This window comes from Gluconobacter aidae (genome assembly GCF_009547075.1).
Taxonomy (GTDB): domain Bacteria; phylum Pseudomonadota; class Alphaproteobacteria; order Acetobacterales; family Acetobacteraceae; genus Gluconobacter; species Gluconobacter aidae.
This window is the reverse complement of record NZ_WIPH01000001.1, coordinates 1-56629: the sequence shown is the minus strand read 5'-3', so window position 1 is coordinate 56629 and position 56629 is coordinate 1. Positions and strand designations below refer to the sequence as shown.

Annotated in this window: 54 protein-coding genes and 4 tRNA genes (1 of these 58 cut by a window edge); 24 read left to right on the top strand and 34 right to left on the bottom strand. The window is 60.8% G+C overall.

Translation table 11 applies throughout. From position 1 onward, the window contains the following. The 11 genes from GFJ39_RS00285 to GFJ39_RS00235 all read left to right on the top strand — a co-directional run. Positions 1-908: the 3' portion of a D-alanine--D-alanine ligase gene (locus tag GFJ39_RS00285; protein WP_153429057.1), read on the top strand. 4 nt of this gene lie to the left of the window's left edge; the window shows 908 of its 912 coding nt (coding positions 5-912); its start codon lies beyond the left edge, outside the window; its stop codon occupies positions 906-908. Beyond that, a complete protein-coding gene (locus GFJ39_RS00280; protein ID WP_153429056.1) occupies positions 908-1843 on the top strand; it encodes a cell division protein FtsQ/DivIB in 936 nt (311 codons plus the stop codon). The genes GFJ39_RS00285 and GFJ39_RS00280 overlap by 1 nt, the downstream gene beginning before the upstream one ends. Then, positions 1840-3237, top strand: coding sequence for a cell division protein FtsA (gene ftsA, locus GFJ39_RS00275; RefSeq protein WP_153429055.1), 1398 nt, complete (start codon positions 1840-1842; stop codon positions 3235-3237). Before GFJ39_RS00280 ends, ftsA begins: the two co-directional genes overlap by 4 nt. Before the next feature lie 57 nt (positions 3238-3294). After that, entirely contained in the window at positions 3295-4827 is a 1533-nt protein-coding gene (gene ftsZ / locus GFJ39_RS00270; protein WP_153429054.1) for a cell division protein FtsZ, read from the top strand. A 116-nt stretch (positions 4828-4943) separates the two neighbouring features. Next, positions 4944-5978 (top strand): UDP-3-O-acyl-N-acetylglucosamine deacetylase, encoded by a 1035-nt coding sequence (gene lpxC / locus GFJ39_RS00265; protein WP_153429053.1) that lies wholly within the window; start codon positions 4944-4946, stop codon positions 5976-5978. A gap of 107 nt (positions 5979-6085) precedes the next feature. Continuing rightward, entirely contained in the window at positions 6086-6946 is an 861-nt protein-coding gene (locus GFJ39_RS00260) for an outer membrane protein assembly factor BamD (protein WP_407645846.1), read from the top strand. A 45-nt stretch (positions 6947-6991) separates the two neighbouring features. Continuing rightward, positions 6992-8713: a DNA repair protein RecN gene (gene recN / locus GFJ39_RS00255; protein ID WP_153429051.1), complete on the top strand. Its 1722-nt coding sequence runs from the start codon at positions 6992-6994 to the stop codon at positions 8711-8713. Then, positions 8710-10761 carry an NAD-dependent DNA ligase LigA gene (gene ligA, locus GFJ39_RS00250; protein WP_153429050.1) on the top strand — a complete coding sequence of 684 codons (2052 nt, stop codon included), beginning with the start codon at positions 8710-8712 and terminating at the stop codon, positions 10759-10761. The genes recN and ligA overlap by 4 nt, the downstream gene beginning before the upstream one ends. Positions 10762-10831: 70 nt before the next feature. After that, positions 10832-12181 (top strand): hemolysin family protein, encoded by a 1350-nt coding sequence (locus GFJ39_RS00245; RefSeq protein WP_153429049.1) that lies wholly within the window; start codon positions 10832-10834, stop codon positions 12179-12181. A gap of 36 nt (positions 12182-12217) precedes the next feature. Then, positions 12218-12790 (top strand): nicotinamidase, encoded by a 573-nt coding sequence (locus GFJ39_RS00240; RefSeq protein ID WP_153429048.1) that lies wholly within the window; start codon positions 12218-12220, stop codon positions 12788-12790. A gap of 11 nt (positions 12791-12801) precedes the next feature. After that, positions 12802-13212: an Ivy family c-type lysozyme inhibitor gene (locus GFJ39_RS00235; protein ID WP_153429047.1), complete on the top strand. Its 411-nt coding sequence runs from the start codon at positions 12802-12804 to the stop codon at positions 13210-13212. Between the two features lie 41 nt (positions 13213-13253). Here the strand turns inward: GFJ39_RS00235 and GFJ39_RS00230 are convergent. The 3 genes from GFJ39_RS00230 to gpt form a co-directional block, all read right to left on the bottom strand. Continuing rightward, a tRNA-Arg gene (locus GFJ39_RS00230) sits at positions 13254-13330 on the bottom strand. 18 nt (positions 13331-13348) lie between these two features. Continuing rightward, positions 13349-13425 (bottom strand) — tRNA-Pro (locus GFJ39_RS00225). A 48-nt stretch (positions 13426-13473) separates the two neighbouring features. Next, complete coding sequence (gpt, locus tag GFJ39_RS00220) at positions 13474-13980, bottom strand: xanthine phosphoribosyltransferase (protein WP_153429046.1); 507 nt, start codon at positions 13978-13980, stop codon at positions 13474-13476. Between the two features lie 70 nt (positions 13981-14050). On the opposite strand from gpt, the gene GFJ39_RS00215 reads away from it, so the two are divergent. After that, entirely contained in the window at positions 14051-15277 is a 1227-nt protein-coding gene (locus tag GFJ39_RS00215; RefSeq protein ID WP_153429045.1) for an MFS transporter, read from the top strand. 70 nt (positions 15278-15347) lie between these two features. Here GFJ39_RS00215 and GFJ39_RS00210 read toward each other — a convergent pair. The 4 genes from GFJ39_RS00210 to ispH all read right to left on the bottom strand — a co-directional run bounded on the left by GFJ39_RS00210 (position 15348) and on the right by ispH (position 17946). Further along, positions 15348-15423: transfer RNA gene (locus tag GFJ39_RS00210), tRNA-Asn, on the bottom strand. A 110-nt stretch (positions 15424-15533) separates the two neighbouring features. Next, a complete protein-coding gene (gene rnhA, locus GFJ39_RS00205; RefSeq protein ID WP_011251770.1) occupies positions 15534-15986 on the bottom strand; it encodes a ribonuclease HI in 453 nt (150 codons plus the stop codon). After that, positions 15979-16929 carry a homoserine kinase gene (locus GFJ39_RS00200; protein WP_153429044.1) on the bottom strand — a complete coding sequence of 317 codons (951 nt, stop codon included), beginning with the start codon at positions 16927-16929 and terminating at the stop codon, positions 15979-15981. Before GFJ39_RS00200 ends, rnhA begins: the two co-directional genes overlap by 8 nt. Before the next feature lie 6 nt (positions 16930-16935). After that, on the bottom strand, positions 16936-17946 hold the full coding sequence (gene ispH, locus GFJ39_RS00195; protein WP_153429043.1) for a 4-hydroxy-3-methylbut-2-enyl diphosphate reductase: 1011 nt from the start codon (positions 17944-17946) through the stop codon (positions 16936-16938). A 102-nt stretch (positions 17947-18048) separates the two neighbouring features. Here ispH and GFJ39_RS00190 point away from each other — a divergent pair, with 102 nt between their 5' ends. Together GFJ39_RS00190 and GFJ39_RS00185 are read left to right on the top strand one after the other, a co-directional pair. Next, the gene (locus tag GFJ39_RS00190) at positions 18049-18642 is read left to right on the top strand and encodes a hypothetical protein (RefSeq protein ID WP_153429042.1); all 594 of its coding nucleotides are present in this window, start codon (positions 18049-18051) and stop codon (positions 18640-18642) included. A gap of 132 nt (positions 18643-18774) precedes the next feature. Next, the gene (locus tag GFJ39_RS00185) at positions 18775-20679 is read left to right on the top strand and encodes an OPT family oligopeptide transporter (protein WP_407645845.1); all 1905 of its coding nucleotides are present in this window, start codon (positions 18775-18777) and stop codon (positions 20677-20679) included. Between the two features lie 2 nt (positions 20680-20681). Here GFJ39_RS00185 and GFJ39_RS00180 read toward each other — a convergent pair whose 3' ends face one another. From GFJ39_RS00180 to GFJ39_RS00170, 3 genes are all read right to left on the bottom strand, one after another. Continuing rightward, on the bottom strand, positions 20682-21239 hold the full coding sequence (locus tag GFJ39_RS00180; RefSeq protein WP_153429040.1) for a hypothetical protein: 558 nt from the start codon (positions 21237-21239) through the stop codon (positions 20682-20684). Between the two features lie 216 nt (positions 21240-21455). Continuing rightward, complete coding sequence (locus GFJ39_RS00175) at positions 21456-22028, bottom strand: cob(I)yrinic acid a,c-diamide adenosyltransferase (RefSeq protein WP_153429039.1); 573 nt, start codon at positions 22026-22028, stop codon at positions 21456-21458. 1 nt (position 22029) lies between these two features. Continuing rightward, on the bottom strand, positions 22030-22620 hold the full coding sequence (locus GFJ39_RS00170; RefSeq protein WP_153429038.1) for a DUF4142 domain-containing protein: 591 nt from the start codon (positions 22618-22620) through the stop codon (positions 22030-22032). A 116-nt stretch (positions 22621-22736) separates the two neighbouring features. Between GFJ39_RS00170 and GFJ39_RS00165 the strand changes: the two genes are divergently transcribed. Further along, positions 22737-23168, top strand: coding sequence for a DUF423 domain-containing protein (locus tag GFJ39_RS00165; protein ID WP_153429037.1), 432 nt, complete (start codon positions 22737-22739; stop codon positions 23166-23168). 6 nt (positions 23169-23174) lie between these two features. On the opposite strand, the gene GFJ39_RS00160 is transcribed toward GFJ39_RS00165, so the two are convergent. After that, the gene (locus GFJ39_RS00160; protein WP_153429036.1) at positions 23175-23507 is read right to left on the bottom strand and encodes a hypothetical protein; all 333 of its coding nucleotides are present in this window, start codon (positions 23505-23507) and stop codon (positions 23175-23177) included. Positions 23508-23581: 74 nt separating this feature from the next. On the opposite strand from GFJ39_RS00160, the gene GFJ39_RS00155 reads away from it, so the two are divergent. Further along, positions 23582-24121: a TlpA family protein disulfide reductase gene (locus tag GFJ39_RS00155; protein ID WP_153429035.1), complete on the top strand. Its 540-nt coding sequence runs from the start codon at positions 23582-23584 to the stop codon at positions 24119-24121. 41 nt (positions 24122-24162) lie between these two features. Here the strand turns inward: GFJ39_RS00155 and GFJ39_RS00150 are convergent, their stop codons facing one another. The 12 genes from GFJ39_RS00150 to GFJ39_RS00095 all read right to left on the bottom strand — a co-directional run bounded on the left by GFJ39_RS00150 (position 24163) and on the right by GFJ39_RS00095 (position 35790). Continuing rightward, the gene (locus tag GFJ39_RS00150) at positions 24163-25851 is read right to left on the bottom strand and encodes a M3 family oligoendopeptidase (protein ID WP_153429034.1); all 1689 of its coding nucleotides are present in this window, start codon (positions 25849-25851) and stop codon (positions 24163-24165) included. A 41-nt stretch (positions 25852-25892) separates the two neighbouring features. Next, the gene (locus GFJ39_RS00145) at positions 25893-27104 is read right to left on the bottom strand and encodes a pyridoxal phosphate-dependent aminotransferase (protein WP_153429033.1); all 1212 of its coding nucleotides are present in this window, start codon (positions 27102-27104) and stop codon (positions 25893-25895) included. Continuing rightward, the gene (locus tag GFJ39_RS00140; RefSeq protein ID WP_153429032.1) at positions 27101-28303 is read right to left on the bottom strand and encodes a pyridoxal phosphate-dependent aminotransferase; all 1203 of its coding nucleotides are present in this window, start codon (positions 28301-28303) and stop codon (positions 27101-27103) included. The genes GFJ39_RS00145 and GFJ39_RS00140 overlap by 4 nt, the downstream gene beginning before the upstream one ends. 142 nt (positions 28304-28445) lie before the next feature. Further along, a complete protein-coding gene (leuB, locus tag GFJ39_RS00135) occupies positions 28446-29555 on the bottom strand; it encodes a 3-isopropylmalate dehydrogenase (RefSeq protein ID WP_153429031.1) in 1110 nt (369 codons plus the stop codon). Further along, the gene (leuD, locus tag GFJ39_RS00130; protein ID WP_153429030.1) at positions 29552-30178 is read right to left on the bottom strand and encodes a 3-isopropylmalate dehydratase small subunit; all 627 of its coding nucleotides are present in this window, start codon (positions 30176-30178) and stop codon (positions 29552-29554) included. The genes leuB and leuD overlap by 4 nt, the downstream gene beginning before the upstream one ends. Beyond that, positions 30178-31605, bottom strand: coding sequence for a 3-isopropylmalate dehydratase large subunit (gene leuC / locus GFJ39_RS00125; protein WP_153429029.1), 1428 nt, complete (start codon positions 31603-31605; stop codon positions 30178-30180). The genes leuD and leuC overlap by 1 nt, the downstream gene beginning before the upstream one ends. Before the next feature lie 21 nt (positions 31606-31626). Further along, positions 31627-32019, bottom strand: a complete 393-nt coding sequence (rplS, locus tag GFJ39_RS00120; protein WP_153429028.1) for a 50S ribosomal protein L19 — start codon at positions 32017-32019, stop codon at positions 31627-31629. 24 nt (positions 32020-32043) lie between these two features. Continuing rightward, positions 32044-32748, bottom strand: coding sequence for a tRNA (guanosine(37)-N1)-methyltransferase TrmD (gene trmD / locus GFJ39_RS00115; protein ID WP_153429027.1), 705 nt, complete (start codon positions 32746-32748; stop codon positions 32044-32046). Continuing rightward, positions 32745-33287: a ribosome maturation factor RimM gene (gene rimM, locus GFJ39_RS00110; RefSeq protein ID WP_325062751.1), complete on the bottom strand. Its 543-nt coding sequence runs from the start codon at positions 33285-33287 to the stop codon at positions 32745-32747. The genes trmD and rimM overlap by 4 nt, the downstream gene beginning before the upstream one ends. Before the next feature lie 28 nt (positions 33288-33315). Then, positions 33316-33663, bottom strand: a complete 348-nt coding sequence (rpsP, locus tag GFJ39_RS00105) for a 30S ribosomal protein S16 (RefSeq protein ID WP_153429026.1) — start codon at positions 33661-33663, stop codon at positions 33316-33318. A 40-nt stretch (positions 33664-33703) separates the two neighbouring features. Then, on the bottom strand, positions 33704-35131 hold the full coding sequence (gene ffh, locus GFJ39_RS00100) for a signal recognition particle protein (protein WP_153429025.1): 1428 nt from the start codon (positions 35129-35131) through the stop codon (positions 33704-33706). 128 nt (positions 35132-35259) lie between these two features. Continuing rightward, positions 35260-35790, bottom strand: coding sequence for a Spy/CpxP family protein refolding chaperone (locus GFJ39_RS00095; RefSeq protein WP_228391717.1), 531 nt, complete (start codon positions 35788-35790; stop codon positions 35260-35262). A 217-nt stretch (positions 35791-36007) separates the two neighbouring features. Here GFJ39_RS00095 and GFJ39_RS00090 point away from each other — a divergent pair. Beyond that, positions 36008-36097 (top strand) — tRNA-Ser (locus GFJ39_RS00090). Between the two features lie 135 nt (positions 36098-36232). On the opposite strand, the gene GFJ39_RS00085 is transcribed toward GFJ39_RS00090, so the two are convergent. The 4 genes from GFJ39_RS00085 to metX all read right to left on the bottom strand — a co-directional run bounded on the left by GFJ39_RS00085 (position 36233) and on the right by metX (position 40360). Next, positions 36233-37528 carry a DEAD/DEAH box helicase gene (locus GFJ39_RS00085; protein ID WP_153429023.1) on the bottom strand — a complete coding sequence of 432 codons (1296 nt, stop codon included), beginning with the start codon at positions 37526-37528 and terminating at the stop codon, positions 36233-36235. A 298-nt stretch (positions 37529-37826) separates the two neighbouring features. Beyond that, the gene (locus tag GFJ39_RS00080) at positions 37827-38435 is read right to left on the bottom strand and encodes a nitroreductase family protein (protein ID WP_153429022.1); all 609 of its coding nucleotides are present in this window, start codon (positions 38433-38435) and stop codon (positions 37827-37829) included. Positions 38436-38564: 129 nt separating this feature from the next. Then, entirely contained in the window at positions 38565-39170 is a 606-nt protein-coding gene (metW, locus tag GFJ39_RS00075; RefSeq protein WP_153429021.1) for a methionine biosynthesis protein MetW, read from the bottom strand. After that, a complete protein-coding gene (gene metX / locus GFJ39_RS00070; protein WP_153429020.1) occupies positions 39170-40360 on the bottom strand; it encodes a homoserine O-acetyltransferase MetX in 1191 nt (396 codons plus the stop codon). Before metX ends, metW begins: the two co-directional genes overlap by 1 nt. 148 nt (positions 40361-40508) lie before the next feature. Between metX and GFJ39_RS00065 the strand changes: the two genes are divergently transcribed. Then, entirely contained in the window at positions 40509-44267 is a 3759-nt protein-coding gene (locus tag GFJ39_RS00065; protein ID WP_153429019.1) for a glycoside hydrolase family 99-like domain-containing protein, read from the top strand. 29 nt (positions 44268-44296) lie between these two features. Here GFJ39_RS00065 and GFJ39_RS14420 read toward each other — a convergent pair whose 3' ends face one another. From GFJ39_RS14420 to GFJ39_RS00045, 5 genes are read right to left on the bottom strand one after another with little or no spacing between them, the layout of a single operon-like run. Further along, entirely contained in the window at positions 44297-44428 is a 132-nt protein-coding gene (locus GFJ39_RS14420; protein WP_267902320.1) for a hypothetical protein, read from the bottom strand. Positions 44429-44457: 29 nt separating this feature from the next. Beyond that, the gene (locus GFJ39_RS00060; protein ID WP_153429018.1) at positions 44458-45555 is read right to left on the bottom strand and encodes an anhydro-N-acetylmuramic acid kinase; all 1098 of its coding nucleotides are present in this window, start codon (positions 45553-45555) and stop codon (positions 44458-44460) included. Then, positions 45555-46319 (bottom strand): GntR family transcriptional regulator, encoded by a 765-nt coding sequence (locus tag GFJ39_RS00055; RefSeq protein WP_153429017.1) that lies wholly within the window; start codon positions 46317-46319, stop codon positions 45555-45557. The genes GFJ39_RS00060 and GFJ39_RS00055 overlap by 1 nt, the downstream gene beginning before the upstream one ends. A 7-nt stretch (positions 46320-46326) precedes the next feature. After that, complete coding sequence (locus tag GFJ39_RS00050; RefSeq protein ID WP_153429016.1) at positions 46327-47259, bottom strand: N-acetylmuramic acid 6-phosphate etherase; 933 nt, start codon at positions 47257-47259, stop codon at positions 46327-46329. Positions 47260-47263: 4 nt separating this feature from the next. Next, positions 47264-48787: a sodium:solute symporter gene (locus GFJ39_RS00045; RefSeq protein WP_153429015.1), complete on the bottom strand. Its 1524-nt coding sequence runs from the start codon at positions 48785-48787 to the stop codon at positions 47264-47266. A 311-nt stretch (positions 48788-49098) separates the two neighbouring features. On the opposite strand from GFJ39_RS00045, the gene GFJ39_RS00040 reads away from it, so the two are divergent. From GFJ39_RS00040 to GFJ39_RS00020, 5 genes are all read left to right on the top strand, one after another. Beyond that, the gene (locus tag GFJ39_RS00040) at positions 49099-51483 is read left to right on the top strand and encodes a TonB-dependent receptor (protein WP_153429014.1); all 2385 of its coding nucleotides are present in this window, start codon (positions 49099-49101) and stop codon (positions 51481-51483) included. Positions 51484-51534: 51 nt separating this feature from the next. Further along, positions 51535-52641 carry an N-acetylglucosamine-6-phosphate deacetylase gene (gene nagA, locus GFJ39_RS00035; protein ID WP_194285248.1) on the top strand — a complete coding sequence of 369 codons (1107 nt, stop codon included), beginning with the start codon at positions 51535-51537 and terminating at the stop codon, positions 52639-52641. Then, on the top strand, positions 52638-53405 hold the full coding sequence (nagB, locus tag GFJ39_RS00030) for a glucosamine-6-phosphate deaminase (protein ID WP_153429012.1): 768 nt from the start codon (positions 52638-52640) through the stop codon (positions 53403-53405). The genes nagA and nagB overlap by 4 nt, the downstream gene beginning before the upstream one ends. A gap of 34 nt (positions 53406-53439) precedes the next feature. Further along, a complete protein-coding gene (locus GFJ39_RS00025) occupies positions 53440-54108 on the top strand; it encodes a LexA family transcriptional regulator (RefSeq protein ID WP_153429011.1) in 669 nt (222 codons plus the stop codon). 107 nt (positions 54109-54215) lie between these two features. After that, positions 54216-54422 (top strand): hypothetical protein, encoded by a 207-nt coding sequence (locus GFJ39_RS00020; protein ID WP_153429010.1) that lies wholly within the window; start codon positions 54216-54218, stop codon positions 54420-54422. A 41-nt stretch (positions 54423-54463) separates the two neighbouring features. On the opposite strand, the gene GFJ39_RS00015 is transcribed toward GFJ39_RS00020, so the two are convergent. Both GFJ39_RS00015 and GFJ39_RS00010 read right to left on the bottom strand, forming a co-directional pair. Beyond that, positions 54464-54664, bottom strand: coding sequence for a MerR family transcriptional regulator (locus GFJ39_RS00015; protein ID WP_228391716.1), 201 nt, complete (start codon positions 54662-54664; stop codon positions 54464-54466). 230 nt (positions 54665-54894) lie between these two features. Continuing rightward, positions 54895-55809, bottom strand: coding sequence for a LysR family transcriptional regulator (locus tag GFJ39_RS00010; RefSeq protein WP_153429009.1), 915 nt, complete (start codon positions 55807-55809; stop codon positions 54895-54897). Positions 55810-55899: 90 nt separating this feature from the next. On the opposite strand from GFJ39_RS00010, the gene GFJ39_RS00005 reads away from it, so the two are divergent. After that, positions 55900-56629: NAD(P)H-binding protein (locus tag GFJ39_RS00005; protein ID WP_153429008.1), on the top strand; the 730-nt coding region annotated here is incomplete at its 3' end.

The window sequence follows — 56629 nt, the reverse complement described above, 5'->3', positions numbered from 1 at the left end:
AGGTCGCAGTCCTGTTGGGAGGAACATCCAGTGAGCGGCCTGTCAGTCTCGTCAGCGGCGAGGCTGCAATCGAGGCCCTGCGCGAAATGGGACACGACGTCACCCCGATCGATGTCGGACCGGATATCGCAACGACCATCGCCAGCCTGAAAGCCGCCGCACCGGACGTCGTTTTCAATGCCCTTCACGGCCCGCGTGGCGAGGATGGTGCCATTCAGGGCGTTCTGGAATGGCTTGGCCTGCCCTACACCCATTCCGGCATCCGTGCCTCGGCCGTGGCAATGGACAAGGGCGCAACCCGTATCCTGCTTGCCGCCGCCGGTCTGCCCGTTGCGCAGGGACGTGTCGTGACGGTTGAAGAGCTGGCCGAAGCCGATCCGCTCCCCACGCCTTACGTCATCAAGCCGGTCGCCGAAGGCTCCTCCGTCGGTGTGGAGATCGTGCGGACGGGAGACAACCGTCGTGCCGAAATCGCGCGGAACTGGCGTTTCGGGAAGGAGGCGCTGGTCGAGAGCTTCATCCCCGGCCGCGAACTAACCGCTGGCGTCATGGGAGACCGGGCTCTGGCCGTCACGGACATCCTGCCCAGCGAAACGGCCGCGTTTTATGATTTCGAGGCCAAATACAAGGCTGGCGGCTCGCGTCACGTAGTCCCTGCGGAGCTTCCACAGGCGGTGACGGACCGTGCGCTCGATTACGCTCTGCGCGCCCATCAGACACTGGGCTGTCAGGGGGCCAGTCGCACGGATTTCCGCTACGACGAGGGCACCGACACGCTGGTCATCCTCGAGGTCAATACACAGCCCGGCATGACGCCGACATCCCTGCTGCCGGAACAGGCCGCCTATTGCGGGATTTCCTATCCGGAACTGTGTGACTGGATGGTCCGGGAGGCACTGGCGCGCTGATGCGGGAGGATCCGTCCTTTCAGAGAGACGATTTTGTCCGGGAGCGTTTTTCCGGGGCCCTGCCGCCTCAGGAAGACCGTCCGTCCCGGGCCAAGCTGTTCTGGCGCCGACAGCGGCGGCTGGTCCGGCCTGCGATCGTGTTTCTGGTTGTGATGGGAATTGCCGGTGCGGGCATTCGCCTTCTGTATGACGCAGCCTCCGAAGAGCGCTTCGCCCCGCTGCGGGCACGGCTGGTCGAAATGGAGCCGTTGCCCATCCGCCACATCGTCATCAACGGTCGCGGCATGACCAGCGAAGCCTCGATCCAGGAAGCGCTGGGCACATCCGTCGGACGTCCGATCTTTGGATTTTCCGTTGAGGCCGCACGGCAGCGGCTGGATGAACTGCCGTTCATCGACCATGCAACAGTCGAACGCCACATGCCCGATACCGTCATCATCACGCTTGTGGAGCGCACGCCGATCGCCGTCTGGCAGGATCGCGGGCATTTCATGCTCATCAACCGGGCGGGAGAGAAAGTCTCCGATCAGGGCCTGACCGGGAAAAATGCGCAGGCTTTTCTGCAACTGCCTCTGGTTGTGGGTGAAGGTGCGAATACGGCAGCCGCCAGTGTGATCGATGCCCTGAACAAGGAACCGCTGGTCAAAAGCCAGGTCACGGCCCTGATCCGCGTGGGCAACCGGCGCTGGAATGCCACACTCAGAGACGGTACGACCGTGATGCTGCCTGAAGGAGAGGAAGCCGCGGCATTCACCCGTCTGGCCCGCTATCAGCAGAGCATGCGCCTGCTGGAACGCCCGGTCCAGTCGATCGATCTGCGCCTTCCGGACCGGATGGTCGTCCACCAGCCGCCTCAGGCAGCTCCGCCCCCGGATGGCGCAAAGCCCGATCCGTCCTCACCGTCACCACCAGCAGACAGCACGAAGCAGCCATGAACGACCACAACTCCATGTCAGATCTTCCGGCATTCCGGCGCCGGGGCGGTCTGAGGGGCCGGTCCCTCATTCCCGTCGGCGGCGAACGTGACGTCAGCGTCAACCGCGTCCCGCGTGACATCCTGCCGCTTCCTCCGGAGGAAACCCAGCGGAACGTCAGCTGGCGTCCGGGTATTTTCGGTGCGCTGGACATCGGCACGACGAAAATGACCTGCCTGATCGGCAAGGGCGAACCGGATGGATCCATTCAGGTTCTGGGCCATGGATGGCGCCGTTCCCACGGCATCCGTTCGGGCTCCATCGTTGATATCCGCGAAGCCGAAGCCGCGATCCGGGCCACGGTCGGACAGGCCGAGGAATCTGCCGAACGGCGCATGGATTCGCTCGTCGTCAACCTGTCCTGCGGCCGCCCGCTGAGCCGTCTGGTCGACGCGCAGATTCCCATCGGCGGCCGCGAAGTCACCGCCGGTGACGTGCAGCGCCTGATCGCCGAAGGACAGGCCCGTGCCTGGATGGAAGGCCGCGAAGTCATCCATACGCTCCCCATCGGATATGTCGTGGATTCCATTCCGGGAATCGCAGACCCGATCGGGCATCAGTGCGAAGAACTGGCCACCCGGATGCATGTCGTGGACATGAATTCCAGCGCCTTGCGCACTCTGGATGCCGTCCTGCAACACGCCGAACTGAAGCTGGACGGGCTGGTCGCGAGTCCCTTTGCCTCCGGTGTGTCGGTCCTGGCTGCTGAAGAGCGCGAACTGGGCGTGACCGTAGTGGAAATGGGTGGCGGCACCACGTCTCTGGCCGTTTTCTGTGAGGGCAAACTGCTCCACACGGCCCAAATCCGGGTTGGCGGCCTGCATGTCACGCGCGACATTGCCGGCGTGCTCTCAACGTCTCTGGAGACGGCTGAACGCCTCAAGACGATGTATGGCGCGGCCCAGATGGGTTCCGATGACCAGCGTGAAATCCTGTCAGTGCCGCTGATCGGCGAGAACAGCGACCGGCTGGTCCGGCTTCAGCGCTCCAAGGTCATTTCCGTCATCCAGCCCCGGATCGAGGAAACGCTCGAACTCGTGCGGCAGTCGCTCGATAATGCGGGACTGGGGCGCCTGGCCAATGGTCGGGTCGTACTGACAGGCGGTGCATCGCTTCTTGAAGGAATCGTGCCCGTTGCCACCCGCATTCTTGGCCGGCCTGTCCGGATGGGGAAACCCCAGAACATTTACGGCCTGCCCGAGACAGCCGCGGCTTCGGCAGGATTTTCAACCGCTGCGGGGCTTCTGGCCTGGGCAGCGGGGGCGGATCGGGATTTCGGAGATATTTCCGTTCCTGAACCCAAACCTCGCGGACTTGTTAAACGTCTCGTAGGCTTCATACGCAACAATGTGTAGTCTACTACAGATCATAACGCCCACACCTGTCGCTTTCATGAAGTTCCGGACCAGATCATGACGCTGAACCTTACTCCTACTCCCAATTCCCACGTTGAGCTGGCGCCACGGATTACCGTGATCGGCGTTGGCGGCGGCGGCACGAATGCCGTCGACAACATGATCGCGTCTGAACTCAAGGGCGTGGAATTCGTCGTTGCCAACACCGACGCCCAGCAGCTTGCCCACTCCAAGGCCGAACGCCGCGTCCAGCTTGGCCCGCATCTGACGCGCGGTCTGGGTGCAGGCGCCAAGCCGGAAATCGGTCGCGAGGCCGCCGAAGAAGCCGCACAGGAAATCGACCGTCAGCTTGAAGGCGCGAATCTGGTCTTCATCACGGCCGGCATGGGCGGCGGCACGGGCACGGGTGCGGCTCCGGTCATCGCGCGCATGGCGCGTGAGCGCGGCGTCCTGACGGTCGGCGTTGTTTCCAAGCCCTTCAATTTTGAAGGCCGCCGCCGTACGACCGCCGCAGAGAACGGCATTGCCGAACTACAGAAGCACGTCGATACGCTGATCGTCATCCCGAACCAGAACCTGTTCAATTCGGCAACGCAGAACACGACGTTCCGCGAAGCCTTCCGGATGGCCGATAATGTCCTGAACATGGGCGTTCGCGGCATTACGGATCTCATGGTCTCCCCTGGCCTCATCAATCTCGACTTCGCGGACGTCAAGGCCGTGATGGAAGAGATGGGCAAGGCCATGATGGGGACAGGCGAAGCCTCCAGCGAGGAAGATGCGGAAGACCGTGCCGTACTCGCAGCCGAGCGCGCGATTTCCAACCCGCTGCTGGAAGATGCCTCCATGGCAGGCGCGCGTGGCCTGCTCATCAACATCACCGGTGGCGAAGACCTGACGCTGTACGAAGTCAACGCTGCCGCGGATCGCATCCGTGAGGAAGTGGCCGATGATGCCAACATCATCTTCGGCGCGCTGATCGACGAAAAGCTGAACGGACGTGTCCGCGTGTCCGTCGTTGCAACCGGCATCGACACACAGCCGCGTCAGGATCCTTCAGCTCCGGGCGCGGAAACCCGTCAGGCCGCTGCGCCGCAGACGAACACGGGAACGACGGCTCCCCGTGAGAGCGCGGGGAGCCGCACGGCGGCGTCTTCGTTCCAGCCGGGTTCGACCTATGCCGGCGGCCCGCCGCGCCCGAATTTCGCGATTGATCCCCAGCAGCAGTCGGCTCAGAACACAGCCCAGCAGCCACAGCAGGAAGCCCCGGCGACCCAGCCCGCGGCCACTGAAACCCAGACGCCCCATCAGGAAAACACCCACCAGCCTTCTCCCCGGGCCGGTCTGTTCTCCGATCCGTCCCGCCATGCCCCGCCGCCGCAGCCCGAAGCGCCGCGGAGCCTGTTCGGCATGGTCACGGGCGCCTTCCGCAGCCGCCCGCCCCAGCCGCAGCAGACCCAGCAGACAACACAGCGTACGGAGCCCAGCACACGTGAGGCGTATCCGCAGCAGCCCACCCAGCAGCAGGAACAGCCACCCGGCAATACGGACGATTCCAACCTGGATATTCCGACCTATCTGCGCCGCTGATCGTCTTTCCCCCTCGTGCACACCATGAGGGGGAAATATCCGGCAACAATCGTTGACTGGAACTGACGCCCGGTATCTGTTTTCTAGTCCCCGGAATCAGATTTTTCGGAGGCTTTATGCAGGTTACGCCAACGCATGGCGGCAGCACGACGAAAGGCGTTGAGGCAGGACAGCCGGAAACGGTCTCTGCCCTTGATGGAACGCCTTCCCGCCCGGAGCGCGGCAGCTCGAAAAACCTGCAGACAACCCTTGCCAACCCCATTCACTGTCAGGGTATCGCCCTGCACAGTGGCGTAACCGTCGATCTGGTTCTCTCCCCCGCCCCCGTAGATACCGGCGTCAGGTTCCAGCGTTCGGACATCGAGGGCTCCCCCTCCTTTCCCGCGCTCTACGACCATATCGTGGACACCCGTCTTTCAACGGTTGTCGGCTGCCCCACCGATCCCTCCCTGCGTGTTGCCACGATCGAGCATCTCATGGCGGCCCTCAACGCCTGTGAAATCGACAATATCCTCGTTGCGGTCAGTGGCCCCGAACTGCCCGTTCTCGATGGCGCGTCGGATGCCTTTGCCTTCCTGATCCGCTGCGCCGGCCGCAAAACACTGGACAAGCCCCGTCAGGTCATCGAGATCCTGCGCAACGTCCGGGTCGAAGGCGAGAACGGCGCTTTTGCCGAACTGCGCCCTGCCCAGCGCGGCCTCTCCCTGGCCATTTCACTGAGCTTCCCGGCGCAGGCCATCGGAAACCAGCGTTACGCCATCCAGCTTGATGAACGTCGTTTCATGGAAGAACTCGCGTTCTGCCGCACCTTCGTCAACCGCAAGGACATCGAGTATCTGCAGAGTATCGGACTGGCGCGCGGCGGCTCTCTGGACACGGCCGTCGTCGTGGATGGAGAAAATATCCTCAATCCCGCCGGCCTGAAAATCGAGCGCGAGTTCGCCCGCCACAAACTACTTGATGCGATTGGCGACCTCTATTGCGCCGGCCACCGGATGCAGGCCGGATTTATTGGTCACAAATCCGGCCATACGCTCAATAACAGGCTTCTGCGGGCGGTTTTTTCCGATGCCGCCAACTGGCGTTTCGTCCCCACGGGCTCGTCGTCGCGAGCCGTCACCAAGGCCCTGCGCGCGCGCGTTGCTGCCTGAGACACATGGCAGGTCTTTCGTCAGCGCATTCCCGTGATATAAGACGGGCTTCCACGGGAAGAGCAGGTATGACAAGCAGCACTCAGCGTCATTTTGAAGCATCGGTCATGAATGGTGGTTTCATTCTGAGAGCTGCGGCTGTCAGCGGGTTTCTGCTGCTTTCCGGCTGTTCGCTGTTCTCGCATCAGCATGAAAAGCCCGCGATTCCCAAAACCGCCGATGCCGAGACCCTGTACAATTACGGGATCGATGCCCTGCACACGGGCCATTACGAACTGGCCGGCGGTGAATTCGAACTGCTCCAGCAGAACTATCCCTATTCCGGATTCACGGGTAACGCCGAGCTGATGGAAGGATATGCCTACTACCTTCAGGGCGAATACGCGCTTTCGGTTCAACAGCTCGAACGCTACCTCCAGCTGCACCCGACCAGCCCGGACGCGGCCTATGCCTTCTATCTGCGCGCGCTCTGCTATTACGAGCAGATCGCGAATGTCGAGCGTGACCAGCAGGGCACCGTTGAGGCCCTGGACGCGCTGGAAGAGGTCATCACCCGCTTCCCGCAGACATCCTATGCCCGGGACGCCCAGCTGAAGATCGATCTGTGCCGCGACCATCTGGCCGGCAAGGAAATGCTGGTCGGCCGCTGGTACCAGCAGCAGCGCAACTATGAGGCCGCCATGACCCGCTACCAGCGCGTCGTGCAGGACTACCAGACGACCAACCACGTCGCCGAAGCGCTGGAGCGTCTCGTGGAGGTCTATCTGGCCCTCGGCCTCAAGGATCAGGCGCACCAGACCGCCGCCGTTCTGGGCTACAACTATCCCGACAGCCAGTGGTATCGTTATGCCTATAATGATCTTCGGGAAAACCACCTGCTCAAGAACGACCTCAAAAAGCCCGTCACTCATCCCGGAGAGCAGGCTCACCGCGGCTTCTTCTCCCGCATCTGGCACAGCGTCTTCTGACATCGTCCCTTTGAAACGGGACGACATGCTCCCGATATTGCTGTCATGCTGACACATCTCTCGATCCGTGACGTCGTTCTGATCGAAAAGCTCGATCTTGGTCTCGCTCCCGGTCTGACGGTCCTGACCGGCGAGACCGGAGCCGGCAAGTCCATCCTGCTCGACAGTCTGGGACTGGCCCTTGGCGAGCGTGCCAGCGGAGGTCTCGTCCGCTCGGGCGCGACCCAGGCCAGTGTTTCGGCCATTTTCGAAGTCGCCGCCGATCATCCTGTCTTTGCCCTGCTCGACGAGCACGGCATCGCGCGCGAAGACCCGACGGACCCGGTGGTCCTGCGCCGTATCGTCACTTCGGATGCCCGTTCCCGCGCCTATATCTGCGATCAGCCGGTCGGGGTTGGCCTGCTGCGCCGTGCGGGCGCCCGTCTCGTGGAAATCCAGGGCCAGCACGAACAGATGGGCCTGGCGGACCAGAGTACCCATCTCGATCTGTTGGATGCTTTCGGGATTGCCCCATCCCTGCGGGAAAAAACGGCCCGGACCTTCCGGCAGTGGGCCGCGGCCCGCAGCGCCCTGAAAGCGGCGCGTAACGACATGGAAGCCGCGGCCCGCGAGGAAGAATGGCTGCGTCAGACTGTCGATGACCTGGAGCGGCTGGCCCCCCAGGAAGGCGAAGAGGATGCTCTCGCGGCAACGCGCGTCAGCCTTCAGCGCGATGAGCGTCGCGGCGAAGCCGTTGCCGCAGCACTCTCGGAACTGACCCCGCGTGACCGCCGCTCTTCCGCGCCCGCTGCCGCCCTGCGCTCCGCCAGCCGCGCCCTTGCCCGGCTTCTGCCCGCCCCTACGGAGACGGAAACGCTTTCCGACAGCCACCAGACACAGGCCCAGGACGCGCTCGACGCCCTCGGAAAAGCAGAAGAAGCCCTGGCCGAAGCCGAAATGCTGCTGAGCCGTCTGGCCGCTGATACGGAAGGCGACCCCCGCCTTCTGGAGGAAACGGAAGAGCGGCTTTTTGCTCTTCGTGCCGAGGCCCGCAAACACAATGTTTCCGTTGCAGAACTTCCCGGTTTTCTTGCCGAACTGAAAAGACGGCTCGCGGCCCTCGATTCCGGCAACGCTGAACTGGCGCGTCTGGAAACGGCCCTGACCGAAGCGCGCCTTGCTTATGAAGATGCGGCCCGCACGCTCTCCGCCGCCCGGAAAAAAGCCGCCGAGAAGCTGGAAAAGGCCGTCAGTGCCGAACTGCGCCCCGTCAAGCTGGAGCGCGCCCGCTTCATCGTCTCGCTCCTGCCGCTTGAGCCCGATCACTGGAACAGTCAGGGCATGGAACAGGCTTCCTTCCTGATCGCCGCCAATCCCGGACAGTCGCCTGGACCTCTCGCCAAAGTGGCCTCCGGCGGTGAACTGTCGCGTCTCATGCTTGCGCTGAAAGTGGTGCTTGCGGAACGCTCCGATGTCGGGACGCTGGTGTTCGATGAAGTCGATTCCGGCGTCGGCGGCGCCACGGCCTCCTCGATCGGCGACCGGCTGCACAAAGTCGCGCAGGATGTACAGGTTCTGGTCGTCACCCACAGCCCGCAGGTCGCGGCGCGTGGCGACCATCACCTGCGGATCGCCAAGCGCGTCCGCAATGACCGGACCGAGACCCTGGCCGAACCCCTGCCCCACGACGCCCGGCGCGAGGAAATCGCCCGGATGCTTGCGGGCGACATCATTACCGACGCAGCCCGAGGGGCTGCCGACAGCCTTCTGGGACATCAGATTTCATGACAACCGCCCCTGTTTCCGCCGCCGAGCGTCACGCTGCACTCGAAGCGGACCTCGCGCGGTGGGACGAGGCCTATCACGGACGCGACGAGCCGGAAGTTTCCGATGCCGTCTATGATGCTGCGCGTCGTGAACTTCTGGCGCTGGAAGAGGCATATCCGGATCTCCGCTCCACAGAAGGAGCCAGCCAGCGGGTGGGCGTCACACCCGATTCCGCTTTCGGCAAATATCGCCATCTTGTTCCCATGCTGTCGCTCGACAATGTTTTCGATCCGGAAGGTTTCGATGGCTTTGTCTCGCGTGTGGGTCGCTTTCTCGGCCTGGACGAGGACGGACTTCAGGCCCTCCAGTTCGTGGCCGAGCCCAAGATCGACGGCCTCTCCATCAGCCTGACCTACGAGCACGGACGTTTCGTGCGCGGGACCACGCGCGGAGACGGCATCGAAGGCGAAGACGTCACGGCCAACCTGCTGACCCTGAAGGATATTCCACGTGAACTGCCCGGCGGAGCGCCCGAACGGATTGAAATCCGTGGCGAAGTCTTCCTCTCCAAAAGCAGCTTCCTGACCCTCAACGAACAGCAGGTCTCACGCGGAGCGAAGCCTTTCGCCAATCCCCGCAACGCCGCAGCCGGCTCCCTTCGCCAACTGGATGCGGAAATCACCCGCAGCCGTCCGCTGTCCCTCTTCGCCTATGCGCAGGGGTACACGTCCTCGCCGGTTGCGACGACACACTGGGACTATCTGGAAAAACTGCGGAGCTGGGGGTTCACGGTCAATCCGCTGTCCCAGATGATTGCCCATGCCCGCGACATCCCGGCCTATGTGGACAGGCTGGCGCGCGAACGCTCGGAGCTGGACTATGACATCGACGGCATCGTCTTCAAACTGGACGATCTGAGCCTTCAGGATCGTCTCGGCTTTGCCGGCCGTGCCCCCCGCTGGGCCATCGCATGGAAGTTTCCTGCCGAACAGGCCATCACGCGCCTGCGGGAGATCGAGATCCAGGTCGGCCGCACGGGCGCCCTGACACCCGTCGCGCATCTTGAGCCCGTGAATGTCGGCGGCGTCATCGTCTCGCGCGCGACCCTGCACAACGAAGACGAAATCGCCCGCAAGGACGTGCGCGTCGGGGATCTGGTCCGCCTGCAGCGCGCCGGAGACGTGATCCCGCAGATCCTCGGCCCCGTCCCCAGCGAGGGGGCCCGTTCGGAGCCTTTCGTCTATCCCGACCACTGCCCCGTCTGCGGATCGCTCGCCGAGCGCGTGCATGGTGAAGCCGTCCGCCGGTGCACAGGCGGTCTGACCTGCGAAGCGCAGATCGTGGAGCGCCTGATCCACATGGTGTCACGCAATGCGTTCGACATCGACGGGCTGGGCGAACGCAGCATCCGTGAGTTCTACGACGCCGGCTACATCCGCAGGCCCGGTGACATTTTCCGCCTGCGCCAGCACGAAGAGGCCCTGCTCCAGCGTGACGGCTGGGGACGGCTATCGGTAGACAACCTTTTCCGCGCCATCGACGACCGCCGCTCCATTCCCCTGTCCCGGCTGATATTCGGGCTTGGCATCCGAAGAATCGGAGAACGCAACGCCCAGCTTCTGGCACGGCATTACCAGACCTTCGAAAACTGGCGCACCGCCATGCTGGCCGCACGACCGGACTCCGAAGAACGCGCCTCCCTGGGCGCCATCATGGGCGTGGGAGATGCGATCGCCGATGAACTCTCCGCCTTCTTCTCCGAAAGCCACAATATCGAGACCCTCGATGATCTGGCGTCGGAGCTGACGGACATCATTGCCGAAGAAGCGCCCTCGGAAGGGCATCTTTCCGGCAAGGTCATTGTCTTCACCGGCACCCTGACCACCATGAGCCGCCCGGAAGCCAAGGCCATTGCCGAGCGTCTGGGAGCACAGGTGACGGATAGCGTATCGAAAAAGACCTCTCTGGTCGTGCTGGGCGAAAAAGCCGGTTCCAAGGCCAGGAAAGCCGCGGAACTCGGGATCGAGACCGTCGATGAAAGCGGCTGGCGCGTTCTGGCGGGGCTGTAACAGAACTGCAAAACCGGAACCGTGAGAAAGTTGGTAACATCCCACTTTTTCAGGGTATAACGCCTTCCGCATGTCAGTCTCCCCTTCCTCCCAGCACCAGATTGTCCTTCTCCTGCTGGGCCTTGTCGCCACGGTCGCGCTGATTGGCGTCTCCGTGCTGATCTCGCTGTCCGAAATCTCCTTTGCCGCCGCGCGCGACGTGCGGCTGCGCTCGCGGGCGGAAGCGGGCGACCCACGGGCCGTTGCGTTCCTCAAGTTGCGCCGCAACAGCGGTCAGGTCATCACCGTCCTTCAGATCTGTCTCAATGCCGTGGGTGTTCTGGGCGGCATCATCAGCGAATCCATGCTGAGCGACCCCATTGCGGAGGGCTTCCAGGCTTTGGGCACAGGCCCGTCACTCGCCAGCAAGCTCGGTTCCGCCTGCTCGTTCATCCTCATCACCGGCCTGTTCGTCCTGTTCGCGGATCTGCTTCCCAAGCGGATCGCGATGAATGCGCCGGACCGGATCGCCCTCAAGGTCGGCTGGTTCCCCGCCGTCGCCCTCAAGATTCTCTATCCGGCCGTTCTGGTTTTCTCGAAGATTTCCGACTGGCTGCTCAAACTGCTCAAGATCCCGGCCGCAGCCACCGTAGAGCCCGTAACGCCCGAAGATCTGCGAGCCATTCTTGCGGCGGGAACAGCTTCTGGTGTGCTTCTGGAAGAAGAACACCAGATGATCCAGAACGTCCTGGGCCTTCAGGACCGCGCCGTGACGTCCGCCATGACCCCGCGCGATGAAATCGTGTTCCTCGACGTGCAGGAAAGTCCGGAAAGCCAGCGCGACAAGGTCCGGGTCCGTCCCTATTCCCGCTATCCGCTGTGTGATGGTGGCCTCGACAAGGTCATCGGTTCCATCCGTGCCGAAGACGTGCTGGTCGCTGTCGTGGACGAACCGCAACCCAAAAGCACCGGCCTGGCCCCCGTGGCCAGCCAGATTTTCAAGATGCGACGTGATGTCCTGTCCCTGCCCGACACGCTGAACCTGTGGGAAACCCTGGCCCAGTTCGAAGCCCACTCCGCTGGCTTCGCGCTGATCGTCAATGAATACGGTCTGGTTGTCGGCCTCATCACCTACAAGGACATCATGGGCGCGCTGATGGACGGTCTGGTCAGCCCGTTCGAGGAGCAGGCCATCGTCCGCCGCGATGACAAATCCTGGCTGATCGACGGCGCCGCCCCCATCGGCGACGTCATCCGCGAACTGGACATTCCCATGTTCGACGATGCCCAGAATTTCGACACGGTTGGCGGCTTCGTCATGAACCGTCTGCGCCGCATGGCCCGCAAGGCGGACAGTGTGCAGTCTTCGGGCTTCCGCTTTGAAGTTGTTGACGTGGAAGGTTTCAGAATCAACCAGTTGCTGGTCACACGACTGAACTGACTTCCAGTGCGGGATGGAGACTGCTTAGATCACACCATGACCGATCTAAGCCGCTCCGCTCTCATCCTTGTCGATATCCAGAATGACTTCCTGCCCGGCGGCGCGCTCGCCGTTCCGGACGGAAACAGTATTTTTGAAGCCGTCAATGCGCTTGCCGGACATCCGTTCAGGGCGGTCATCGCGACGCAGGACTGGCATCCTTCCCAGCACTGTTCCTTCAGCACGCAGGGTGGCCCCTGGCCCGTTCACTGTGTTGCCGGCACTCATGGCGCGGATTTCCCGCCAACGCTCCTGCCGGAGCCGGTGACGCATATCATCCGCAAGGGTGTGTTACGGGAACGGGACAGCTATTCAGGGTTTCTCGATAATGACCGTGCAACCTCGACCGGGCTGGACGGGTTATTAAAGGGGCTGGACATAGAGCACGTCGTGATCTGCGGCCTCGCACTTGATTACTGCGTGATGGCCACCGCGCTGGATGCCGTGCAGTACGGCTATCGCACAGAAGTGGTTCCACAAGCCTGCCGGGGTATCGCACCAGACCCCGGCGATGTGCTGAATAAACTTGAAAAACAGGGTGTTCTGTTCAAAAGCCTGAACACTTTCTGAAGGTCGAAACAATGCGGACAACCAGACTCCTTCCTGTCATTCTCGCGCTTGCGACACTCCAGACAGTCTCGGCGGCGACACCACCGACAACGGCTGAACTGGCAGCCGAAAACGGGTTCAGACAGGCCTATCAGGCCATGTTGACCCTTCCGTCATGGGTAACGACAGCACAGGCGACATCCGTACCCGTCAACACCTTCAATCTCGGGGGCAAGCCCTACATTCTGGGCCATATGTGCCGGCCCCATGACTGTGCCGCGGAGCAGCTGGAAGTCGTATTCGCGAAGGATCATTCAGCAGCCTGGGGCCTTCTGAGCCTCAAGGGCGAGACGTCGCTCCAGCAGGACTTTCTGGGCGCACCGGACGCAGCCATGCAGAAGGTTCTTCTCAAAGCCTATCAGGATAATAATCCATCAGACTGAAATTAAAGGAAATCAGGCGCCAGTTGAGCCTGGGGAATGGCTGGCGCGCCCTACTGGATTCGAACCAGTGACCCACAGCTTAGAAGGCTGTTGCTCTATCCAGCTGAGCTAAGGGCGCATCAATGAAGCCATTAACTGGTCGGGGCGCCCGGACTCGAACCGGGGGCCTCTTGTACCCAAAACAAGCGCGCTACCAGGCTGCGCCACGCCCCGAACCGGCCGGAACCTAGGATGTCTGACCGGTCGAGGCAAGGGGGTTTTTTATTCGCCTTCACTTCTCACGAGCGGAGGCACGAAAAGCGGCGCCGTATCCCACGGGAACAGGACCCAGGTGTCCTGAGCGACTTCCGTCACGTAATGATCGGTGAAGGGCTTGCCTTCGGGCTTGGCGTAGAGGCAGGCGAACACGGCCTTAGGCAGCAGTTCACGCACGATACGGGCGGTTACACCCGAATCCACGAGATCGTCCACGATCAGGAAGCCTTCACCATCGCCGGCGGCAACAGGCGGCTTGACGACCTTCGGCTCGTGCTGCGTGCCTTCCTCGCCGGCATAGCTGATGACCGAGACGCTCTCGATCAGGCGGCAGCCCATTTCGCGCCCGAGAATGGCGGCGGGGATCAGGCCACCACGGGTAATGGCAACGATTCCACGGAAAGGACCATGCTTCTGCATGAGGGTTGCGGCCAGAAGACGCGCGTCACGATGGAGCTGGTCCCAGGTGACGGTCGCATAATGAACGGTTTGGGGGGGCTGATTGGCTGTCATGGTCTTCCTCTGCCTTCCGTCTCGTAATTTTGCAATAAACTTGAGCGACGGAAATGCCTAAAGTGCCGCAATGATCGATCCGGCCCTGTGCTCTCTCCCCGGCCTTCCGTCCCTGATTGTCGGAAGAATTTTCTCACAGCTCTCAGCGAGCACCATGACGATCGCCATCGGATGGCAGGTCTACGAGCTGACACATGACGTAGCGTCTCTGGGCTATCTGGGTCTGGCCCAGTTCCTGCCCATGGTGCCGCTGACCTTTGTCGCCGGTCATGTCGCGGACCGCTTCAACCGGCGCAGCATCGTCCTGATCTGTCAGGTCTGCGAAATCCTGGCTACCGCGATCCTGGCCTTCGGCGCCGCGTTTCATCTGCTGACAACAGGCGCCATCTATACGTTTGCGGCGTTCTACGGTGTTCTGAGAAGCTTCGAGATGCCGTGCCAGCAGGCTTTCCTGCCCGCAATCGCCCCACCCGCCCTTCTTCCCCGGGCACAGGCCACGCTTTCGTCGCTGTTCATGACTTCCTCCATTGTCGGGCCAAGTCTGGGCGGTCTTCTCTACGGCATCGGACCAGTCGTCTGCTACGCACTCTCCACGGTCGGGTTCACAGTAGCTTTTGCCGGAACATTCTCGCTCAGACTGCTTCATACCGTTCCGGCTAAGGAACCGATCACGTTTGCTTCGGTCTTTGCGGGTCTGTCCTTCCTCAATCGCCGCCGGGACCTGCTGGGAGCCATCACTTTAGACCTTTTTGCCGTGCTGCTGGGGGGTGCCACAGCCATGCTGCCAGTCTACGCGGACGGCATCCTGCATGTCGGACCGATCGGTCTGGGACTGCTGCGTGCGGCCCCTGCCCTCGGGGCGCTTCTGATGTCCTGGGGCCTGTCACGCTATCCCCTGAAGGGTCGAACTGGCCTCATCATGTTCATGGCTGTCGTCATGTTCGGCATTGCGACGATCGTCTTTGGCGCATCCCACACGGTCTGGCTCTCGATCGTGGCCCTGATGGTTCTCGGAGCCTCTGACGTCGTCAGCGTGGTGATCCGCTCTTCGCTGATCCAACTAGCCACACCGGATTCGATGCGCGGGCGGGTCTCGGCGGTAAACACGCTGTTCATCGGCTCCAGCAATCAGCTCGGCGAATTCGAAAGCGGCATGCTCGGTACCGCGATCGGACCGGAAGCCGCCGTCATTGCCGGTGGTATTGGGACTATTCTGGTGGCGGCTATCTGGGCCCGCTTCTTTCCCCGCCTGTGGACGCTCGATCGTCTGGAAGACATCTTCCCGGAAGAGCCGTAAGCCCAGAAACGCAAAAAACTCCCGAGAGGGAGCTTTGTTTGCGGCCGGAGCAGCTTTCCGAAGGAAAGGCTGGCTCCCGAAGTAGGACTCGAACCTACGACCCAGCGATTAACAGTCGCTTGCTCTACCAACTGAGCTATTCGGGACCGGCGAGGTGGTATGTAGCCAAATGGCCGGGGTCGGTAAAGCCCCTAAATGAACTTTTTTTGTCGATTTTTTCGTTTCTCTTCAAAGACCTGAGAAAAACCGTCATTTTTCAGAGTTCTTCGCGCCCCCGGGTCGCGAGCTGATCCACGCGCTCATTATTTTCATCGCCTGAATGACCCTTGACCCAGAGCCAGTCGATCTCATGCGGTTTCGCGGCTTCCAGAATCCGCTGCCACAGATCCATATTGGCCACGGGATCACCTGCCGCATTCCGCCACTTGCGCCGCACCCAGCCCGTATGCCAGCGGGTGATGCCGTTGCGCAGATACTCGCTGTCCGTATGCAGCGTCACGATGCAGGGGCGTTTGAGCGCTTCGAGCGCCTCGGCCGCCGCTGTCAGTTCCATACGGTTGTTAGTCGTCTCCGGGTCGCCGCCCAGGAGTTCCTTTTCCTGACCGCGGCAAACCAGAAGCGCCCCCCATCCGCCGGGACCCGGATTGGGTTTGCATCCTCCATCCGTCCAGATTTCCACCCGGGGACGTTCTCCAGACGCCTCAGACATGAGACGTGCTCTGGAAATGACGCAGGCGCCGCAGATAGGCCAGCGGATCCTTGCGGGTCACCAGCGCATCTGCGGGGGTGTTGATCCAGTCGTAAAGCCGTGTCAGCAGAAAGCGGATCGCAGCGCCCTGACACAGGGTCGGAAGAGCGGCTTTCTCTACATCGCTGAGCAGACGAATACTCTCATAACCCTGAAGGATCGCAGCGGCGAAAGACGGTTCAAATGTCTTTTCATCGCGAAAGCACCAGGCGTTCAGACAGATGGCCAGATCGTAAGCCAGAAAGTCCGTACAGGCGAAATAGAAGTCGATCAGCCCGGACACCTGGCCGTTCTGAAAGAAAACGTTATCCGGAAACAGGTCTGCATGAATCTGACCGCGCGGCAGAGCCTCCGGAGATGGCCATGCACCTTCAACCTTCTGCAGGGCAGCCCGTACCTCTGCCGTCAGACCCGGTGACAGCGCATCTCCGCTCTCCCCACAGCTTTCAAGCAGGGGCCCCCATGCCGCCGGAGAGAGCGCATTCGGCCGGACCGCATCATAGCCCTCGCCTGCGTTATGCAACCGGGCCAGTGCCTTGCCGAGCTCCAGACACAGGCCTGCATCAAGCTGGGTTGCAGAGACGCCGGGAAGAAATGTCGTGATGGCAGCGGGACGGTCCGCGAGACTCCGAAGGGCATTCCCGCTCCGGTCCGATACGGGAAGCGGACAGTTCAGCCCCCTGCCCGCCAGATGCTGCATAAGCCCCAGAAACCACGGGAGATCAGCCGCACTCACCCGCCGCTCGAACAGCGTGAGAATGAAATCCCCCTTCGTCGTACGGAGGAGGAAGTTACTGTTTTCGACCCCCTCGGCGATGCCATGAAACGAGACCAGATTTCCGATCTCGTAAGTGCCAAGAAACGCGTCGAGCGTCTCGGCCGCCAGTTCCGTATAGACGGCCATGAGAAATCAGTCGTCCTCGCCAGCCAGCGGACCGGGCAGACGGAAGTTGATGTTCTCTTCCTTGACGATCCGCTCTTCGATCTTGAGCGTGTACTTCTCGGCCAGAGCCGACACCATTTCCTGCACGAGGCTCTCGGGAGCAGACGCACCGGCACTGATGCCCAGCGTTTCCACGCCTTCAAGCACACTCCAGTCCAGATTCTCGAGTTTCGGCACCAGCAGCGCCCGACGCGCGCCCGACCGCTCAGCCACTTCCCGTAGACGCTGCGAGTTAGACGAGTTGGGCGAGCCGATCACGATCACAAGATCGCTCTCGGGTGCAATGGCCTTCACGGCTTCCTGACGGTTGGTCGTGGCATAGCAGATGTCTTCGCGCTTCGGCCCTTCAATGAGCGGGAAGCGCGAGCGCAGGATGTCCACGATCTCGGCCGTGTCATCGACCGACAGCGTGGTCTGCGTGATGAAGGCCAGCTTGGCGGGATCTTCCGGCTGGATCGTACGGGCTTCTTCCGCATCATTGATGAGCGTGACCGCACCCGGCGGGAGCTGGCCCATCGTGCCAACAACTTCCGGATGGCCCGCATGGCCGATCATGAGGATATGGAGCTGGTCCGGACCACCGCCCGCGAAATGACGCTCGGCTTCACGATGAACTTTGGAAACCAGCGGGCAGGTCGCATCCAGATAGAGCAGATTGCGGCGCTGGGCCTCTGCCGGAACCGCCTTGGGAACGCCGTGAGCCGAGAAAACGACATGTCCGTCTTCCGGCACTTCATCCAGTTCCTCGACGAAAATGGCGCCCTTGGCTTCCAGCCCTTCCACGACGGTCCGGTTATGGACGATCTCGTGGCGGACATAGACCGGAGCGCCATAACGGCGCAGGGCCTCTTCCACGACACGGATGGCACGGTCCACGCCGGCACAGAATCCACGCGGACCGGCGAGCAGGACGCGAAGGGTTTTATGGGCTTCCACACCGTCGGTGCGGGAAGGAGCGAAAGTCGTCTGTTCTGACATGGTGTTCCCCAAGCGGGCGGAGTTCGATATGTAGGACCAGTATCGACCGGATTGCCTCTCGTCGCAACGTCCGGGCCGCTTTGTTGGGAGTTTCTTCAGCTGATGCCAGCCATCCGGCGCTTCGCCTCGCCCCTGTTTGCTCCGGCTTTTGCCCTTGTGGCGCTTTCGAGTCTGGCCGGCTGCGACGAATCCAACCCGAGTTTCTTCGCACCTGCCTGCCCGACGCTCGATATCCCGGGTTCGGCAGCGGACCAGTTCGTCTATGACGGCAAGAGCGCGGATATCGGCAGTCTCGTCAGCCATGCCCAGATCGCCTCCCTCTCCGGGGATTGCGAACGTGGTCCTGACGGCCCGCATGGCCACCAGACGGTCCGCACGCGCCTGAGCCTTGCGATGAACCTGACCCGTGGTCCGGCTGCGACCAGCAGCACGATCGACGTGCCGTATTTCATCGTCATCATGCGTGACGGTAAGATCGTGGACAAGAAGGTCTTCACCGACAGCTTCCGCTTCCCGGCCAATGTCAGCACACAGTCGGTACGGACGAACCTGCGCCTGATTGATCTTCCCGCCACGGGAAACATGACGCAGGAAAATCCCTACACGCTTGAAATCGGCTACCAGCTGACACATGGCGAACTCGGGTATAACCGCGAGCATCTCGCACCGGTCTCCTTCCACAGCCACACACAGTAACCAGAACGCCGGGTCAGCCCTTCAGACACAGGCGGCAGCCCGTTATTTCATGATAACGGACTGTCGCGAATGGCCCGGCATACGGACACGGCGGAATGTTCCGTGCCGGCTATCATTTCGGGACAGAAACACATGGACAGTCGCGAACTGACCCTCCGCGGGATTATTCTCGGAGCCCTCATCACGGTCGTCTTTACGGCAGCGAACGTCTATCTGGGCCTCAAGATCGGCCTGACTTTCGGCTCATCCATTCCCGCCACGATCATCTCGATGGCCGTTCTGCGCTTTATGGGCGGCGGGACCATGCTGGAAAACAACATGGTCCAGACCCAGGCTTCCGCGGCCGGAACCCTGTCCTGTGTGTTCGCTGCGCTCCCGGCCCTGATCATGGTCGGGTACTGGCATGAATTTCCCTATGTCATCACGCTTCTGCTGACGATGGCGGGTGGCATGACGGGCGTTGTCTTCACCATTCCGCTCCGGCGGGCGCTCGTCAGCAATTCCGACCTGCCTTATCCCGAAGGTACGGCCTGCGCGGAAATCCTGCGCGCCTCCTCCCCCGAGGGTGATGCCCGGAGCCTGAGATCCCTCACCCTCGGCACCATGGTTTCGGGAAGTGTCGCCTTCGCGACTTCTGGGCTGCGTCTTCTGTCAGATGGTTTCTCCGTCGCAACCGTCGTCGGATCGTCGGCTTTCCGGCTGAATGGCAGCTTTTCGCTGGCCCTTCTGGGAACAGGCTATCTGGTCGGGATCGGTGGCGGAATTGCCATGCTGCTCGGTGTGTTGCTGGCATGGGGCATCATGGTGCCGGTTCTGGGCCATCTCGCTCCTTCAGCCACCCCACTGGCAGATGCAACCGGGCTCTGGCTGCACAAAGTGCGGTTCATCGGCGCTGGCACTATTGCGGTTGCCGCGATCTGGACCCTGCTGGCCCTCGCGAAGCCCGTGGCCCAGGGGCTGAAGGAAGCGCTCTCCGTCACTCATCTGGCAACGGGAGATGACAGCGACCGCGATCTGGCACCCCGGACGCTGATTACCCTGTGCGCAGGTCTCGCGGTGCTGCTGGCAGGACTGTTCACCTATTTCCTGTGGCCAGTCATGCCGCATGGCAGTGCTCTGGCCACCCTGATCCTGCTGGGGCTGATCGCCTGCTTCGGGCTGGGATTTCTGGTTGCCAGCGCCTGCGGCTACATGGCCGGGATCATCGGGTCTTCGTCCTCGCCAATTTCCGGCGTGGGGATCATTGCCATCATTGCCATTTCGGTCGCCCTGTGGGGGCTGGAAAGCACTGGCCTGCTCAGTGTCGAACAGCGCCCCATAGCCATTGCCTTCGGACTTTTCGTGCTCTCCGCCATTACGGCCTCGGCGGCTGTTTCCAATGACAACCTTCAGGACCTCAAGACCGGTCAGCTTGTCGGCGCGGCGCCCTGGAGGCAGGAAGTGGCCCTGCTGATCGGCTGTGTGGCCGGGGCGGTCGTCATCCCCTGGGTGCTTCAGGTCCTGTATCAGGCCTATGGCTTTGCCGGAGCCATGCCACGTGAGGGCATGGACCCGTCACGCTCGCTTGCCGCGCCACAGCCTGCGCTGATGGCCGCCATCGCCACCGGTATCCTGACCCACCAGCTTGACTGGCTCATGCTGGAAATCGGGGCATCTCTCGGCGTTCTGCTGGTGATCCTGGATATCGTGCTGCGCCGCCGCAACCTGGCCCTTCCACCGCTGGCTGTCGGGATGGGAATCTATCTCCCGGCAGATGTCTCGGTCACGATCGGCATTGGTGCGGGGCTGGGATGGTTGCTGCGTCGCTTCCCCAGGGGACAGGGAACGATGATCGCGTCAGGCTTCATTGTTGGAGAAAGCCTGATCGGCGTAGCGCTCGCCGCCATGGCGGGAGGGACGGGAAGCGCCGATACACTGGCGCTTCCCGTCCCGACCCTGCTGAATGCAGGGCTGGGTTGGGCAGTTTTCTGTGGCGCCCTGTTGTGGTTCGGAAAGCAGGTCAGACAATCAGACCGCGTCCGGCAGGAGGAAGCCTGAAATCAGGCTTTCACCCACCACTGCACCGGCTCCTGCTCGGCAACGTCGCTTCCGTCCATTTCCGCCACTTCCGGAGCCGCTTCCTTGCGGGGCCGCCCAACGGGACGGGGTGCGCGCCGCGCGGCCTCGGCAGCCTGCTCGCGGGCCTGATGCAGAGAGGCCTTCAGAGTCTGGATCGCGTCCTGGTTTTCGCGCAGTTCGCGGTTCAGTTCGGTGATCTGGATCTTCGCATGGGCTTCACGCGTTTCAAACGCCTTGAGCTGGGAGCGGACTTCCATCAGGCTCCGCTCGGCCTCTTCCCAGCGACGCTGCTCGCGCTTGACCGACTGGCGCAGACGCTCGATTTCTTCCTGGTCTTCCTGACTGGGATTGCGCGCGGCAATTCCGCGGCTCCCCTGATGTTCGACCACAACCTGTCCGTCACGGACGAAACGCCGGCGACGTTCGGGAGTGGGTGTGAGAGGTCGGGGCTTGGAAGAGCGGGAGGAGGCTCCTGCCCCCAGACGGGCCAGAGCCTGTCGCAGCTTGTCTTCTTCGTTAACCTGATGCTCGTCCTGCATTCTGTATTCTTCAACCAATATGATATTTGTAGATTTCGTCCCTGCCGGACGGTCCTGCCAAAAAGACAGGAATGCTGACCGAACCTCGGCCCACCCAGCAATGACTTGCCCTGACAAGGATATGAAAAGTCGACTCGTCTGGAGAACTCCAGCGTTCTGACGCGGGCTTCCTAGCACTTCACCGGCATTCTGTCATCAGGACAAATAAGCGAAGGCTTATATTTTCTTCTGATGCCAGCGTCCCGGAGACCAGAGAATATCCGTTTCACCATGATTATTGGCGTGGCGGGCAAGAACAAAGAAGTAATCGGACAGTCTGTTCAGGAAACGAAGTGTTTCATCAGACCTCTCTTCGAGCACGGCCACCCGACGTTCGGCCCGCCGCGCGACGGTTCTGGCCAGATGCGCGTGCGCTGCGACGAGGCTCCCACCGGGCAGGATAAAGCTTCTGAGTTCCTGCTGGGACTGACGCATTTCCTCCAGCCGCCCTTCAAGCCAGATGCTGGCCTCCCCGGTCAGACTGGGAGCACGAGCCGGGTCGGGCAGACAGAGATCCGCACCAAGATCGAACAGGCAGGACTGGATCTGCCGGACGTCGTCTTCAAGACCGGCAGTCCGGGTGTCCTGTGTCATGTAACAGCACAGGACACCAAGCTGGGCATTGAGTTCATCAACAGTCCCCATCGCTTCGATACGGTCAGACGACTTGGAAACGCGTCTCCCGTCCCCAAGCGATGTCTGTCCCCCGTCTCCGCCACGGGTCACGACCCTGTCGATGCGGATGCTCATCTTAGCGGCTTCTTTTGTGCTTGGCGTGATGGCTGATCGTGCGATCGCCCATCAGGTCATGCGCACGGGACGTGTGATCCGTCAGCATCTTGTCCGTATCCGAAGCAAGGGTCTTCACATCCGCCGTGCCGCCCGACGCCTTGGCCGTCGTAATGGCCTTGCCCAGATCAACTGTGCGGGTGCTCACGACATCACGCAGGAACATGCGATCGAATGCCGCTCCATAGAGATGCGAGAACGAATCGACGTGCTCCTGATCGGCGGCATCGATCTTGGCAGCCACGGTCAGGTTGCCATCCGAAGCAATCTTGGCAACGGCCTTCTGATTGGTCGTATGATCCGCCTGAACGGTCGACGCGAATGCCTTGATGACGTCGCTGTTGCTATGCGTGGCCGCAAGTGTCGCAATGGCGATCTGCGTCTGGTCCATCTCATCGATCTGCTGGATGAAGGCCGCGTCCGCCGTGGTCAGCTTGTATGTGGATGCCACGCTCGGAAGAGCAGGCGCTGGCGGCGCATCCGGAGCATTACAGGCAGCCAGAGCAGCAAGAAGGCCGGCGGACAGGCACAGACGGAGATACGAAACAGTCATCGAAGATTCCTTTTTCAAACGCACCTGACCCCAAAAGGACAGGCCGCGACAGACTGACACTCCACTTATGACAGTCTCTCATTCGCTGTTCAGACAACACATGATACATTCATGGCATGTCCGCAAATCCTGTCCGCGCCAGTATGCCCGATCCGCTCCGGGGAAGTTTCATTTTCGCTACCCTTTCGGCGGCTTCCGGCGTCATGCTCGGCGCATTGTCCGCCCATCTTCCGGATCGGCTTTTTGCTGTTCCGGGTGGACGGGCCATGCTGCATTCCGCAGTCGAGATCCAGATGTGGCATGCGCTGGGCCTCTGCGTGCTCTCCCTGAACGCATCCCGCCTCTCGCCGAAACTGATCCGCCTGACCTGTCTGTGCATGGCGGTGGGCATGGTGCTGTTCTGCGTGCCGGTCACACTGCTGGCCCTGTTCAATCTGAAACTTGGCCCCATGTCCGTAGGACGGATCGCCCCTTATGGCGGGACGATGCTCATGATTGCCTGGTGCCTGGCCGCGGCCTCCGCCCTGCGGCGTCCGTTCCGGGACTGAGCCCCATCAGACGCGGCTTTTTCTGATCCGCTGAAAAATCAGCAGACCGATTGCCTGCACACCAAGCGCCAGAAGGAAGCAGGCAATCATGATCCCCGTCAGAATCAACTGTTCGCGTCCAAGACCCGATTCAATATGAAACAGGCTGTAGAGTTCCTGCCAGGCGGATGTTCCCGCCACATGCTGGGCCAATTTGATCGCCGGCTGCCAGAAGCGGAACACCGATGCGAATGCGAGCGTCAAACCCACGAGAATGACAGTTCGAATCAGGGTTTCCGTCACGCTGATCTCGCGCGGCGACGCCACATCGGGATGTGAGGGTGCTTTTTTCAAACGCATGACCTTTCGTCAAAACTGGGCTTTAATCATCTGTTCCCGTCATTCTGCGTTATGGCATGCAGAGGACAACATCAATGAAAGCCTTTTTCATGCGCCGCTCCCTTCTTGCCGCTGCCGGCCTCGGTCTGGCGCTTCCCGCAACCCTGCCGGCTCATGCCGGGCCCACGGAAGTGCCGCCGGCACCTGTCCCACATCTGACTGAAACCTTCGCACCACCTGTCGCCACGCCCTATCCGGATACGACCGTAGCCCATGATCAGGTTGCTCAGGCCCTTGCTCTGGCAAAGAAGACCCATCGCAAGGTTCTGCTCGATTTCGGTGGCAACTGGTGCCCGGACTGCAAGATGCTCAGCGGCATTTTCGCCCTGCCGGATGCCGCACGCTGGCTGGACAGCCAGTTCGTCGTTGTGCCGGTCAATGTGGGACGTATCAACACGAATCTTGATCTGGCCGCACGCTATGGCGTGACCATCAAGGCCGTCCCGACCGTCATTATCGTGACACCGGATGGCCACGCCCTGAATGGCGACGGGTCCACGGCTCTGGGCAATGCCCGCAGCATGTCGCCACAGGCTGTCCTGGATCTCATTTCCGGCTGGAACAAACGCGGATAAGTCTTTGAGGCTCCGGCTTTTTCCGGAGCCTCATCTCATGCTTAAAGGGCGAGCACCTGCTCCGCCTCATGAACGACTTCCGCCAGAACATCCGCCTCGAACGGCGAGGTCAGCCCGGCCTCGGACACAAGCTGGGCGAACGGCTTCGAGCCACCTTCCGCGCAAAGCCTGCGATAGGTTTCCAGCGTCCCTTCCCGATCCAGACGTGAGCCCAGCCAGAGCTGCAATGCGCAGCACTGCGCCAGCGCATAGTCGATGTAATAGAACGGCAGCCGGTAGATATGGAGCTGCGCCTGCCAGCGTCCGCCCTTCGCCGGATAGGCCAGATCACCCCAGTCCCGCCACGGCATATAAAGCTTCTCAAGCCGCTGCCAGGTCTGATGACGCTCTTCCGGTGTCATCTCCGGACGGGCATAGACTTCATGCTGGAAGTGATCCACGCAGACGCCGTACGGGAAGAACGACAGCGCGTCGATCAGATGCATCCGGCGATACCGGTCCGCCGCGCCATCCTCGACCAGAGCGCCAATCTGCGGCCAGGTCAGAAACTCCAGTCCCATGGAATGGATTTCAGCCGCTTCCATGGTCGGCCAGAGCTGGTCGATCCACGGTAGGCCACGGCTTTTCCAGTTCTGGAAGGCATGGCCCATTTCATGGGTGAAAACACCGATATCATTATGGGTGCCATTGAAATTGGCAAAGATATAAGGCGTTCCAACCGTCGGAAAGGACGTGCAGAACCCGCCCCCGGCCTTGCCCTCCCGGTTCTTCAGATCAAGATAGCCCAGATCCCGCATCTGAACGTAGAAGTCGGCCATCTCGCCTGACGGATCGAGATCACGGAACATCCCCTCCGCACGCGCGACCAGAAGATCATGATCGCCCGCAGGCCCGGGATTACCCTGAAGATCAATGAGCGCCTCATCCCACGCCATTACCTTGTCCCAGCCCATTTTCAGGCGCCGGCGCTCAAGCAGCGAGCTGATCAGCGGCGTGACATAGGCCCGAACTTTCTCACGGAAAGCCGCAACCTGCTGCGGACCGTAATCCGTCCGCCGCATCCGGCGATATCCCAGTCCGATATAGTTCTCGAAACCGAGCGTCTTTGCCATCCGGTCACGCAGGGCGACGAGCTGGCCGTAAAGAGCATCGAGCCTGGCGCCGTTTTCCTCAAAAAACGCCCAGCGCGCTGCCTCGGCAGCATGACGGACATCCCGGTCCATTCCCTGAAGATACGGCACCAGTCCCGACAGATTAAGCGTCTTGCCGTCGAAAGGGATTTTCGCGGCGGCCAGAAGCGCCGTGTATTCCCCCGCAAGCCGTGCCTCTTCCTCAAGATCCGTGCTGATGCGCGGATCGAAGGTCGTCGTGTCGGAGTCCCAGAGCCGCACCACATGCGACGTCACGATGGCTTCAAGCCCCTCGCGGTCAGGATCGGCCAGAAGGCGTTTCTTGACCGTCACCTCATGATCGGTCGCGACCGGAGACAGCCGGTCGGCATAGTCACGATCAGCCTTCGCAGCTTCATCCTGCGTATTGCGCGAGAACTGTAGATGCACATGCGACGCCCACGACTCATACTCGCGCCGGACAGCATCAAACGCGTGCAGGGCTTCCACACGGTCGCCTGCATCAAGCAGGGACGCGATGGCATCATAACGGGCCTTGAGAGACTGTTCGTCAGGCCGGGGGAAAGACAGTTCGGAAAAGGGAGGGATTGTCTTCGTCATGGCACAATTCTGCCATTCCCCGGCGCTTGCGTCCATGCCTGTCAGGCGGTCCGGATATCGCCCACAAACTGTGTGATACGACGGCAGGCTTCGAGCAGCTGCGCGTCCGAAGCGGCAAAGGACAGGCGCAGATACGGGCTGTATCCGAACGCCGAGCCCGGCACGGTCGCGACATGCGCCTCGTCCAGAAGCGCCTCCGCAAAAGCCACATCCGTGTCGAGCAACCGTCCCTGCCCCGATGTGCCGCCAATCAGGGCCGCAACACCCGGATAGGCATAGAACGCACCATCCGGCATCACGCAGGTCAGGCCGGGCACCTGCTGCAATGCGCCTACGACCAGACCACGCCGACGCTCATATGTTTCCAGCATCCGGGCGATCCCGTCAGCATCCCCGTCCAGAGCCGCGACCGATCCGGCCTGTGCGAGCGTGCACACGCCGGATGTCGAATTGCCCTGCACCGCGACCATGGCCTGGATCAGCGGGACAGGTCCACAGGCGAACCCCACCCGCCAGCCCGTCATGGCATAGGCCTTGGCCATTCCGTTCACGATCAGGATGCGGTCCGCCAGATCCGGCGCGACACTCAGCAGGGAGAGGTGTTTCTTCCCGTCGAACGTCAGATGCTCATAGATCTCGTCGCTCATCACGAGGACATGCGGCGCCTCGCGCAGGACATCTGCGATGGCTTCCAGATCCTGACGCTCAAGGATGGCGCCGGTCGGATTGTTTGGGAAATTCAGGACCAGCCATTTCGTCCGCGGCGTAATGGCCTCGCGGATCGCTTCAGGGTCAGGGCGGAAACCATTTTCTTCCCGACAGCGGATCTCGACCGGAACTCCGCCCAGCATCCGGGTAATCAGTGGATAGCTGACCCAGTACGGCGCGGGCACGATGACCTGATCCCCGACTTCCAACGACGCCATCAGCGCGTTGAAAATGACCTGCTTGCCACCATTCGCAACCATGATCCGGTCAGACGTGACGTCCAGAGCGTTATCATGCCGGAACTTCCGGATAATGGCGTCAATCAGCGGCTTCTGGCCCGGGATCGGCGGATAACCTGTATCCCCCGCTTTCGCTGCGGCATAAGCGGCTTCGATCGCTTCGGGCGGCGACGAAAAGTCGGGCTGCCCGAGTGCGAGCGAAATGACATCGGCCCCCTGCGCCTTCAGTTCACGCGCGCGCGCCGCCATTGCGATGGTTGCGGGACGGGGAAGATCAGTCAGGCGGGATGCGATGGTGAAACTCATGAAAGCCCTCGGCAGAAATCCTGGATCCGGGTGCAGGCTTCCTTCAGAAGCTCCGTGCGGGTCGCATAGGAGATCCGGAAATAGCCCGGCGTCAGAAACGCCGTGCCATGGACGGCCGCAACACCGGTTTCCTCAAGCAGGGCCGTCACGAAGGCTTCATCACCATCAATCAGGCGGCCACCTTTGCTTGTCTTGCCCAGTGTTCCGGCGATGGACGGAAACGCATAGAACGCGCCTTCGGGAAGAGCGCAGGACAGACCCGGCGCATCATTCAGCATCCCGATCACGAGATTACGCCGCTCCTGATAAACCGCAAGCATTTCGGAAATGAAGTCCTGCGGTCCGGAGACAGCTTCCTGTGCGGCAGCCTGGGCAATGGAGCACGGATTGCTCGTGCTCTGTCCCTGGAGCTTGATGAGCTGTCGCGTAAGTTCAACGGGCGCTGCCGAAAATCCGATGCGCCAGCCTGTCATGGCATAGGCCTTGGACACGCCGTTCATCGTCACGGTGCGTGAACGCAGACGCGGCTCGACCTGAACCACGGTTTTGGCAACAGCCCCGTCATACAGGAGCTTGGCATACATATCATCTGTGAGGATCCAGATATCCGGATAGTCCAGCAGCACATCCGTCAGCGCCCTGAGGGCCTCGGTATCGTAAGCCGCGCCTGTCGGATTGCAGGGCGAATTGAGACAGAGCCACTTTGTCCGGGGCGTAATCGCGGCGCGAAGCTGTTCGGCGGTCAGACGAAAGCCGTTTTCCGGGTCAGTCTGGACAATGACGGGCGTACCATCAGCCAGCGTCACGATGTCGGGATAGGAGACCCAGGCAGGAGCCGGAATGATGACCTCGTCACCCGCATTCAGGGTCGAGACCATGACATTGTAAATGACCTGCTTGCCCCCCGTGGAGACGCAGATTTCCTCAGCTTTGTAGTCCAGATCGAAATCAGCATTCAGACGCGCCGCCACGGCCTTGCGCAGTTCGAGTGTGCCTGCAACGTCCGTATATTTGGTCTTGCCGGCCTCAATGGCCCGGATTGCCGCACGCTTGATGAAGTCGGGAGTATCGAAATCCGGCTCACCCGCGGAAAGGCTGATGATATCGCGGCCCTGAGCCTTCAGAGCGCGCGCTTTCTGGGTCACGGCAATCGTCTGACTGGGAAGAATGCGGTTCAGACGGTCGGCAATAAAGGACATGACAGGGTTCCGGATCATTTCGATGGCGCGATCCTAGACACGTTCCAAGGGTTTTGACCACAGACAGCCGGACTTCGATCAATAAAAAAGACGCCTTCCTGAGGAAGACGCCTGATATGTAACAGACCAGTCCTGTAAAAGATCAGGCGAGCTTTTCCATTTCGCGAAGCACCGCCTGCCCCATCATTTCGGTGCCGACTCGAGCCATTCCCGGTGACATGATGTCGCCGGTACGCAGACCCGAAGCCAGGACATTGGAAACCGCCGTCTCGATCAGATCGGCATCCTCCGCACGATTGAGCGAGTAACGCAGCAGCATGGCGAACGAAAGGATCTGGGCCAGCGGATTGGCGATCCCCTTGCCTGCGATGTCCGGCGCGCTGCCATGGATCGGTTCGTACAGGGCATTGCGCTTGCCATCCGCGCGAAGCGGGGCAAGCGTTGCAGACGGCAGCATGCCGAGCGAGCCCGTCAGCATGGAGGCCAGATCGGACAGGATGTCGCCGAACAGGTTGCCCGTGACGATGACATCGAACTGGTTCGGGTCGCGGACCAGTTGCATCGCGCAGTTATCCGCCAGCATGTGGGACAGCTGAACGTCCGGATATTCACGCTTGTGGATATCGGTCACGACCTCCTTCCACAGGAGGCCGCTTTCCATGACGTTGCACTTCTCAACCGAACACACGCGGTTGTCGCGCTTGCGGGCAAGATCGAAAGCCACGCGAGCCACACGCTCGATTTCGGACGTCGTATAGACTTCCGTGTTGATACCGCGACGGGAGCCATCGAACAGTGTCTCGATCCCCCGCGGCTCACCGAAATAGATGCCTCCGACCGTCTCGCGGACGATCATCAGGTCCAGCCCGCGCACCACTTCAGGTTTCAGCGCAGAGGCATCGATCAGGGCATCGAACAGCTTGGCCGGACGCAGATTGGCGAACAGTTCAAGTTCCTTGCGGAGCTTGAGGATCGCCACTTCCGGACGCTTGTCAAAACTGACATGGCTCCAGGCCGGGTCACCAACCGAACCGAACAGAACGGCATCAGACTGACGGGCCAGTTCAATGACCTCATCACGGATCGGCACGCCATGTACGGCAAGGGATGCTGCACCGACGAGCTCTTCCGTGATATCCAGTTTCAGGCCGCGATGTGCGCTCATCCAGTGCACGATCCGTGCAACTTCGCGCATGACTTCCGGACCGATCCCGTCTCCGGCCAGAACCAGAAGCTTGTATGCGTCGCTCATTTCACAGTCCCTATGGTAATTGACGGCACCCAGGCACGGCTCGGACGATGCTCGAAACTGGTGATCTCGGCATCATGCGCCATGGTCTGCCCGATATCGTCCAGACCTTCGAGCAGCATGTGACGACGGAACGGATCGACATCGAACGCGATGGTCTCCCCGTTCGGACGTACGATCACCTGACGCTCCAGATCCACCGTCAGACGCGAATTCGCCCCCTGACGGGCATCACCCATCAGTTCGTCACAGATCTCGCGCGGCAGCCGGATCGGAAGAATGCCGTTCTTGAAGCAGTTATTGAAAAAGATGTCGGCAAAGCTGGGCGCAATAACGCAGCGGATTCCGAAATCCAGCAACGCCCAGGGCGCATGTTCACGCGAAGAGCCACATCCCAGATTGTCGTAGGTAATCAGGATCTCGGCATGCCGGTAAGGCTCCTGATTGAGCACGAAATCCGGCTTTTCGTTACCGTCCGCGTCATAGCGCTGGGCCGCGAAAGCGTTCTTGCCCAGACCTGTCCGCTGGATGGTCTTGAGAAAGCGCGCCGGAATGATCTGGTCCGTGTCGATATTCTCGGTCGGCATGGGCGCCGCAATGGCGGTGAGTTCCGTGAACTTGTCCATCAGACGGTCTCCTTCACCAGTTCACGCACATCGCACAGACGCCCCGTGACAGCCGCCGCCGCCGCCATGGCAGGCGAACACAGGTGCGTCCGACCACCCGGGCCCTGACGCCCCTCGAAATTGCGGTTGGATGTGGAAGCGCAACGCTGGCCTGGCGTCAAACGGTCCGGGTTCATCCCCAGACACATCGAGCATCCCGCCTCACGCCACTCAAAACCGGCATCAAGAAACACCTTGTCCAGCCCCTCGGCTTCGGCCGCATGCTTCACCAGACCGGAGCCCGGCACGATCATGGCGCGAACGCCTTCCGCGACATGCCGTCCGCGCACCACGTCCGCAGCAGCGCGCAGGTCTTCCAAACGGCTGTTCGTGCAGGAGCCGATGAAGACCACATCCACAGGAGTGCCGGCGATCATCTGCCCGGCTTCAAGGCCCATATAGTCCAATGCGCGTTGGATCTGGGCAGCACGGGCAGGGTCTGCCACGTCTGACGAAGACGGCACGGAACCTGTAATCGGCAGTACATCCTGCGGGCTTGTACCCCAGGTGATGGAGGGGACGATTTCTTCAGCGGCGAGCGTGACTTCCGTATCGAAATAGGCACCATCGTCAGAAGCCAGGCTCCGCCAGTAGTCGCAGGCCTGCTCGAACGCCTCGCCTTTCGGTGCAAACGGACGGCCCTTCACATAGGTGAAGGTCGTCTCATCAGGTGCCACCAGGCCAGCACGCGCACCGGCTTCGATGGACATGTTGCACAGCGTCATGCGACCGGCCATGTCCAGATCGCGGATGGCGGAGCCCGCAAACTCAATGACATGCCCGGTCCCGCCAGCGGTACCGATCCGGCCGATGATGGCCAGCATGATGTCTTTCGCCGTCACGCCGGGACCGACCTTGCCCTCGACGGAGACACGCATGTTCTTCGCGGGCTTCTGCAGGATCGTCTGGGTCGCCAGCACGTGCTCGACTTCGGACGTGCCAATGCCGAACGCCAGCGAACCGAGCGCACCATGCGTGGAGGTGTGGCTGTCGCCACAGACGATCGTCATGCCGGGCAGGGAAATGCCCTGCTCAGGCCCGACAACATGCACGATACCCTGAGAGGCGGAGCGCAACGGGAAATAGGGAACGCCAAACTCGGCGACGTTCTTCTCAAGCGTTTCGATCTGGAGGCGGCTTTCCGGCTCCTCGATCGGCTTGGAACGGTCGGACGTGGGGACGTTGTGGTCCACCACGGCCACCGTGGCATCCGGGCGACGTACGCGCCGCCCGGACAGCCGCAGACCTTCGAAAGCCTGCGGACTTGTTACCTCGTGAACGAGGTGGCGGTCGATGTAGAGGATGCACGTCCCGTCTTCGAGACGTTCGACGACATGATCGTCCCAGATCTTGTCAAAAAGGGTTCTGGGCGAATTGGTAACGGGCATCCTGTCTCTACTCCGAACGGTTTAGGAAGCGGCCTTGCTGTCCGCCTTCGGCAGATCGCGGGGACGCTCGGCAATACGGGCGGACTTGCCCGAACGGCCACGCAGGTAATACAGCTTCGCGCGACGGACCTTACCGCGACGCACCACTTCGATGCTGGCGATCGACGGTGCGTAGAGCGGGAACACACGCTCCACGCCTTCACCGTTGGAGATCTTGCGAACCGTGAAGTTGCTGTTCAGGCCCTTGTTGGAACGGGCGATGACAACGCCTTCGAAGTTCTGCACACGCTCACGTGTGCCTTCGACAACGCGGACGCCAACGCGGACCGTGTCACCTGCAATGAACTCGGGAACAGCGCGGACGCCGGAAAGACGCTCGATTTCGCGCGCCTCATACTGCTGGATAATGTTCATGACCAAACTCCTGAAAACAAAACTTCAATGGACCTGCTGTCGTGCCAGATACGCATCCCAGAGGTCCGGGCGGCGCGCCTTCGTGACGGCGATTGACTGTTCATGGCGCCAGCGGGCGATGGCACCATGATTGCCGGAGAGAAGAATGTCGGGCACGTCCCGCCCGTCCCACACTGCCGGCTTGGTGTATTGTGGATATTCAAGAAGCCCGTCGGCGAAGCTTTCGTCCTGACCGCTGACATCCGATCCCATGACGCCGGGAAGAAGGCGGACGCACGCATCCAGAAGAGTCAGGGCGGGAATTTCCCCACCTGACAGCACGACATCGCCCATGCAAAGCTGTTCGATATCGTGCTTTTCCAGAACGCGCTCGTCCACCCCTTCGAAACGGCCACAGAGAACGACGACCCCCGCACCGGACGACAGGCGCTCCGCATCTTCATGCGACATGCGCTTGCCCCGTGGCGTCGGGTAGACAACCGGACGACCATCCAGCGCGGGAAGCGCCGAGAGGGCCGTATCCAGAACGTCCGCCCGCATCACCATGCCGGCTCCGCCTCCGAACGGCGTGTCGTCCACGGCCCGGTGACGCCCCAGTCCATGCTGGCGCAGATCGTGCGCCTCGCAGGACCAGATCCCCCGCTCCAGTGCCCGGCCCGCAAGGGAGAACCCCAGCGGCCCCGGGAACATGTCGGGGAAAAGGGTCAGGATGTCCGCGCGCCAGTTCATGCCCGCACCTGGACCTCGCCAGCCAGATCTCCCTCGACCTCGACTTCAACGGGCGGGATGAGAACCACTTCCCGTTTTGCAAGGTCCACGCGGGGCACGCAGGCCAGCGTGAACGGCACGATCAGACCACGATCCACTTCGAGGCTGACGCCCGCGCCGTAATCGTGAACGACCGAAACCGTTCCCAGGACATCTCCGCCTTCGGAGACAGCCGTCATACCGATCAGGTCGGCATGATAGAACTCGTCATCTCCGGTCTCGGGCAGGACTGCACGCGGAACATACAGCTTCGCATTGACCAGACGTTCGGCTGCCGTACGGTCAGGAAGATCCTGTCCGTCGGCATCCGTCAGTGCAGCCACGCCTGCCGAAATCCAGCGGGCCGTCCACGCCCTGCCCTGCGCATCATGCAGCGCGCCCAGCGTCTCGACCGAAGCCGGATCGTCGGTGGCAGCATGAAGATGCACCAGACCGCGAACACCGTGCGGGCGACCGACGGTAGCAATCAGGACATCACTGTCAGGGTTGAAGCGGGGCACGTCTCGAACTTCCTGAAAAGCAGCTCAATCAGGCCGCGGCAGCAGCGGCGGCAGCGGCCTTGGCGCGCTCCTGAGCTTTCGCCTTCGGAGCGGACTTCTTCGGCTGTTCGTTGTAAGTCGGCTTCGGAGCCAGGCCAGCGTTGCCGAGGAAACGGGCAACACGGTCCGTAGCGAGGGCGCCGTTGGACAGCCAGTGCTTGATACGCTCGTCAACCAGACGGATACGATCGGCATGATCGGCCGGCAGCATCGGGTTGTAGGAACCAACTTTCTCGATGAAACGGCCATCGCGCGGGCTGCGGCTGTCGGCAACAACGATGTGGTAGTAAGGACGCTTCTTGGCACCTGCACGTGCAAGGCGGATCTTGAGGCTCATGAAATACTCCTGAGAGACAGACTTGTAAAAACGGGACGGATCAGGCGAAAGGCGGGCGTCCACCGGGCTTTCCCCCGGGGCCACCCATGCCCTTCATCAGATCCGCCAGACCTCCTGCACCACCCATGCCGCGCATCAGGCCGCCAAGGCCCATCTTGCTGATGCGTTTCATCATGGTGGACATGTCGTTGAACTGCTTGAGCAGACGGTTGATCTCCGGAACCGTGGTTCCCGAGCCTGCCGCGATGCGCTTCTTGCGGGACGCCTTGATGATCTCGGGCGTCTTGCGCTCCTGCTTCGTCATCGAGGAAATGATGGCCTTGTGACGCTTGAAGATCGACGTATCGAGCTCCTTGTCGCCCAGCATATCCTTGATCTTTCCCATCCCCGGCATCATACCGAGAATGCTGGAAATCGAGCCCATGCGGTTGATCTGGTTGATCTGGGACACATAGTCATCCAGATCGAACTTGCCCGCGAGCATCTTCTTGGCGACGCGCTCGCCTTCCTCGTGATCGAGGGTTTCGGCTGCACGTTCCACCAGCCCGGCCACGTCACCCAGGCCGAGGATACGGCCCGCGACACGCTCGGGATGGAATTCTTCAAGCGCTTCGAGGTTCTCACCCGAACCTGTCAGCTTGATCGGCGCACCCGTAATGGCCTTCATGGACAGGGCCGCGCCACCGCGGGCATCACCATCCATACGGCTCATGACAACGCCGGTGATGCCGACAGCCTCGTTAAAGGCCTTGGCCGTGTTCACAGCGTCCTGACCGGTCATCGCGTCAACGACCAGCAGCGTCTCGGCCGGCTTGGTGAGCGTGCGGATTTCCCGCACTTCATCCATCAGCGCCTCGTCGATCGACAGACGGCCGGCCGTATCGAGGATGACGACGTCATAGCCCTCAAGACGTCCCGTCTCGAGCGCACGCTTTGCAATCTGAACGGGAGACTGCCCGGCGATGATCGGCAGGGCCTGAACACGACCTGTCTTGGCGTTGACGCGCTCGGCCAATTGCTGGAGCTGGAGCTGCGCAGCCGGACGCTGGACGTCCAGACTGGCCAGAAGGACTTTTTTGTTCTCACGACCGGACAGACGCAGAGCAATCTTGCCAGACGTCGTGGTCTTGCCCGAACCCTGTAGACCCACCATCAGCACCGGAACCGGCGGATTGGCGGACAGGTTCAGCGGCACAGCCCCTGCCCCGCCAAGCGCGTCGATCAGCGCGTCATTGACGATCTTGGCGACGGCCTGACCGGGAGAAACGCTTTCCAGCACTTCCTGCCCGACAGAGCGCTCACGGACCTTGTTGACGAAGTCCCGCACCACAGGCAGCGCAACGTCCGCCTCCAGCATGGCGAGACGCACTTCACGCATGGCCTCGGTGACATCAGCCTCCGAGAGCTTTCCGTTCCTGGAAAGCCCATCGAGGACACCGGACATCTTGCCTGAGAGTTGTTCGAACAACGGGTCACCTTAAAGCAAACAGAAACACGCCACTGCGCGAGTCTTCGCGAGGTGGCGTGTCCGGAAACAGAGCCCGTCTATCCCCTTGCCGCCGAAGCGTCAAGTGACAGACGGGAAAGCAGCAGTTTTCAGGGCATATCGTCCGGATCGCCCTCCGGCGGCGGACCCATCAGGGCTTTCATCTGCTCATGGAGCGCCTTGATCTTGTCCATGGTCTCCTTGGCCTGCTGGCGCTGAGCCGGGGTCAGCAGATCGTGAAGCTGCTCCATGGTGTCGAGATGAAGCGCGGAAGCCTTGGCCTTGACCTCGTCCTCCTGCCTGGCCAGATCCGCCAGCGCGGTGCGATCCAGATCACCAGCCACACTGAGAGCATCGTGGATCTTGCCCTCGATGGCCCGTCCTTCAAGGCGCAGCGCACGCTCATCCTGATGAGCTTTCTCAAAAATAGTCTTGAGCTTTGCCTTCTGCGCCGTGGTCAGCGTGATGCCAGGCGGGATGGGCGGAATCATGAAACCCGGGCCGCCATAGGGCGCGCCGCCCGGCGGGGGACGATGACCGTCAGACCCATGATGCCCCTCGGCAGAAGCCGCCAGAGGAGCCACCACCAGACCGAGGGCAGCGATGACAGGAAGAAAAGCAGCGGGACGAAAGATCGTCATGGACGTCATATCCTTGGAGGTTATGGCAGCCGGAGACGCACAAAACGCCTCCATACGCCTCTAAATGACACGTTTCAATGTTGCTGACCGCCCCCTTCTGCGTTTCAAAAAGTAAGCCCCTCACCCCTATGTAACACGAGCCCTTGACGGCAGAAGTTTCCCGTCGCATGAAGCATCCGATCCAGGCAGAATCCTTCAGAAATGAAGCCTGCCGGATGGAGAGGTGGCCGAGTGGTTTAAGGCAGCGGTCTTGAAAACCGCCATACGTGAGAGCGTATCGTGGGTTCGAATCCCACCCTCTCCACCACATTCCCGTAAAAAACTCCGAACACACCGCCGCCCTCGGGGCGGCATCATTTTGCTGCGTGCTGTCAGCCTGGAATGCAAAAAGGCCGTCCCTGCATTTGCAGAGGCGGCCTTTTCAGTATGCGTTTGACTGAGATCAGCGCACCCCTGGGCGGGGACCAGCACGACCAGGGGCGCCACCACGGCCACCACCTGGACGACCACCCGAGGGCGGTCCCGAACGACGGCGTCCGCCGCCACCACCGCCACGACCACCGCCCAGAACCGGCGGACGCTGCGTGGACAGGCGGGCTTCTTCGGAATGGAAGGGATGATCCGTCACAACCGGAATGGGCTTGCCGATCTTCTTCTCAATATCCTTGAGCCATGCGCGCTGTTCAGCGTCACACAGAGAAACCGCACAACCCTCACGTCCCGCCCGGGCCGTGCGGCCGATACGGTGGACATAGGATTCCGGCACATTCGGCAGATCGTAGTTGAAGACGTGGCTGACCTCATCCACATCGATACCACGGGCCGCAATGTCGGTTGCAACCAGCGCCTTGATGGCGCCACTGCGGAAACCGGCCATGGCGCGCTCGCGGGCGCCCTGAGACTTGTTGCCGTGGATGGCTTCCGCGCGGATCCCGTTCTTGTTCAGGAACTCGGCAACCTTGTTGGCTTCATGCTTCATCAGCGTGAAAACCACAGCCCGGGCAACGCTCGGGCTTTCCAGCAGCATGAGAGCCGCATCTTTCTTGCTGCCCGAATCAACGAACATGACAGCCTGATTGATACGATCAACCGTACTCGATTCAGGCGTGACCTGAACAGTGGCCGGGTTTTTCAGAAGCGAATGGGCCAGATCGCTGATGGACGGAGGCATGGTTGCCGAGAACAACAGGGTCTGACGCTGCTTGGGAAGCAGGGCCATGATGCGCTGGATATCGCGCACGAAACCCATGTCCAGCATCCGGTCGGCCTCATCGAGAACGAGGATTTCCAGAGTGGAGAGATCAATATACTTCTGCCCGATCAGATCAAGCAGACGACCTGGCGCAGCCACCAACACGTCCACACCGCGACGGGTGGCTTCGATCTGGCGCCCCTGCCCGACCCCACCGAAAACGACCGCATAGGAGAACTTCATGTGCCGCGCATAAGCGGCAAAGCTCTCGCCGATCTGCGAGGCCAGTTCACGCGTGGGCGCAAGAACCAGGGCACGGACGCCCTTCGGTGGCGCGGAGCGACGATTCGTGAAGATATGGTTCAGGATAGGGAGCGCGAATGCGGCAGTCTTACCTGTGCCGGTCTGGGCCAGACCAAGGAGATCGCGACCTTCGAGCAGATAAGGAATGGCACCTGCCTGAATCGGGGTCGGCGTGGTGTAGCCTTCTTCCGCGAGAGCTTTCTGAATTGGCTCGGCAAGCTTGAGTTCGGCGAAACTGGTCATGGACCTCTCCTTTGAGACGGCAAGGTCATGCTCAGGCAACCGCACCGTTATATCCCCTGCCTGAGCAACTGGCCGCAGACATTTATGGCAAACGACCCCATTTCCACCCTGCCTCACCTGCAAACCGGGCCTCAGACAGGGCCGGCCAGAGCAGAACTGGCAAGTTATGAAGTCATCATCACACTTCAGCGGACTGGCCCTGAAGTGCCCGTGGGATGTAGGACAACAGTTGTCCCATTGCAAGGAGACAGGGAGCCTTACCTGAAAAAAGCCATTGCTATTTCTTAAGATTTTGCAATCAGGAGAAGCAGTCGTACTGAACCACTGCATCAAGAGGCAAAAACCCACCACGGGACTGAGGCGATGATGCCTCACGCCCAAGCGCGACGAACATCACAATTTCATGATCTGCTGGAAGATTGATGATCTCCCCAACCTGAGCAAAGTCGAAACCATCCATGGGACAGGTCTGAAGACCATGTGCCGCTGCTGCCATCATGAGCGCATAGGCCGCAAGACCACAGGAACGGATCCCCTCGTCCCGCTGCACCTGCTCACGTCCTGCGTAATAGGAATGAATCATGCCGACATAGCCCTCGCGCACGGACTCGGGCGCATCTTTCCAGTAGCGGGCCGGATCTTTCTCCCAGGCCTTGATGTCAGCGCACATGACAATCAGCGCGGCACAGTCCTCGACCTGCGGCTGATCCCAGGCTGCGGCGCGGATACGACGGCGCTGCTCCCGGTCCCGCACGACCAGAAAGCGGTAATTCTGGATATTGAATGCGGTGGGAGCATGACGGGCGGCTTCCAGGATCGCCGTCAGTTCGGCCTCGGGGATCTGATATTCCGGATCAAAATACTTGGTCGCGCGCCGGGATGCGATGGCCTGAAGAATTTCGCTCATGAATCGGCAACTCCACTCTGACGGTTATCAACCGGGCCCCTGCGAAAAGCAGACTCCGGCTTCAAGGTTTAACCGTACCGCGGAGTGAAGGTTGCGAAATATGAAAACGGTCCCATCAAAATAGCGCTGTCAGTGTCCCGCACGCCTGAGCAGGAACATGGCCTGTTCACCGAACAGGTTGGCCAGACGGATGGAGCGACGCCACGGAGCCCGGGCGCCATCTTCATCGATCGCCAGCCATTGCTGAATGACATAACCCTCTTCCTCGCAGAGCAGGAGAAAGTCCCGGATCGTGCAGGGATGAATATTGGGTGTGGAATACCAGGGCGTATTCCACACGGGCGTCATCGGCATCCGCCCCGTCGTCAGAAGCTGAAGCCTCAGCCGCCAGTGACCGAAATTGGGAAAGGATACAATGGCGTGGCGCCCGATCCTGAGCATCTGCCTCAGGACCTCGCGCGGGCGTTCGACGGCCTGAAGCGTTCTTTGCAGCACAACGTAATCGAAGGTGTCGTCGGGATAGTCCGCCAGATCGTGATCGGCGTCTCCATGCATGACCGGCAGGCCGTGCGCGACGGACTGCGTCACGTTCTGCATGTCGATCTCGATCCCCCGCGCATCGCAGGACCGCGTGCGGTACAGATAGTCGATCAGGGTGCCATCCCCGCTTCCGACATCGAGGACACGGGCACGGGGCGCAATCATTTCGGCAATGAGCCGCTGGTCCACGCGCATCAGCGTTCTCCCGCCTTAAGAGCCGCATGTTCGGCCGCACCCGCGATGAACCCCCGGATGGTCCGGTCGAAATCCGGCTCCTCCAGCAGAAAGGCGTCATGCCCGCGGTCACTCTCGATTTCCACGAAAGAGACGTTCGCCCCTGCCCGGTTGAGCGCCCGCACCAGAAGACGGGACTGGGAGGTCGGGAAGAGCCAGTCCGAACTGAACGACACGACACAGAAACGGGTCTGCGATTTCCGGAACGGATTGGCCAGATCGCCGTCATGTTCTGCGGCCAGATCGAAATAGTCCATCGCGCGCGTAATCGTCAGATAGGAATTGGCATCAAAGCGACGCACGAACGATGAGCCCTGATGGCGCAGATAGCTTTCGACTTCGAACATTTCCCCGAACAGCGACGGGCTGCTGGACGCTGGCACCGCGGTTGCTGCGTCATGCCGGACCCGTCGTCCGAACTTACGGCTGAGAGCTTCCTCGGACAGATAGGTGATATGCGCCATCATGCGCGCAACACCCAGCCCGCGGGCGGGAATGGCCCCAAAATCCCTGTAATGGCCGTCATGCCAGTCTGGATCGGCGAAGATGGCCTGCCGACTGACTTCATTGAACGCGATGTTCTGGGCTGAATGAAAAGGAGACGTTGCGATCGGCATTGCGGCGAACACGCGGTCCGGGAAGTCCGCGGCCCAGGTCAGCGCCTGCATTCCTCCCATCGAACCCCCGATGACTGCGAAAAGACGGCCGACGCCCAGATGGTCGATCAGCTTTGCCTGAGCCGCCACGATATCGTGCATGGTAATTGGCGGGAACTCGCTGTCCCATGCCTTTCCCGTCTCCGTGCAGATCGACCGGGGCCCCGTCGTGCCCATGCAGCCACCAAGCACGTTGGAGCACACGACAAAATAACGATCCGTATCAATCGGAAGCCCCGGCCCCACCATCCTGCTCCACCAGCCCGGTTTGCCGGTCAGGGGATTACGTTCCGCCAGATACTGATCGCCCGTCAGGGCGTGACAGACCAGGATCGCATTGTCCCGCGCCGGTGACAGCGTACCGTAAGTGCGGTAGGCGACCTCCAGCGGCGCCAGATGCACGCCACATTCCAGATCGAGACCGCTGTCCAGCCGCACAGCCTGATGTGTGTAGACCGGCCCGTCCGCGATACCTGGTGACGCGCTGATGTCCATCCCCGATACACCCCTGATACCACGACTGAGGCCTCATGCCTCCCGGGCGCCACGGTATGGCATTGCCTGCCGATACGATCAAATCCCTTTTGGATTGACGATGAATTAACATCTTGAATAAAGTTAAAAAAGCGTAAAAAAGTTATGCATGCCGCCTACGTTCTCACATTCCCCTGCTGAAGGTTCACGGATATCGCCGTTCCCGGCTGACGCGTCTCCCCTACAGATTCTCGGGCATTCCGGCATCTTTGACGCGTTTTATTATCTGGAATCCAATCCGGACCTACAGACACTCGGACCCGCCGTCCTTCGGCATTATCACCAGCACGGATGGCGGGAGGGACGCAAACCCAATCCCTTTTTTGATCCGCACTGGTATCTCAGCCAGAACCGCGACGTCATCGGCGATCCGTTACTGCATTATATCCTGTACGGGGAACGCGAAGGTCGCCGCCCGATCGCCTGGTTCGATCCGGTGTGGTACGCGCGCACCTACCATGTTCCGAAACAGATGCTGGCCCTCGCCCACTACCTGCGGAACCGTCACAACACGCCGTTACGGCCGATCCCGGAATTCGATCCCGATTTCTACCTGCGCGCCTACCCCGATGTCGCCAAAGCGGGTCTGGATGCGCTTGAACATTATATGGTCCAAGGCTTTCGCGAGGCCCGCAAACCGTTCGACGGGTTTGATCCCCTTTATTACAGGCGGAAATACCTTCGGCATTCCCCCGACAGCAATCCGCTGCTGCATTATCTGGAAAACCGTGGTCGGCCGGACATCCACCCCTGCAGCCCCGAGACCGAAGTATCGGTTTTTGGTGAAATCAAACGCCGGAGCAAACCAGGGCCACTATTTGAAAAAGCGCGGCCGCTACCCAGAAGCGCCATCCGTCGCGCTCGTATTCTGGCCTATTACCTGCCACAGTTTCATACCATTCCTGAAAATGACGCGTGGTGGGGCGAAGGTTTTACGGAATGGACCAACCTGTCCCGAGGCATCCCGCGCTTTTCAGACCACTACCAACCCCGTATTCCACGGGATCTGGGGCATTATACCTTAAACACGCCAGAGATCCTCGAACGCCAGGCCGCGATGGCCCAGGCCGCCGGGATTGAAGGTTTCATTTTCTATTTCTACTGGTTCAACCGCAAACGCCTGCTGGACCAGCCTCTGGAAATCCTGCTGGCCAATCCGCAGATCGATCTTCCATTCTGTCTCATGTGGGCGAACGAAAACTGGAGCCGCCGGTGGGATGGCTCGGACGATGACCTGCTGATCGCGCAGGATTACCGTTTAGAAGACGATGACGCTCTTGTGGACTGCTTTGCCCGCTATCTGCGTGATCCCCGCTACATCCATTTTGACGGCCGACCGGTGCTCATGGTCTATCGGCCCGGAACGATCCCCGACGCATCCACAGCCTTCGTCAGATGGCGTACGCTGTTCCGCACCCGGCATGGACTGGATCCGATTTTCGTCATGGGACAGGCTTTCGGTGACGAAAACCCCGATCTCTTCGGTCTGGACGGTGCCATCGAATTTCCACCTCACAAGGTCGTTTCAAACTGCAATCTGATCAATGACGAAATCAGCCTGTTCGATAACGACTTCAGCGGTCAGGTCTATGATTACGGCGAAGTCGTGGATAAAGCCCTCGCCCAGCCCCGAACGCCGTTCCCCCTGATCAGAACCGCAGCGCCTTCGTGGGACAATGATGCGCGAAGGCAAGGCAAAGGCCTTGTCCTTCATGGATCAACGCCGGAACTTTATGAGCGTTGGCTCAGCGGCCTGATAGAACAGGCCCAATCCCGCACATTCTTCGGAGAACCGGTCGTCTGCATCAACGCCTGGAATGAATGGGCCGAGGGGGCCTATCTGGAGCCGGACCAGCATTTCGGAAGCGCCTATCTCAACGCGACGGCCCGCGCCTGTACCGGGGCGGGCAGAAACCGCTCGCGGTCCGGAGTCCTCCTGATTGGACATGACGCGTTTCCCGCAGGCGCGCAGCGACTCCTGCTCGAAATCGGACGTAGTCTGAAATACTGCTTCGGAGCTGAAATCCAGTTCCTTCTCCTTGAGGAGGGCGCTCTTCTCGACGAATATCGCAATGTAGCGCCTACCGAGATCCTTGTCGTGGACTCAAAAACCACCGCCATGCGCCTGGAGGCTCTCCGTCGGCAGGGGTTTCAGTCTGCAATTCTCAACAGCGCAGCCAGTGCAGTTCTTGCTCCTCATCTTGCGGAAGCGGATATCGGCTTTCTGTTTCTCATTCATGAACTTCCCGCTCTACTGCGCAGTCGTGACCTGCACGCCCCTATGCAGAAGGCCTGTACTCTGGCAAGGCGCGTCATCGCTCCCGCGCGGAGTGTGGCAAAAAGCCTTGACCTCGAAACTCTGGACAACCTGAAGATCCTGCCGCAAGGTCTCTACGCTGAAGTGTCTTTCTCGGTTCAGGCACGCCAGACAATCCGCAGGGAAATGGGTCTTGAGGCTGATGAACGGATCGTCATCGGGGTCGGCTATGCGGACCTGCGCAAAGGTTTTGACCTTTTCCTCCAGCTATGGCGCAAAATGCACGGCACAGCTCACTGTGTGTGGCTGGGCGATATTGATCCGTCCCTGAAGAACAACCTCTATGTCGAACTGAGCAGCGCACTCTCCAGCGGAACATTCCACATGCCCGGCAGGGTTGGAAATGTGGCGGCGTGGCTGGCAGCGGCAGACGTATTTGTTCTCGCCTCGCGTGAGGATCCCTATCCCTCGGTGATTCTGGAAGCTCTGGCAGCCGGACTGCCATGTGCTGCTTTTGAGGAAACCGGCGGGATTCCGGACCTTCTGCGACAAATCGATTCCAAAACTGAGCATTGCAACAGGATTGTTCCTTTTGCCGATGTGCCAGCGATGATGGTTGCAGCCGACGAGTTGGCAACATGGTCTTCAGAACGCTCAAACCGGGAACGACGCAAAGCAGCGCGCGCCGCCGCACAACGCTTCAGTTTCAGAAACTATACCGAGGAAATTCTTGCCCTCGCCCTGCCCGCGATCCCGAAAATTTCCGTCGTCATCCCATCACACAACTACGCACGCTATATGGGCCAACGACTTTCTTCGATTTTTGCTCAGACAATACCCATTTTTGAGATTATCGTGCTTGATGATGCGTCAGACGACAACAGCCTCGAAATCGCGCGACAGACGGCAAAAGACTGGAACCGGGAAATCATCTGTATAGAGAATACCGTCACCTCTGGTTCGGTTTTCAAGCAGTGGCACAAAGCGGCCAAAATCGCACGCGGCGACTGGGTCTGGATCGCTGAGGCGGACGATTTCTGCGAACCGGAATTTCTTGAACATATTCTGGCCAGCATCAGAAATAATCCGGCTGTCGTCATGGCGTTTACCGATAGTCGCGCTGTAGATAAAGACGGCTGTCCGATTTTTCCATCCTATCGTGCCTATTACTCAGAAAGCGCAGGATTTCTTATGGAAAGTGACAGTCACTTTACCGGAGAGGATTTTTTGCGGGGATGTCTGTCTGAACGCAATCTTGTCCTCAATGTCAGCAGTGCCCTCTTTCGAAAAAAACAGTTACTGACGGCCATCAGTGCCTGTCAGAAAGACCTGAAGACACTTCGTGTCGCGGGTGACTGGCGCATTTACCTTGAACTGCTGATGCAGAAAAATGTTGAAGTCATCTATCTGGCGCAAGCGCTTAATGTACATCGAAGGCATGGAGACTCTGTCACCCATACCCACAGCCGGCGCAATCATGTTGACGAAGTCACCTCCATGCATCAGCTGCTCGCCAATCGCCTGGCCCTTTCGGAAACACATATCAGCCGTCAGAAGCACTATCGCGCAATGCTGGAACAGAAATTCGGACTGACATCACAAAACGCTTAAGAAAATTCCTTAGCGGTTACGCTAGATGTTTAGGCCACGTTGACAAAAGACCTGATCCAGAGCCTTGCGGCAGCGATATTGAGGAGACTCATGAAGGATAAGGCGGTCCTGTTGTTGTAGCGGATTGCGATGCGGCGCATCTGCTTGAGGTGGTTGGCCATGGCGTCTTCGGCCTGGGTACGCTGACTGATCAGAAAGCCGGAGGGACCAGGCCGCTGCACGTCAGACGCCCGCCGGTCAGGCAGGAGGGAGCGCCGGTGATGGTCGGGGCGGAGAGTGGCAGTTTTCGCAGGGCCCGTACGGCCAGAAACCCGAAACATTCCGCCTCCAGATCATCGCCATTCCAGCCGAGCTTTTCGACCGGCAGCACGGGCGCCGGCAAAGCGCGCTCAAGCTCTTCCATGAGGACCGGGTTATGGCGACCGCCTCCGCACACATACCAGGCTGCCGGAGGGCGTGGCAGCGGTGTGCGCCGGATGGCCTCGACCGTAAAGGCGACGAGCGTTGCCGCGCCGTCCTGCGGTGACAGCGCACTGACCGCAGTCATGGCACGCTGGAAGGTCAGCCGGTCCAGCGATTTGGGGGCCGGTCGGGAAAAATAGGGATCTGCCAGCAGGGGCTCGAGAATGTCTTCGTGAACCGATCCCGAGCGGGCCAGTGCGCCGTCCACATCGCAGGCGGTGCCGGTATGGAGAAAGGCCCAGTCATCCAGCAGGGCGTTTCCCGGGCCGGTATCGCAGGCATGGATGCTTCCGTCCGCCTCCACCAGCGTCACATTCGCAACCCCGCCAATATTAAGGATCGCAACCGGGCCTTCATGCTCCCGCAGCAGGGCGGCGTGATACCACGGCGCCAGAGGGGCCCCTTCCCCACCGGCGGCGACATCAGCGCTGCGAAAATCATGAATGACCGGAAGGCCGGTTTCACGCGACAGCAGGGCGGCGTCGCCGATCTGCCAGGTCAGGCGACGTTCGGGGGCGTGCAGGATGGTCTGTCCATGAAAGCCGATCAGATCGACGGTGTCTGTCTTCTGGCGCAGGATCTGGACGGCCTCGATGTGACGCAGGGTGAGATCCCGCTCCACACGGCGCAGTCCCGGATCTTCGGGGCTCAGCGTTGCGGCGCGCGACAGCAGATCGCGGGCGCGGGCGCGCAGTTCCGGCGAATATGTCAGGCTGAGGCCGGGGCCATGCGAGAGGATCTTCTCACCGTCCGTCCGGACGAGGGCTGCATCCACGCCATCCAGCGATGTGCCGCTCATCAGGCCTATTGCGGTCAGGCATCGCATCAGTCGTGCTCCTCGGAGGTTTGCAGTTCCACGACGAAATCATAAAGGTCGGCGCGATAGCAGGAAAATGTGACCTCAAGGACGCGCCCGTCCGGAAGGAAAGAGCGCCGTTCGATTTCAAGAATGGCCGTGGGGTGGCTGATATGGAGCAGTTCGGCTTCGTGGAGCGTGGCCATGCGCGCCCTGATCCGCTGAAGTGCCCTGACGGGCAACAGGCCGTGCGCTTTCAGGGCCGCGTAAAACGATTCCCCGACCAGTTCCGGAGAGGCCAGATCCCGACGTGAGATGACGGCTGTTTCGATGGCCATCGGTTCGCCGTCCGCGGTCCGGATCCGTTTCAGGCGCAGGACCGGGGCGGCCGGAGCGATGCCCAGCGCCATGGCTTCGTCCGGGCTGGCGCCTGCGGCGCGTTTGTCCAGCCAGATTGATGCCGGTTCGTAGCCGCGGGCCCGCATGTCGTCGGAAAACCCCATCAGGACCGAAAGCGGCTGCTGGATCCTGCGGGAGACGAATGTTCCCGCGCCGGGGCGCTGGGTCAGGAGACCAGCCGTCACCAGTTGTTCGAGCGATTTGCGGACCGTTACACGGGAGACGCCTGTCAGCGCGGCCAGTTCACGCTCCGGCGGAACGGCGTCGCCGCCGCGCAGGGTTCCCCCGTTGATGAGTTCGCGCAGGCGTTCAGCCAGTTGCAGATACAGGGGTTTGCGGTTGGTCTCATCCGGCGTGAGGGCAGCAAAAATGTTTTCCGTGGGCTTCACGTCCATAAAAACCTCAGCCCCGGTCCACTTGTGCGGCCATGACGGCGCGCAGATCGCCTGCGTGTTGGGTCAGGGCGGTTTCCGCCTCTTCCATCGTCAGTCCGGAGCGGATGAGAATGGCGCGTTTGACGTTCTGGCGGCTGGCCCGCAGGGCGGCCTCGATTTCTTCCGGGGTGCCTCCGGCCAGATCCTGCACCATGCGGGCGGCACGCTTTTCGAGTTTGGCATTGACGACGCGCATATCCACCATCTGACCGCGATAGCCATGTCCGAGTTTAATCATCAGGGTTGTGGACAGCATGTTCAGGACGGCTTTCTGGGCTGTGCCGGCCTTGAGCCGGGTAGAGCCTGCAATGACTTCCGCGCCGGTGACAATGGCAATGCCCAGCTCCGCTTCCCTGAGCAGACGACCCTCACCGTTGCAACTGATTCCGACGGTCAGGGCGCCTGCGTTCCGCGCGGCCGCAATGGCGGCGCAGGTATAGGGCGTGGCGCCACTGGCCGCGATACCGAACACCACGTCGTTCGGGCCGGGATTGTGGGACAGGATTTCCCGGCTTGCGGTCTCTTCGCGGTCCTCGGCGCCTTCCACGGCTTCGAACAGGGCCGTGGTGCCTCCCGCCAGCATCAGGATGAGGCGTTCGGATGGCCAGCCGAAGGTGGGTGTGAGTTCCACCCCATCCTGAAGCCCCACGCGGCCGGACGTTCCGGCGCCCACATAAAACAGCCGCCCTCCGGCCCGCAGACGCGGGAGAGCAGCTGTGACGACATCGTTCATCTGCGGCACCGCGGCCCGGGCGACGGCGGTTGCGGTCATCTGGGCTTCCGCCAGAGAGTCCAGAACCGATGTCACCGGCCACAGGTCAATGTCACCATAGCGCGGGTCCTGCTGCTCGGTCCCGCCCGGCGCAACTGAAGACGGCAGGGACGTGTTCTTGGCACTCATGGCCTCAATCCTTTCGGGCGTCATAAGCCGACTGGCGGTTCTCTCGGCGCGCGCCTGTCAACAGCATGGAAAAACGGGCCACCACCAGCATTCCGGCGATACCGAGAGGAACGAGCCAGGGAAAAGCGATGTGATAGCCGGAATACTGGAGGAACTTCATGATGACCGCCATGGCCGCCAGTGAGACCAGAAAACCCGTCAGGGCATCCTGTGGCCGGGCATCAGGATACAACATGCCAAAGAGGAAAGCCCCGAGAGTCGGGCCATAAGACCACCCTGCGATCGTCAGGCCCAGAATCACGGCGGACTGCTCGCCCTGTGCAAACCAGAGGGCAACCAGAACGAGCGCGATACTCCACAGCAGCGTCGTGAGACGGGGGGCGAACAGCGGGCTTTCCCGGAATCCGCAGAAACGTCCCCAGCGTTTGAGGAGACGTTCCGGCAGAGGCCCGAAATCCGTCAGGGACGCGCCAGCCATGGCATTGAGGGTGGAAGACAGGGAGCCCATCGTGGCGCTCAAGACGCCTGCGAGCAGCAGGCCGCCCAGTCCGGCAGGTAACCCTGAGACGATGTAACTTGGGAACAGTTCGTCGGGCGAGCGCAATCCGAGTTCCGTCAGGGACTGGCCGTGATGCGTGATCCAGAGCTGCACGCCGACAAGGGACAGCAGCCCGAACAGAAACGCCACCACAAAGGCACTGCCAACGAGCGCGTAGCGGGCATCCCGGAGGGTTCTGGCCGCCAGCAGACGCTGGACCATGAGCTGGTCCGAGCCGTGGGACGCGACTGAAAGAATGGCGCCTCCGACCAGGGCCGCGAGGGGGGTGAAAGGATCGGACAGCAGCGTGCTGACATGCAGGGCGTGGAACGGGGCCATTTTCCCGGCGGCCCATGCCTGTGTCCAGCCATCGGATGGGAGACCGTGCATCAGCAGACCGGCGCATGCGGCCGCGCCGAAGAGATAAATGCAGAGCTGTATGGTGTCGGACCACACAACCGCCCGCAGGCCGCCCAGAACCGTATAGGCCAGCGTAAAGGCCATGATGAGGCCCAGAACAGCCAGATGGTTTATGGATATTCCATTGTGTTCCAGCATCCATGTCAGCGGCAGGAGCCCTGCGGAGAGGCGGACCCCTTCGGCCAGAAGCCGCGTGACGAGAAAAGCGCCAGAGGCGGCACATTGCAGCCCCGGACCGAAACGCTCGCCCAGATACTGATACGCACTCCTGATCTGGCCCTGGGCGTAGAGCGGCAGAAACCAGATCGCCACGATCAGCCGGCCGATCAGATATCCCCCGGCAAGGCCGAGAAAGACCATTCCCGTCGTATAACCGATGCCCGGAATGCTGATGAAGGTCAGTGTCGAGGTTTCTGTCGCCACGAGCGAAAGGCAGATCGCCCACCAGGGAAGATCGTGCGATGCGGACAGGAAATCGCCGGATGTTTTCCCACGCCGCGAGACCGTGATCGCCACAAGGGGGAGCAGCACGAAATATGCGCAGATTACGGCGATGTCGGCAAAGCGCATGAAGCATGTCCCCTTGTTCGTTTCGATATAGGAGAAATATAATACCAGATCAATACCGGGATTTGCGGTGCGGCCTGCCAAGTGGGCGGAGCGCTATGGAAGGGTTGCTCACCCGGGCCACAAGAGATCCTGCAAAGCTTCGGGAAAGCATCAGAGTGGTCGTTTTTACGATTCGCTTTCGAAATAGGTTGAACGAGGTTTGTTTTCGGTATTAGATTGGACTTGAAAATGGTGCCTACCGGTACATGACATGAACAGTTCGACCGTCCTTCGCGCGGGATTTTCCGGGAACAGGTCAGGGAGAAACGGCAATGCAGAACCTCAGTAGGTCTTTCCTTGTTTCTGTCTCGTTGATTGCCCTTGCCGCGACATCTGCCAGCGCGGCCAGCACGCAGCTCCGGAAAGCCCTGTCCTCGAAACCGCGAAAACCCGCAAAGCCGGCCCCGGCAGCGGCGGCTGTTCATTCCGACCCCGAGCGGATTACCGTCCATTCCGACCTGCAAAGCGCGACAGGCGTGACGGGTGCGACACCGGGCGGGGGCATGATGCCGCCCCAGACGGCCCCGAAATCGCGCAGTGGCCTGACCCGCGATTACATCGCAAAGCAGAGCCCGACCAGCAATCCCACCACCATGATCGCCAGCCTTCCAGGTGTCGTGACGGGAAGCGGAGACCCGCTGGGCACCAGCGATCAGCAGGTCAGCCTGTCCGTACGGGGTCTGAACCAGTTCGAGCTGGGCTATACCTATGAAGGGATTCCTGCGGCCGATCCGCTCAATTTCTTCATTTTCACCGGAACGACCGCCGACAATGAAAATATCCAGAGCCTGTCGCTCTCGCAGGGATCGGCCGATATTTCAGCCCCGCTCTATAATGCCGTGGGTGGTCAGTTGAGCGAGACTCTGCGCGATCCGTCCCACAAGGCCGGGGGACTTCTGAATCTTGCTTACGGTTCCTATGCGCTCAACCGGGAATTCGCCCGGATCGACAGCGGCGATATTGGCCATAGTGGCATCCGCAGTTTCGTATCCTTTTCCTATGAGGGGGCTGATAACTGGCGCGGGTCGGGCCGGACCACGCGGTATCATGTGGATGGCAAGGCCCTGAAGGAATGGGGAGAGGGAAACCGCGCCTCGTTCATTCTCTCCTATAACAGTCCGACGGGATATTATCTGAAGACGCCCTCGATGGCGCAGTGGAACGCTCTGGGGACGAAAGCCAATTATGCGGCCAATTTCAAAAGCGGGGGCGCATCCTATTACAAATTCCAGGAAAACCAGCGCAATTCACTGATCCTGGGGGCGCCGGTTCATCTGAACCTCAGCCACTCTCTGACGGCCGACATCACGCCTTATTATGATTATTTCTGGGGCTATGGAGATGGCGGCACCACGCTGCCGACGGGTTACAGCTATGTTGGCAACCAGAATACCGGTCCGCTTCAGGTCTCCCAGAGCGGGTCATCCGTCATCGGGGCGGCAATTGATACGTTCACCGAACGGAATTCAGGTCTGAACAGTGCCATCCACTGGAAGACGCAGCACAATACGCTGTCCTTCGGATACTGGTATTCCTACTATACCCAGCAGGAACATTCCTATTATGCGGAAGCGGATGGAAACGGGAACATCGCTTCCATGACCGGCCGTTACCCCATCATGACGCAGGCCGGTATTCCGCTGTCCCGCTACAACATCAATTTCGTCCAGCAAACCAACGCCCTGTTCATCAACGACACGTTCAAGGCGCTGAACGACCGTCTGACCATCGAGGCCGGCTTCAAGGAAGCCATGGTCTCGCGCATGTCCACCCAGCTCATCCGGGGGGCGAATTACAAATCGACCGTCAACTATGCGGAGCCGCTTCCGCAGTTTGCCGCAAGCTATCGCATTACGCCGCACGACCAGATCTATATCAATGGCTCGACAGGCTTCAGGGCGCCCTCCTCCATTCTGACGATGGCCGATTATTTCAGCACTTCCACCGGCAAGATCGCGCATAGCCGCGCCAGCAATCTTTCTCCGGAATATTCGATTGGCGAGGAGATCGGGTATCGCCATACCGGTCTGGTCAACATTTCGGCTGCGTTGTTCAACTATAACCTGACGAACCGCCAGCTCAGCTCCACCGTCTATCTCAACGGTGTGGCGACAACGGCCTCCATCAATGCGGGTGGCCAGACGTCACGCGGTGCGGAACTGGAGCTTGGCCTGCGTCCCTGGCACCATTTCAGCCCTTATCTGTCGGGCCAGTATCTGCACGCCACGATCGACAACAATCTGGCGTCTGGGGGCGATCTGCTGCCGACAAAAGGCAAGACCGCCGTCAATACGCCGACCTTCAGCGGGACGATCGGGCTCGCTTATGACAACGGTTCGATTTTCGGGAATTTCAACCTGAATTATGTGGGATCGCAATATGCCACATTCATGAATGACCAGAAAATTCCGTCCTATTTCACGGGGAATGTCACCCTTGGCTATCGCATGAAAAGCTACCGGTTCGTAAAGCCCCCCCAGATCCAGCTGAACCTCATCAATCTCGGCAACAACGGGTATCTGTCTGGCGCTTCAAGCCTTGTGGGGAATGCCAAGGCCACCAAAGGCGTGTATGGGACGAACATTGCTGCCCAGACGCCGCTTTATTATGTCGGCGGCGGGTTTGCGGGCGTGGTCTCCGTGACGGCCGGTTTCTGAGAATGGGCATGACCGGATACCCTGCGCCTGGATTTGGAATCAGGAGCGATGATGATGCATCTTGAGGGCAGGATTGTCCTGCGTGACCGCGTAGTCCCGGGGCGGGTGGATTTTGACAGCCATATCCGCGGGATCGTGCCTCGGTCCGGGGTGGCGGAGCGCTATATCCTGCCAGGGTTCATTGACGGTCATGTCCATGGCGGCGCGGGTGCCGATACGATGGACGGGGTTGCGGCCATCGAGACGCTCTCGCGCTTCCATCTGGGCCACGGAACCACGACGATCCTGCCCACCACGATCACCGCGCCCTGGCCGGACGTCATGGCGGCCCTGCGGGCAGTGGCGGAAGTCTCGCGTCGGGGCGTAGAGGCTGGACCGCGCATTCATGGCGCACATCTGGAAGGGCCGTTCGTCAGCCCGCACAAGCTGGGGGCCCAGCCGCCGTTCAATATCGAGCCGACCGCCGAGCGGGTGGCGGAAGCCGTTGCGACGGGATGTGTGCGTGTCGTGACCATCGCGCCGGAGCTTGAACACGCGCCGACGGCCATGAAGGCTTTTGCGCAGGCGAGTGTCAGGGTCAGTCTGGGGCATACCACCACGGATTTCGAAGGCACCGAGCGGGCGATCTGTCTGGTCTGTGCCGCAAGTGGAACCGTGGGGGGGACGCATCTGTTCAATGCCATGTCGGCCATTGAAGGGCGGCGTCCCGGCCCGGTGACGGCGCTGATGTGCAGCGACGTGGCTTATGGGGAGATAATTTTCGATACGCATCATGTTCATCCCGCCAGTTTCCGGCTGGCGGAACGCGTGATGGGACAGCGGCTGCTGTTCGTGACGGATGCCATGCGAGGCACGGGCGAGGCGGACGGTCCGAGCCAGCTTGGCGGCCAGGACGTGATGATCCGCGACGGTGTGGTCCGCCTGCCGGACGGGACGCTCGCAGGGAGCGTGCTGACGCTGGATCAAGCACTGCGCAACGCCATCGACGCCGGGATGTCGCTCCCGAAAGCGGCGCGTCTGGTCAGTACGAATGCCGCCGCCTATCTGGGGCTGCATGACCGGGGGGCGATTGCGCCGGATCTTCTGGCGGATTTCACGGTTCTTGATGACAGGTTTCAGGTCAGCGAAGTCTGGGTCAATGGAGAGCGCAGGGTATGAAAATTATCGTCACGGACACGCCCGATCAGGCGTTTCAGCGCGCGGCGGACATGATCGCGGAGGAAATCCGCGGGCCTCAGGCGTCCATTCTGGGACTGGCGACAGGCCGCACGATGGAAAGCATCTATCGGATTCTGGTGCAGCAGCATGACGCGGGGACGCTGGATTTTTCCGGCACGACGTCGTTCAATCTGGACGAATATGTCGGCCTGCCGCCCACGGACCCGAACTCCTACAGCCATTACATGCAGGAGCATCTGTTTTCGCATGTGAATATGCCTGCCGGTCAGGGGCATGTGCCGGACGGCTCGGCCGAGGATCTGGATGCTGAATGCGCGCGTTATGAAGCAGCCATTCGCGCGGCCGGTGGCCTCGGGTTGCAGCTTCTGGGCATTGGCGAGACGGGGCATATCGGTTTCAACGAACCACCCTCTGCGTTCGACAGCCGGACACGGGTCGTCCATCTGGACGACGTGACGCGGCGGCAGAACAGCGGCATGTTCGGCGACGACCCGGAGCGTGTGCCGGAACGTGCCCTGACGATGGGGGTGGGGACGATCCTTGAAGCGCGCCATCTTCTGCTGGTAGCCGTTGGCGACAACAAGGCGGCGATCGTTGACGAGGCGCTGAACGGTCCGATCAGCGAGGCCGTCAGCGCCACGGCCATCCGGCTTCATGACGATGTAACAGTCATTCTGGATGCGGCAGCGGCCCGGATCTGGCGACAGAATGGTCACTTACCAAACAGCCCCGAAAACTTATAGTGATTGTAAGTAAGTTTAACGCTATAACGTAAGAATGACTTTCCAAGAGCTCTTCCAGCACGCCATTAAAATTGGCGCTGTCCGCAATATTGATCTCGCAAAGAGGTTCGGCATCACCAGTCAGGCCGTGAGTCAGTGGAAGACGGGCAAGCGTCCCAATCGGGAGCATGAGCAGAAAGTCATTGATTATCTGTCGGAAAAAATTGCCGAGAAGGAAGGCGTCAAGGTCAAGCTGCCCGACCTGCCGGCGAACCTGATTGATGATGCGGGTTCAGACGAGCCCGTCGATTATGTTCCCGTGCGCTCACTTGACGTCAGGGCTGGTGCTGGAGGCGGCGGAATCATTGACGACCATGCCTTCGGACGGCCGCGTTTCTTTGAATCCGGCTTCGTACAGCGGGAGTTGAGGGCATCCGCATCCGATCTGTGCGTTGTGGAAATCGAAGGCCAGTCCATGGAGCCGCTTCTCAGAAGTGGGGACACGGTTCTGGTGGATATGCGGAAGAAGAACGTCGCGATGGAGGGGATTTTTGTTCTCTTCGACGGGGATGGCGTGGTCTGCAAATGGGTTGAACTCGTCCATGGCGCCGAGACCCCTACGTTTCAGGTGAAGTCTGAAAACGAGCGCTTCAAACCCTACGAGGTGGAAGCCCACAGGTGCCAGATTCTTGGCCGCGTTGTGTGGTTTTCCCGACGGTTGTAAGCGGGTTCACTTACATAATCAGTCATTGCTTACATTTTTGATTGACTAAGATGTAAGTGTAGATTACGAATCTTCCGTGTCCCGCAGTGGGGCTGGAGGATTTAGTCATGGTGGCGCAGAGCAATATTTCAGCGATCCGGAAAGCATACACCCTCCTCAGTGAGAATGGATGGAGGGTCAACAACTACGGAATGACGAATAACGAGTGGTTCGATTTTCTGGTTGATTTGAATATTTCGGCTCTGGGCCTCGAAAGGCTGACAAAACAGATGGAAACGATGTCTGGCTCCGTGACAAACAGCAGGCCCCATTGATTTTTCAGGCCGAAATGTGGTTACGCCCACAACATTCCTCCCTACGGCCTGCTTGATCGCGCCGGACGGGCTGCGGGCATCTGCGCGTCTGTATAGGGTTGCAATGCCTTGATAATCCGGCAGTCCGCGACCTTGCCATGCTGGCATTGCGCAAGAAGCTGCGTCAGTTCCTGCCGCAGTGTCTGCAGATCGTAAATCCTGCGCGCGATATCCGTGACATGGGCCTGAACAAGCTCATCCATCTGCTCACAGGACCAGTTGGCGCAGAGCGCTCTGGATTGCCCTGCTCGTCAATGGCGGGTTTTCCTGACCGAGATTGTCGCGGGCGTCATGCTCTTGCGAAGGCCGCCTACGCCACAAAACAGAAGGTTATTTGCGGAACGACCTTCTTTCGGGGACCAAACCGCCGAGGATATGGTCCGCAAAGACCGGGCCAACGACGCGATCCGCCGTTGGCGCTTGCGCTTGAAGTTCAAGAGGCAGGTTTTCCGGGCACGCCCTCCGCGCAATAGCCGGTCAAAGCCTTGGTGAGATGGCGGAAGACGGCGTCGATCCGAGCGCTGCGGCGTAGATCTTCATGTGCGACGATCCAGATGTCGAGTTCCGAGACCACCACGTCCGGCATGACACGCACAAGATCTCGTTCGCCAACCGGCACCTGCGCCACCCCGATCCCCAGACCCGCGCGCATGGAAGCAAGTTGCGTTGGATGGCTGTCGGTGCGCAACCCGAAGCGGAACGTCTGGCCCAGCCGTTTCTCCATATCCCGAGTGAAAGACCGGTCCGCCGGCGATCGGTCCGAGCCGATCAGCGCGTGCGCCGCGAGGTCTGCCGCAGTGTCCGGGGTGCCGTGCCGCTCAAGATAGGACGCGGCAGCAAAGAATCCAAGCGGAACGCGCCCGACCTGTTTCGCCACGAGCGCGTCCTGGCGCGGGCGATGCATCCGGATCGCGATATCCGCCTCCTGGCTCAGGAGATCGGCGCTATGGTTGCTCAACACCAGTTCGAGGTCGAGTCCCGGATGGCGCTCGCGCAATGGGAGCAGCAAGGGCGGCAACACCTCGATGCCGACGAACTCCGCCACGCTGATCCGCACCGTTCCGGCGATCTCGCCGCCCGCACCGGACGCCGCGCGGTAGAAGGCGTCGGACGCGAAACCCATACGCCTGACATGGATCGCCAGTTCCCGCGCCTCGTCCGTCGGGAGCAGCCCGTTAACCCCGCGCGAGAAGAGCGGCTGGCCGATCGCGCGTTCCAGAGCCTCGACCCGGTGGCGTACGGTCGGCTGGGTCAGGCCGAGCGCCCGTGCCGCCGCCGACAGGCTGCCCGTATCGAGGACGGCGAGGAAAGCCCGCTGATCTTCCCAATCCGGAAGGATGATGCTCATCGTTTTTCGATGGGTTGCCTATCAGTCTTTGTCAATTTCCATCATGATCGAGCGACGGCAATTTTCCGTGACCACATGGAAAGGTCGGTCATGACAAAAACAATCCTCATCCTCGGAGCGACCGGCGGTGTCGGCGGCGCGGTCGCGCGGGTCATGCTGCAACGCGGCTGGCAAGTGTGTGCGATGGTGCGCGATCCGGTGCGCGCGGCGTCAGGCTGGGGTGACGGCCCGGCGCCGCAATGGGTGCAGGGCGACGCCATGTGCCGCGAGGACGTCGTCAAGGCTGCGAGCAATGCCGCCGCGATCCTGCATGGCGTCAATCCGCCCGGCTACCGTCATTGGGATACGATGGTCTTGCCAATGATGGACAACACGATCGCTGCGGCGAAAGCGGCGAATGGCGCACGGATCGTGTTGCCGGGGACGATCTATAATTACGATGCCGTTGCCTCGCCGATGATCGACGAAACGACGCCGCAGAATTCCAGGGGAAGGAAAGGCATCATTCGGACCGAACTCGAACGCCGCCTTGCCGAGGCGGCACCGGACGTACCGAGCCTCGTGGTGCGGGCGGGAGATTTCTTCGGACCGGGGGCGCGGCAAAGCTGGTTCGCTCTGGCGATGGCGAAGCCGCCTCTGACGCGGATCGTCGATCCCGGTCGCCCCGGCATCGGTCACAGTTGGGCCTATCTTCCCGATCTCGCCGAGACGATGGCACGGTTGATCGAACTTCCCTCCGGCTCCCTGGCACCGGCCGAGCGCGTGCAGTTCGGCGGATTCTGGGATGCGGACGGCACGCGGATGATCGCCGCGATCCGCC

Excerpts from the sequence above, each read along its gene's own strand:
- GFJ39_RS00280 (WP_153429056.1), top strand. The coding sequence starts at position 908 with ATGCGGGAGGATCCGTCCTTTCAGAGAGACGATTTTGTCCGGGAGCGT.
- ftsA (WP_153429055.1), top strand. The coding sequence starts at position 1,840 with ATGAACGACCACAACTCCATGTCAGATCTTCCGGCATTCCGGCGCCGG.
- ftsZ (WP_153429054.1), top strand. The coding sequence starts at position 3,295 with ATGACGCTGAACCTTACTCCTACTCCCAATTCCCACGTTGAGCTGGCG.
- lpxC (WP_153429053.1), top strand. The coding sequence starts at position 4,944 with ATGCAGGTTACGCCAACGCATGGCGGCAGCACGACGAAAGGCGTTGAG.
- GFJ39_RS00260 (WP_407645846.1), top strand. The coding sequence starts at position 6,086 with ATGAATGGTGGTTTCATTCTGAGAGCTGCGGCTGTCAGCGGGTTTCTG.
- recN (WP_153429051.1), top strand. The coding sequence starts at position 6,992 with ATGCTGACACATCTCTCGATCCGTGACGTCGTTCTGATCGAAAAGCTC.
- ligA (WP_153429050.1), top strand. The coding sequence starts at position 8,710 with ATGACAACCGCCCCTGTTTCCGCCGCCGAGCGTCACGCTGCACTCGAA.
- GFJ39_RS00245 (WP_153429049.1), top strand. The coding sequence starts at position 10,832 with ATGTCAGTCTCCCCTTCCTCCCAGCACCAGATTGTCCTTCTCCTGCTG.
- GFJ39_RS00240 (WP_153429048.1), top strand. The coding sequence starts at position 12,218 with ATGACCGATCTAAGCCGCTCCGCTCTCATCCTTGTCGATATCCAGAAT.
- GFJ39_RS00235 (WP_153429047.1), top strand. The coding sequence starts at position 12,802 with ATGCGGACAACCAGACTCCTTCCTGTCATTCTCGCGCTTGCGACACTC.
- gpt (WP_153429046.1), bottom strand. The coding sequence starts at position 13,980 with ATGACAGCCAATCAGCCCCCCCAAACCGTTCATTATGCGACCGTCACC.
- GFJ39_RS00215 (WP_153429045.1), top strand. The coding sequence starts at position 14,051 with ATGATCGATCCGGCCCTGTGCTCTCTCCCCGGCCTTCCGTCCCTGATT.
- rnhA (WP_011251770.1), bottom strand. The coding sequence starts at position 15,986 with ATGTCTGAGGCGTCTGGAGAACGTCCCCGGGTGGAAATCTGGACGGAT.
- GFJ39_RS00200 (WP_153429044.1), bottom strand. The coding sequence starts at position 16,929 with ATGGCCGTCTATACGGAACTGGCGGCCGAGACGCTCGACGCGTTTCTT.
- ispH (WP_153429043.1), bottom strand. The coding sequence starts at position 17,946 with ATGTCAGAACAGACGACTTTCGCTCCTTCCCGCACCGACGGTGTGGAA.
- GFJ39_RS00190 (WP_153429042.1), top strand. The coding sequence starts at position 18,049 with ATGCCAGCCATCCGGCGCTTCGCCTCGCCCCTGTTTGCTCCGGCTTTT.
- GFJ39_RS00185 (WP_407645845.1), top strand. The coding sequence starts at position 18,775 with ATGGACAGTCGCGAACTGACCCTCCGCGGGATTATTCTCGGAGCCCTC.
- GFJ39_RS00180 (WP_153429040.1), bottom strand. The coding sequence starts at position 21,239 with ATGCAGGACGAGCATCAGGTTAACGAAGAAGACAAGCTGCGACAGGCT.
- GFJ39_RS00175 (WP_153429039.1), bottom strand. The coding sequence starts at position 22,028 with ATGAGCATCCGCATCGACAGGGTCGTGACCCGTGGCGGAGACGGGGGA.
- GFJ39_RS00170 (WP_153429038.1), bottom strand. The coding sequence starts at position 22,620 with ATGACTGTTTCGTATCTCCGTCTGTGCCTGTCCGCCGGCCTTCTTGCT.
- GFJ39_RS00165 (WP_153429037.1), top strand. The coding sequence starts at position 22,737 with ATGTCCGCAAATCCTGTCCGCGCCAGTATGCCCGATCCGCTCCGGGGA.
- GFJ39_RS00160 (WP_153429036.1), bottom strand. The coding sequence starts at position 23,507 with ATGCGTTTGAAAAAAGCACCCTCACATCCCGATGTGGCGTCGCCGCGC.
- GFJ39_RS00155 (WP_153429035.1), top strand. The coding sequence starts at position 23,582 with ATGAAAGCCTTTTTCATGCGCCGCTCCCTTCTTGCCGCTGCCGGCCTC.
- GFJ39_RS00150 (WP_153429034.1), bottom strand. The coding sequence starts at position 25,851 with ATGACGAAGACAATCCCTCCCTTTTCCGAACTGTCTTTCCCCCGGCCT.
- GFJ39_RS00145 (WP_153429033.1), bottom strand. The coding sequence starts at position 27,104 with ATGAGTTTCACCATCGCATCCCGCCTGACTGATCTTCCCCGTCCCGCA.
- GFJ39_RS00140 (WP_153429032.1), bottom strand. The coding sequence starts at position 28,303 with ATGTCCTTTATTGCCGACCGTCTGAACCGCATTCTTCCCAGTCAGACG.
- leuB (WP_153429031.1), bottom strand. The coding sequence starts at position 29,555 with ATGAGCGACGCATACAAGCTTCTGGTTCTGGCCGGAGACGGGATCGGT.
- leuD (WP_153429030.1), bottom strand. The coding sequence starts at position 30,178 with ATGGACAAGTTCACGGAACTCACCGCCATTGCGGCGCCCATGCCGACC.
- leuC (WP_153429029.1), bottom strand. The coding sequence starts at position 31,605 with ATGCCCGTTACCAATTCGCCCAGAACCCTTTTTGACAAGATCTGGGAC.
- rplS (WP_153429028.1), bottom strand. The coding sequence starts at position 32,019 with ATGAACATTATCCAGCAGTATGAGGCGCGCGAAATCGAGCGTCTTTCC.
- trmD (WP_153429027.1), bottom strand. The coding sequence starts at position 32,748 with ATGAACTGGCGCGCGGACATCCTGACCCTTTTCCCCGACATGTTCCCG.
- rpsP (WP_153429026.1), bottom strand. The coding sequence starts at position 33,663 with ATGAGCCTCAAGATCCGCCTTGCACGTGCAGGTGCCAAGAAGCGTCCT.
- GFJ39_RS00095 (WP_228391717.1), bottom strand. The coding sequence starts at position 35,790 with ATGACGATCTTTCGTCCCGCTGCTTTTCTTCCTGTCATCGCTGCCCTC.
- GFJ39_RS00085 (WP_153429023.1), bottom strand. The coding sequence starts at position 37,528 with ATGACCAGTTTCGCCGAACTCAAGCTTGCCGAGCCAATTCAGAAAGCT.
- GFJ39_RS00080 (WP_153429022.1), bottom strand. The coding sequence starts at position 38,435 with ATGAGCGAAATTCTTCAGGCCATCGCATCCCGGCGCGCGACCAAGTAT.
- metW (WP_153429021.1), bottom strand. The coding sequence starts at position 39,170 with ATGCGCGTGGACCAGCGGCTCATTGCCGAAATGATTGCGCCCCGTGCC.
- metX (WP_153429020.1), bottom strand. The coding sequence starts at position 40,360 with ATGGACATCAGCGCGTCACCAGGTATCGCGGACGGGCCGGTCTACACA.
- GFJ39_RS00065 (WP_153429019.1), top strand. The coding sequence starts at position 40,509 with ATGCCGCCTACGTTCTCACATTCCCCTGCTGAAGGTTCACGGATATCG.
- GFJ39_RS14420 (WP_267902320.1), bottom strand. The coding sequence starts at position 44,428 with ATGGCCAACCACCTCAAGCAGATGCGCCGCATCGCAATCCGCTACAAC.
- GFJ39_RS00060 (WP_153429018.1), bottom strand. The coding sequence starts at position 45,555 with ATGCGATGCCTGACCGCAATAGGCCTGATGAGCGGCACATCGCTGGAT.
- GFJ39_RS00055 (WP_153429017.1), bottom strand. The coding sequence starts at position 46,319 with ATGGACGTGAAGCCCACGGAAAACATTTTTGCTGCCCTCACGCCGGAT.
- GFJ39_RS00050 (WP_153429016.1), bottom strand. The coding sequence starts at position 47,259 with ATGAGTGCCAAGAACACGTCCCTGCCGTCTTCAGTTGCGCCGGGCGGG.
- GFJ39_RS00045 (WP_153429015.1), bottom strand. The coding sequence starts at position 48,787 with ATGCGCTTTGCCGACATCGCCGTAATCTGCGCATATTTCGTGCTGCTC.
- GFJ39_RS00040 (WP_153429014.1), top strand. The coding sequence starts at position 49,099 with ATGCAGAACCTCAGTAGGTCTTTCCTTGTTTCTGTCTCGTTGATTGCC.
- nagA (WP_194285248.1), top strand. The coding sequence starts at position 51,535 with ATGATGCATCTTGAGGGCAGGATTGTCCTGCGTGACCGCGTAGTCCCG.
- nagB (WP_153429012.1), top strand. The coding sequence starts at position 52,638 with ATGAAAATTATCGTCACGGACACGCCCGATCAGGCGTTTCAGCGCGCG.
- GFJ39_RS00025 (WP_153429011.1), top strand. The coding sequence starts at position 53,440 with ATGACTTTCCAAGAGCTCTTCCAGCACGCCATTAAAATTGGCGCTGTC.
- GFJ39_RS00020 (WP_153429010.1), top strand. The coding sequence starts at position 54,216 with ATGGTGGCGCAGAGCAATATTTCAGCGATCCGGAAAGCATACACCCTC.
- GFJ39_RS00015 (WP_228391716.1), bottom strand. The coding sequence starts at position 54,664 with ATGGATGAGCTTGTTCAGGCCCATGTCACGGATATCGCGCGCAGGATT.
- GFJ39_RS00010 (WP_153429009.1), bottom strand. The coding sequence starts at position 55,809 with ATGAGCATCATCCTTCCGGATTGGGAAGATCAGCGGGCTTTCCTCGCC.